The sequence below is a fragment of the Bartonella sp. PS7NMGDW genome (assembly GCF_042193585.1).
GTDB classification, from domain to species: Bacteria; Pseudomonadota; Alphaproteobacteria; order Rhizobiales; family Rhizobiaceae; genus Bartonella; species Bartonella grahamii.
On sequence record NZ_JBHILX010000012.1, the window covers coordinates 1 to 42,760 of the forward strand.

At 38.3% G+C, this 42,760-nt stretch carries 34 protein-coding genes and 2 pseudogenes; 8 read left to right on the plus strand and 28 right to left on the minus strand.

The window, feature by feature from the left end; all coding sequences use genetic code 11:
- A pseudogene (locus tag ACFIKJ_RS07185) lies at nt 1-582 on the minus strand (TIGR04086 family membrane protein); the annotation flags it as partial.
- A gap of 401 nt (nt 583-983) precedes the next feature.
- Between ACFIKJ_RS07185 and pyrF the strand changes: the two are divergent.
- The 3 genes from pyrF (at nt 984) to ACFIKJ_RS07200 (ending at nt 4,874) form a co-directional block, all read left to right on the plus strand.
- On the plus strand, nt 984-1,829 hold the full coding sequence (gene pyrF / locus ACFIKJ_RS07190; RefSeq protein WP_375626423.1) for an orotidine-5'-phosphate decarboxylase: 846 nt from the start codon (nt 984-986) through the stop codon (nt 1,827-1,829).
- 534 nt (nt 1,830-2,363) lie between these two features.
- Nucleotides 2,364-3,857 carry a histidine--tRNA ligase gene (gene hisS / locus ACFIKJ_RS07195; RefSeq protein WP_375670397.1) on the plus strand — a complete coding sequence of 498 codons (1,494 nt, stop codon included), beginning with the start codon at nt 2,364-2,366 and terminating at the stop codon, nt 3,855-3,857.
- A 471-nt stretch (nt 3,858-4,328) separates the two neighbouring features.
- On the plus strand, nt 4,329-4,874 hold the full coding sequence (locus ACFIKJ_RS07200; protein ID WP_375670398.1) for a replication protein: 546 nt from the start codon (nt 4,329-4,331) through the stop codon (nt 4,872-4,874).
- 619 nt (nt 4,875-5,493) lie between these two features.
- Here the strand turns inward: ACFIKJ_RS07200 and ACFIKJ_RS07205 are convergent.
- Nucleotides 5,494-6,015: a peroxiredoxin gene (locus ACFIKJ_RS07205; RefSeq protein WP_375626417.1), complete on the minus strand. Its 522-nt coding sequence runs from the start codon at nt 6,013-6,015 to the stop codon at nt 5,494-5,496.
- A 216-nt stretch (nt 6,016-6,231) separates the two neighbouring features.
- Here ACFIKJ_RS07205 and ACFIKJ_RS07210 point away from each other — a divergent pair, with 216 nt between their 5' ends.
- A complete protein-coding gene (locus tag ACFIKJ_RS07210; RefSeq protein ID WP_375653912.1) occupies nt 6,232-7,860 on the plus strand; it encodes an alpha-D-glucose phosphate-specific phosphoglucomutase in 1,629 nt (542 codons plus the stop codon).
- Nucleotides 7,861-8,916: 1,056 nt separating this feature from the next.
- On the plus strand, nt 8,917-9,252 hold the full coding sequence (locus tag ACFIKJ_RS07215; protein WP_375618296.1) for a zinc ribbon domain-containing protein YjdM: 336 nt from the start codon (nt 8,917-8,919) through the stop codon (nt 9,250-9,252).
- Nucleotides 9,253-10,391: 1,139 nt separating this feature from the next.
- On the opposite strand, the gene ACFIKJ_RS07220 is transcribed toward ACFIKJ_RS07215, so the two are convergent.
- The 4 genes from ACFIKJ_RS07220 to murJ all read right to left on the minus strand — a co-directional run bounded on the left by ACFIKJ_RS07220 (nt 10,392) and on the right by murJ (nt 14,286).
- Complete coding sequence (locus ACFIKJ_RS07220; protein WP_015856727.1) at nt 10,392-10,970, minus strand: NifU family protein; 579 nt, start codon at nt 10,968-10,970, stop codon at nt 10,392-10,394.
- 59 nt (nt 10,971-11,029) lie between these two features.
- A complete protein-coding gene (locus ACFIKJ_RS07225; RefSeq protein WP_375626412.1) occupies nt 11,030-11,521 on the minus strand; it encodes a universal stress protein in 492 nt (163 codons plus the stop codon).
- A gap of 62 nt (nt 11,522-11,583) precedes the next feature.
- Nucleotides 11,584-12,654 carry a tryptophan--tRNA ligase gene (trpS, locus tag ACFIKJ_RS07230; protein WP_375627368.1) on the minus strand — a complete coding sequence of 357 codons (1,071 nt, stop codon included), beginning with the start codon at nt 12,652-12,654 and terminating at the stop codon, nt 11,584-11,586.
- 60 nt (nt 12,655-12,714) lie between these two features.
- A complete protein-coding gene (gene murJ, locus ACFIKJ_RS07235; RefSeq protein ID WP_375652013.1) occupies nt 12,715-14,286 on the minus strand; it encodes a murein biosynthesis integral membrane protein MurJ in 1,572 nt (523 codons plus the stop codon).
- Nucleotides 14,287-14,620: 334 nt separating this feature from the next.
- Here murJ and ACFIKJ_RS07240 point away from each other — a divergent pair.
- Nucleotides 14,621-14,852, plus strand: a pseudogene (locus tag ACFIKJ_RS07240) (integrase); the annotation flags it as partial.
- Between the two features lie 306 nt (nt 14,853-15,158).
- On the opposite strand, the gene ACFIKJ_RS07245 reads toward ACFIKJ_RS07240, so the two are convergent.
- The 21 genes from ACFIKJ_RS07245 to ACFIKJ_RS07345 form a co-directional block, all read right to left on the minus strand.
- Nucleotides 15,159-15,524, minus strand: coding sequence for a hypothetical protein (locus ACFIKJ_RS07245; RefSeq protein WP_375670399.1), 366 nt, complete (start codon nt 15,522-15,524; stop codon nt 15,159-15,161).
- A 262-nt stretch (nt 15,525-15,786) separates the two neighbouring features.
- On the minus strand, nt 15,787-16,539 hold the full coding sequence (locus ACFIKJ_RS07250; RefSeq protein WP_375670404.1) for a Fic family protein: 753 nt from the start codon (nt 16,537-16,539) through the stop codon (nt 15,787-15,789).
- Nucleotides 16,540-16,775: 236 nt separating this feature from the next.
- On the minus strand, nt 16,776-17,111 hold the full coding sequence (locus tag ACFIKJ_RS07255; RefSeq protein WP_375626406.1) for a hypothetical protein: 336 nt from the start codon (nt 17,109-17,111) through the stop codon (nt 16,776-16,778).
- 97 nt (nt 17,112-17,208) lie between these two features.
- Nucleotides 17,209-18,249: a Fic family protein gene (locus tag ACFIKJ_RS07260; RefSeq protein WP_375626404.1), complete on the minus strand. Its 1,041-nt coding sequence runs from the start codon at nt 18,247-18,249 to the stop codon at nt 17,209-17,211.
- A 316-nt stretch (nt 18,250-18,565) separates the two neighbouring features.
- Nucleotides 18,566-20,359: a BID domain-containing T4SS effector gene (locus ACFIKJ_RS07265; RefSeq protein ID WP_375626402.1), complete on the minus strand. Its 1,794-nt coding sequence runs from the start codon at nt 20,357-20,359 to the stop codon at nt 18,566-18,568.
- A 210-nt stretch (nt 20,360-20,569) separates the two neighbouring features.
- On the minus strand, nt 20,570-21,853 hold the full coding sequence (locus tag ACFIKJ_RS07270; RefSeq protein ID WP_375670400.1) for a BID domain-containing T4SS effector: 1,284 nt from the start codon (nt 21,851-21,853) through the stop codon (nt 20,570-20,572).
- Between the two features lie 325 nt (nt 21,854-22,178).
- Nucleotides 22,179-23,492, minus strand: coding sequence for a BID domain-containing T4SS effector (locus tag ACFIKJ_RS07275; protein WP_375670401.1), 1,314 nt, complete (start codon nt 23,490-23,492; stop codon nt 22,179-22,181).
- A gap of 313 nt (nt 23,493-23,805) precedes the next feature.
- Nucleotides 23,806-25,404 (minus strand): BID domain-containing T4SS effector, encoded by a 1,599-nt coding sequence (locus ACFIKJ_RS07280; protein ID WP_375670402.1) that lies wholly within the window; start codon nt 25,402-25,404, stop codon nt 23,806-23,808.
- Between the two features lie 1,153 nt (nt 25,405-26,557).
- Entirely contained in the window at nt 26,558-28,474 is a 1,917-nt protein-coding gene (gene traG / locus ACFIKJ_RS07285; RefSeq protein WP_375653923.1) for a Ti-type conjugative transfer system protein TraG, read from the minus strand.
- A gap of 155 nt (nt 28,475-28,629) precedes the next feature.
- A complete protein-coding gene (locus ACFIKJ_RS07290; RefSeq protein WP_375626390.1) occupies nt 28,630-30,264 on the minus strand; it encodes a BID domain-containing T4SS effector in 1,635 nt (544 codons plus the stop codon).
- A 10-nt stretch (nt 30,265-30,274) separates the two neighbouring features.
- Nucleotides 30,275-30,490 carry an antitoxin VbhA family protein gene (locus ACFIKJ_RS07295; protein WP_015856714.1) on the minus strand — a complete coding sequence of 72 codons (216 nt, stop codon included), beginning with the start codon at nt 30,488-30,490 and terminating at the stop codon, nt 30,275-30,277.
- 65 nt (nt 30,491-30,555) lie between these two features.
- On the minus strand, nt 30,556-31,626 hold the full coding sequence (gene virB11 / locus ACFIKJ_RS07300; protein WP_015856713.1) for a P-type DNA transfer ATPase VirB11: 1,071 nt from the start codon (nt 31,624-31,626) through the stop codon (nt 30,556-30,558).
- Nucleotides 31,623-32,783: a type IV secretion system protein VirB10 gene (gene virB10 / locus ACFIKJ_RS07305; RefSeq protein ID WP_375626387.1), complete on the minus strand. Its 1,161-nt coding sequence runs from the start codon at nt 32,781-32,783 to the stop codon at nt 31,623-31,625. Before virB10 ends, virB11 begins: the two co-directional genes overlap by 4 nt.
- Complete coding sequence (gene virB9, locus ACFIKJ_RS07310) at nt 32,776-33,642, minus strand: P-type conjugative transfer protein VirB9 (protein ID WP_375626385.1); 867 nt, start codon at nt 33,640-33,642, stop codon at nt 32,776-32,778. Before virB9 ends, virB10 begins: the two co-directional genes overlap by 8 nt.
- Nucleotides 33,639-34,343: a virB8 family protein gene (locus ACFIKJ_RS07315; RefSeq protein ID WP_273788313.1), complete on the minus strand. Its 705-nt coding sequence runs from the start codon at nt 34,341-34,343 to the stop codon at nt 33,639-33,641. Before ACFIKJ_RS07315 ends, virB9 begins: the two co-directional genes overlap by 4 nt.
- Complete coding sequence (locus ACFIKJ_RS07320; RefSeq protein WP_375626383.1) at nt 34,297-34,599, minus strand: type IV secretion system protein VirB7; 303 nt, start codon at nt 34,597-34,599, stop codon at nt 34,297-34,299. Before ACFIKJ_RS07320 ends, ACFIKJ_RS07315 begins: the two co-directional genes overlap by 47 nt.
- A 210-nt stretch (nt 34,600-34,809) precedes the next feature.
- A complete protein-coding gene (locus ACFIKJ_RS07325; RefSeq protein ID WP_375626427.1) occupies nt 34,810-35,796 on the minus strand; it encodes a type IV secretion system protein in 987 nt (328 codons plus the stop codon).
- The gene (locus ACFIKJ_RS07330; protein ID WP_375626381.1) at nt 35,783-36,304 is read right to left on the minus strand and encodes a type IV secretion system protein VirB5; all 522 of its coding nucleotides are present in this window, start codon (nt 36,302-36,304) and stop codon (nt 35,783-35,785) included. The genes ACFIKJ_RS07325 and ACFIKJ_RS07330 overlap by 14 nt, the downstream gene beginning before the upstream one ends.
- Nucleotides 36,301-38,655 carry a VirB4 family type IV secretion/conjugal transfer ATPase gene (locus ACFIKJ_RS07335; protein WP_375653924.1) on the minus strand — a complete coding sequence of 785 codons (2,355 nt, stop codon included), beginning with the start codon at nt 38,653-38,655 and terminating at the stop codon, nt 36,301-36,303. Before ACFIKJ_RS07335 ends, ACFIKJ_RS07330 begins: the two co-directional genes overlap by 4 nt.
- Before the next feature lie 22 nt (nt 38,656-38,677).
- Complete coding sequence (locus ACFIKJ_RS07340; RefSeq protein WP_212112790.1) at nt 38,678-38,986, minus strand: type IV secretion system protein VirB3; 309 nt, start codon at nt 38,984-38,986, stop codon at nt 38,678-38,680.
- A complete protein-coding gene (locus ACFIKJ_RS07345) occupies nt 38,987-39,307 on the minus strand; it encodes a TrbC/VirB2 family protein (protein WP_375626379.1) in 321 nt (106 codons plus the stop codon).
- A 399-nt stretch (nt 39,308-39,706) separates the two neighbouring features.
- Between ACFIKJ_RS07345 and ACFIKJ_RS07350 the strand changes: the two genes are divergently transcribed.
- On the plus strand, nt 39,707-40,447 hold the full coding sequence (locus tag ACFIKJ_RS07350) for a hypothetical protein (protein WP_375626378.1): 741 nt from the start codon (nt 39,707-39,709) through the stop codon (nt 40,445-40,447).
- Nucleotides 40,448-41,493: 1,046 nt separating this feature from the next.
- On the plus strand, nt 41,494-41,730 hold the full coding sequence (locus ACFIKJ_RS07355; protein ID WP_375626376.1) for an EexN family lipoprotein: 237 nt from the start codon (nt 41,494-41,496) through the stop codon (nt 41,728-41,730).
- Nucleotides 41,731-42,085: 355 nt separating this feature from the next.
- Here ACFIKJ_RS07355 and ACFIKJ_RS07360 read toward each other — a convergent pair.
- Nucleotides 42,086-42,760 (minus strand): tyrosine-type recombinase/integrase (locus ACFIKJ_RS07360; protein WP_375670403.1); only part of this gene is annotated, 675 nt, incomplete at its 5' end.

A 42,760-nucleotide genomic window follows, 5' to 3' on the forward strand; every position in this document is an offset into this window, starting at 1 on the left:
AAGAAGGGTGCGCAATTCACTCGAAAGTTGATCGAAATTGATGCCATTGTCACTGTTTTTTGCAAAAAACTTTTCAACACTTTCGCTGTTTAATTTTGCAAGTATAGGGGAAATATTGGTTTTGAGGCTGTCTACGGTTTGTTGGACCATGGAGCTGTTTTCTAGAGCCGTTTTAGCTCCTATCTTTGCTGTACTAGAAACCACGTGGATGGCTTGGAGGGTCATTAGCAATGTTATGAGAGCCCAAGTGAGAAAGCCATGAATCGTTCCTGAGGTTTCAGCAAAACGGCCAGCTACAAAGCCTCCCAAGGCTAGGCTAATCAGTGTAACGATAACAGAACCCACGCCAAAGGAGAGGAAAGAGCCTTCAAATGGGGTTGAAGAGGTGAAATCCATTTGGCTTAAGCCTAAAGCGGCTACCAGAAAAGAGAGGCAGATTGAGGTGGCAAGGGCGCTCACCAGTCCAGCAAAGATTGCGGACCATGAAATGGGTGTGTGAAAGAATGAATACTTTTCGTCTAGAGATGTTTCTCCTAGAAAATTCGTATCGAATGGTGTGTCTTCAGGAATGCGAGTTTCCATGTTTTATCTCCTTGAATATGCTGGAGATACAATGTCTTTTTGCCAATTATGTTCCAAAAGTGGTAAATAGCCGATAAAAAGGACAGAAAACATCGAAAACAAGACGGTGATCATCATGGTAGGGCATTTTCTTTTAAAACTTTTGTTTAAAGCACGTTCATAGAGAGTTTTTGTTGATCATAAAAAAGGGGTGTAAAAACGACAAGGCACGCTATTGGGATTTATGAGTTCATTGAACAAAATAATATGGATGTTTTTTTTGTTTATATTCTTTCACAAATAAAAGCACACTTTGTATAGAGAGCTCTTTCTTTGTGTTTTCAGCATTGTATTCTTTTGACAAATGCTTTTCTTTTTGATTGTATCAAAAAGTTTAAAGACAGACCGTGTTAGGATATAAAATGTTTTGTTCAGCTTTTTTTAAAAATAGTGAGAAATATGGACCGCTTTGTGTTGGTTTTGATCCGAGTCATAAAGTTTTGCAATCATGGAATTTAAGCTGTGATTATAAAGGTCTAAAAGATTTTTGTGATATTCTCTTAGCAGCGGTTGTGGGTAAAGTGGGGATGATAAAACCTCAAGCCGCATTTTTTGAGTTATATGGGGTGGAAGGGCTTCAAATTCTCAAAGAGCTTATTGAAAATGCACAGGCACAAGGTTTGTTGGTTCTCGTTGATACGAAAAGAGGGGATATTGGCTCTACCGCTGAGGCTTACGGTAAAGCTTGGCTTGGTTCAAGCAGTGCGTTTAAAGCAGATGCTATAACAGTCAATCCTTTTTTAGGATTTGATGCTCTCATTCCTTTAATAAAGATTGCAGAAGAAACAAAAACGGCTGTTTTTATGGTTGTTCAATCTTCGAATCCAGAGGGAAGGCACATTCGAAATGCGCGCATTGGTGATCAAACAGTTTCTGTTCATTTGGCACAGCGTATTTTTGAATATAATAGCCAATCTTCAAGTCAATATCATCATGTTGGTCCTATTGGGGCAGTGATTGGAGCAACATTGGGCAATGAAGCAAAAGATACAATCGAACAGTTAGAAAATAACTTATTTCTCGTTCCTGGTATTGGGGCTCAAGGGGGAACAATAACACAATTAACTCAGCAGTTTCCTCAAAGGCTATGGCAGAATCTTATTCCTTCCATTTCAAGATCGATTACACAGGTTGGTCGAAATAGTGTTGATTTAAAAAATGTTATTCATGATTTTGCCGAGCAATCTAAAAATACGCTTCTATCTTAAAGTTTTTTGCTAAGTTATCAAAGAAAAAAAGCTCTTATAAAAGAAGGGGGCTTATCAAATTTTAAGTCAGATACTTCTTTCAAAAAGTGATTTTCTTTATCTAAAGTCAAGAGTTATTTTTGATCTTTTCAAAAAGTGTTCATATATTTCTTATTTTCTGTTGGGATTGGGAGGATCAAATACGGAAAGCAAATGTTTGAAAAAAAATGCAGAAATCTTGGAAATATATGAAAAATTGCTTCAAGGAAGACAAGATATAAGGAAGAAAATGCAAGGAATACCTGAACAGTGCTAAAAGATGAGGCATAAGAGGGCTTGGAGAGTGTATTCGTTTTGGGAACATTTTAGTTTAAGGGCTATGATTCATCTTACAGGATAAACTCTTTTAGAATATCGCTTTATAAGGATATTGTTTTTGTAAAATAAAAGACTCTAACATGTTATTAAAAGTTTTTAGATTGATAAAGTCATTGCAGCGTTGGTTTCTATGGGATAATGGTTATTCGTGAACACATATTGTTGCTAGAGAATAACATGTCATTGAAACAAGAAAAAACCAAAGCCCGTTTACCCCGTGGTTTTATGGATCGTACAAGTGCACAGTTGTATGCAACTGAAACAATGATTACAAAAATTCGTGAAGTTTATGAACTTTACGGCTTCGAGGCACTGGAAACACCAATTTTTGAATATACGGATGTCTTGGGTAAGTTTTTACCTGATGAAGATCGTCCAAATGCGGGCGTTTTTTCGCTACAAGATGATGATGAGCAATGGATGTCTTTGCGCTATGATCTAACTGCTCCTCTTGCTCGTTATTTTGCAGAGAATTTTGAAGTTTTGCCAAAGCCTTATCGCAGTTATCGTCTTGGTTTTGTGTTTCGCAATGAAAAACCTGGACCAGGGCGCTTTCGGCAATTTATGCAGTTTGATGCGGATATTGTTGGAACATCAACGGTAGCAGCGGATGCCGAAATTTGTATGATGGCAGCAGACAGTTTGGAAAAGTTAGGGTTTCACCAGCATGATTATGCCATTCGCTTGAATAACCGAAAAATTCTGGAAAGTGTTTTAGAATTGATTGGTTTAGGGGAAAGGGAGCAGATTGAAAGGCGCTTAATTGTTCTTCGAGCAATGGATAAACTGGATAAATTTGGTCCTGAAGGCGTGCGTTTGCTTCTAGGCAAGGGGCGTTTGGATGAAAGTGGTGATTTTACAAAAGGGGCCGAGCTTAAGGATAAAGAGATTGAGTGTATTCTTTCCTTACTGACTGTAAATGCAAAAACGGCAGAAGAAATCCTTGATGTTCTCAGACAAGTCGTTGGTCAGAGTGCTCAGGGGCTTGAAGGGGTTCGCGAGCTTGAGGAAATGCAAGCAATCTTTGTCGCTAATGGTTATCACAATCGCATTAAAATTGACCCTTCGGTGGTTCGTGGATTGGAATATTATACGGGACCTGTTTTTGAGGCGGCATTGCTTTTTGATGTTCTCAATGATGATGGGCAAAAAGTTGTTTTTGGTTCTGTTGGTGGCGGAGGGCGCTATGATGGATTGGTGGCACGCTTTCGTGGTGAAAATATTCCGGCAACAGGTTTTTCAATCGGGGTCTCACGCTTGATCGCAGCTTTGCAAAATCTTGGAAAGTTGCCTATGAAGGACACAACAGGGCCGGTTGTGGTACTGAGGATGGATAAAGAGCCAGAGGCAGTTGCTGGTTATCAAAAAATGGTGATGCAATTGCGTGATGCGGGAATTCGTGCTGAGCTCTATTTGGGGGAATCGGGGATAAAAGCACAGATGAAATATGCAGATCGGCGCAAAGCTCCTTGTGTGGTTATCCAAGGTTCACAAGAACGTGAGAGTGGAAAAATACAGATTAAAGATTTGATTGAAGGGGCGCGTTTATCTCATGAGATCAAAGATAATCAAACATGGCGTGAAAGTCGACCAGCACAAGTGACGGTTGATGAAGAGCAATTGGTTCAAACAGTACAAGATATTTTAGCAGCTCAAAGGCGGTTATGGTAAAAGTTTTATAGAAGCGATTGCCTGAAATATTCGGGAAATTTGAGATTCAATTTTTAAAATCTGTACTTTTCTCGTTTAGGCATACTTACGCATGCGTTAAAATGAGCAAAAAAATTTTAACGAAGAAAAAACTCTGAGAAAATTAAAGGGTTTCACGTAACGCTTCTGCAAAAGTTTATAAAAATATTGACAAGTTCATATTGGCTTCATCTTTGAATTCTCATCTATGAGCATCAAATTCTTTGATGTTCTCTTCTTAGACATTACAAAATCTAGCATTATTGCAAAAGGAGGGAGAACGAGAGCGTTTTATCCTAAAAGACTTTTTAAGCTTCAAAAAACAATGGAATGACTTAAATCGAACAATTTTTTACAGGAGCATGTTTGGATGAATTGTAAGCTGCCATAATGGTAACTGACTGATAGTATGCATTATTTCAATAAAATCAATTCTTTAATGGAGAAATAAAAATGGCCCAATATGATTTTACCGTGCTCTATGAACGAAATCCCTTTATTCTTGAAAGACCTGAGAATATTGGAAAATCATTTAAACTCCCTCCTTCAAACTTCAGATTTGAAAATCTTCCGCAAATTACTTTTTCAGGCGCCTCGTCGTGTCGGCGTATGATTTTGGGGCTATCATTTAGTGGTATGAAAGCTTTTTTGGTGATGTTGTGGCAGGTAGGGAAAATGTCAGATGAAGATGATGTGGATTTGTGGTTTGATCAGATAACATTGGATCATGATATTCTTGAGGAATTTTTGACTTGCGATCTTTCAATTCAAGAACCAGAATATCTTAATTTTGAAAGTTTTAAAGAAGGTATCAAAGAATTAGAAGAGAATAAAATTGTAGCGAAGGGGACAAAAAAAGATTGTTATTTCATTAATCCAGATATTTTTGGTCTTCCTGAATGTGATGAAGATTTTGAGCTCGATGAAGAGGAAGAGATAGAAGAGGAAGAAATGAAAAAACACTTTATGGTAGAATATCCAAATAGACGCCTTCTTTAACTGTTTTTCTCTTAGAGAAAAATAAAAGCTTAGAATAAATGACTATTAAAACAGCAATGAATCTGTTTATTGTATGTGAATTGGAATGTTTACGGGATCTGTTTTTATTTAATATTCTTCATGAACGGTTATTTATGCAGAGCCGTTTTTATACCATATTTTTTTCTTGATGCTTTTGTGAAGCTTGCAGTAATGATGTTCATAGCTTTTGTGTTTTAGAGCGTTTATGAGACGCATTTATACTCTTTTTAACCGTTTATTCATATGCCAATCTCACGTGCTAATGAGCAAGAAAATAGTTTTAAGAGATTCAATATAAGAAGGGATAAAATAAAACAATCTTATGATATTCAGTGCCTCTCATTCGACATGAAAAATTATAAATTATCTTTATAAATCAAATTATTGTTTGACACAAAGTTTTTTCAAAGCAGTTAAAACGTGAAATACCTATTAAAAATTTATTGCTGGGATATTTTCTTACCGAAAACGCTCAACCAAATTATAGTGTCTGCTTTGACAAATAGATGTTTCAAAAAATACAAACGACACAAATTTTCTTTACTAAGGAAATTTGTGTCGTTAAATTTTGTTTAAATGGACGACTTTGGGGGCGGAATTAGCTTTTCAAAGCTTTTAAAACATTTTGTGGTGAAGAGACTTCGTAAGGATCTGTCATGCAATTGTCTGAAAAACCCGCTTCTTCAAACCATTGCTCAACCACACCATCATTAATAACGGCAGCATAGCGCCATGATCGCATGCCGAAACCAACATTGTCTTTTGCAACCAGCATACCCATTTTGCGTGTGAATTCACCAGAGCCATCAGGAATTAATTTCACGTTTTTGATATTTTGTGTTTTTCCCCAAGCGTTCATGACAAAAGCATCATTGACGGAAAGGCAATAAATTTCATCAATACCCGCTTGTTTAAATTCATCATAGAGTTTTTCAAAGTCAGGCAGCTGAAAGGTTGAGCAAGTAGGGGTAAATGCTCCAGGAAGAGAAAAAAGAATAACACGCTTTCCTTTAAAGTAAGAATCGCTGTTAACTTCTTGCCACCGATAAGAATTATTTTCACCCACTTCATCTCGGACACGTGTATGGAATGTTACATTGGGAACAGTTTTTTTCATCATAAGGATGCTCCTATATTTTTTACAAAAATTTCGTTTTAAAACAGCTTTTGTCTTTAAAAGCATATCGGAAAGAACGGTTTAAATAAAAGGGATTCTTTAAGAATTCTTACTTCTAACGAGTGTGCAAATATTTCACACTTCCGTCAAGTAGAATTAATGGTCGACTTTGGATACTCTTCACCTTAAAATTAAAGGAAAGAATATGAAGGTATTTACATGACCATAAAGACAGTTTTGACCACGGCTTTTGAGGGGCAAAAACCGGGAACGTCTGGTTTGCGCAAAAAAGTGTCTGTTTTTCAACAACCTCATTATGTAGAAAACTTTATACAGTCTCTTTTTGATAACATTGGACCTCTTGAAGGAAAAATGTTGATTCTTGGGGGCGATGGGCGCACTTTTAATCGTACTCTCCTTCAGATTGTGTTGAAGATGGCAGCGGCGCATGGTGTTTCTTGTGTTAAAATGGGAAGGGGCGGTATTCTTTCTACACCTGCTGTTTCGCATCTTATTCGTAAAACCCATGCTCATGGTGGACTTATTCTTTCTGCAAGCCATAATCCTGGTGGTCCAGAGGGAGATTGTGGTATCAAATACAATGTTTCTAATGGTGGACCCGCTCCTAATTCTTTATGTGATGCTATTTTTGCAACATCGCAACGTCTTTCCTTTTATAAAATTCTTGAAGCACCAGATATTGATTTAGATAGGCAAGGTACGATCTTTATGGGAGCCATGCGGATTGATATTATTGATTCTGTTGCTGATTATGTTGCTTTGATGCAGGAGCTTTTTGATTTTGACTGTATTGCCAAGGCCGTCGCTCGAGGTCTTACTTTACGGTTTGATGCTATGCATGCGGTAACAGGGCCTTATGCTCATGAAATTTTTGAAAAATGCTTAGGATTTTCTGAAGGAACGGTGGTTAATGGTATTCCTTTGCCAGATTTTGGAGGCGGTCATCCGGATCCCAATTTGGTTTATGCCAAGGCTCTTTATGATTTATTGATGTCAGAGAAAGGACCAGATCTTGGCGCAGCCTCTGATGGTGATGGAGATCGTAACCTCATTATTGGTCGTGGGCAATTTGTCTCGCCTTCAGATTCTTTGGCTATTATGGCTGAGCATGCACACCTCATTAAAGGATATCGAAAAGGTGTTGTGGGGATAGCGCGTTCTATGCCGACGGGACGTGCTGCTGATCTGGTTGCGGAAAAACACGGATTAAACTTTTTTGAAACGCCAACGGGATGGAAGTTTTTTGGAAACCTTTTGGATGCGGGGAAAGTAACCTTTTGTGGTGAAGAAAGCTTTGGAACTGGCTCTCATCACATCCGCGAAAAAGATGGTTTATGGGCTGTCTTATTTTGGTTAAATCTTTTAGCGATAACAGAAAAAACTGTCGCACAAATAGTTCAGCAGCATTGGTACACCTATGGGCGTTTTTACACGTTACGGCATGATTATGAAGAAGTCGAAGCAGATAAAGCTTTGGAACTTATAGAACATTTGCGTACGCACTTACCACATGCAGGAACTGAAATTGCTGGATTTTTCGTCAAAAAAGCAGATGATTTTACATATCATGATCCTGTTGATCAGAGCGTTAGCACGCGGCAAGGTATACGTATTTTTTTCGAGAACGGAGCACGGTTGGTGATCCGTTTGTCGGGAACAGGGACGCTAGGTGCTACTTTACGACTTTATTTTGAACAGTATGAAAGTGATCCGCGCAAACACAATTTTAATCCGCAAGAAGTTCTCCAACCTTTGCAACAGGTGGCACTAAAACTGTTAAATATACAACAAGCATTGGGGCGAGATCGCCCTGATATTATCACCTAAGATCAGTGGAATGTTTTTTGTAAAGGTATGATGATTGATCACATGAGGTATGTTTTTAGGGACGTGATTTTATTGGCCATAAGGCAGAGCTTCCATTTTCAAGCTCGCTTTGTTTTTCCTCTTTTACATATCAATCGGATTCTTAAAACTGCGGGCTTCTTAAAACCGAATACTGTAGGTAATTATAATTAGGCAGAATCGGGGAATTTATGTCCAATGGTTTCTAATGGTTTGATAGAAATGTTTGTTTAATAGGGGGGGCTCATACACAACAAAATACGATCATTGTTACACATTTCATATGTTTGTCTTAAAGAAGCATCTCTCTCAAAACGCTAAAAACGTATCTTATGCGTGTTACTTTTGAAAGGGATAACCGGCCATCCATTGAGCAGCACCATTTTTATGCTTATGAGAGAGTAAGACCAGCACCATCATTCACTTTGCCCGCTTTCAATGTTGGCTCTTATATTTGAGAGTATTTAGTATTTTGAATAATTGTTTTACACGGCTCTTCCTACTTGTAACATGCAAGGAAAAGGCTTTGGTTTATTCAATGTAAAAGAGGTTGAGAGAATCTCAGCTTATTTATTGGCTCTCATTCAATATACAAAACCATTAACTATGATCATAAATCAGTTTGTTCTCTAACATTATGAATGCTTTACTTAAATAAAAGGTCAAGTTGAGTCTATCATTTTCTTGTTTCTCAGTTTTTAGCTTTTTGGAAGCGTTTTTATTCAGAGATGTTCCTTTTCTAATTGTTTTTTATTCATTCGTTAATTGTATTGGTGATGTATAAGAAAATGATTTTGATTCATTTATGAGAGAGAATGAAGTGAGTAAATTTTATGATATGCGGGGGCTTATTTAAGTTATATAATGATCAATCATTTTTATAAACCCATGTATGGTATGTGATGATAGTATTCATGAACACAGTTGGCAGATGAAGGTTGAAACAAAGGGAAATGTTTTTCTAAAATAATGGACAATAAGTACTTCTTGCTTTATGACCAGTCATAACAAATGATTTTTCTTTTAAAAGGGGAATTTATGACCCAATATCCCAAATGTCCTCGTTGTGATTGTCTTTATACTTATGAAGATGGTGAAAATTTTGTGTGTCCTGAATGCGCACATGAATGGCCACAAAAAAACGATGATACTGTTCTTGTCAATACTGTTTATGATGCCAATGGTCAGATTTTAACAAACGGAGATACCGTTATGGTGATAAAAGATCTGAAAGTAAAAGGCGCTTCATCTGTTTTAAAAGGTGGTACTAAGGTAAAGAATATTCGCTTGGTGGATGGGGATCATAACATTGATTGCAAAATTCCAGGGATTGGTCAGATGAGTTTAAAGTCGGAGTTTGTGAAAAAAGTTTAGGCATTTATCCCCTTGCAATTGTTTTTGCATTTCGCTGGTTTTTTATTTTTACATTCTTCTCGAATGGGCTTTTTTTGTTGTTTCACAGATTACACCAATCAGATAGAGGCAATATATTTTCCTTTATTGCAAAGCCATGTATCGCAGAGGAATAGTGGCTCTGTCTTTTCTTTTAATACGCAGTTATGGGTGAAGTTGGATGTTGACGTACATGCGACAGTAAAAGTATGTGCTTTATGAGAAGAACAATGCGGTAAAGCAGACAAACTTATTCCTACTGGATTGAAGAAATATTCTCATTTTTTATTAGATAATTTCTCAAACAATCATAATAGATCTAGCTTAAATGTATTTATTTTTTACAGGTAATTCCACCGTTTGCGTCATATTTATGGAAATGAGATTGAAAATGATAGAGGGGAAATTCTTGATTTTAAGAATAGAAAAAGGACGGTATGATCTTGATAAGGTCGTACGGTTATGCATTTTCCAGTTTTTAGTGCTGCAACAGTCTCTTATAAAAAGTGTGTATAAGAGCTATTAAAAATAGTTTTTGTTATTATCCAGTTTGTGCTGTGTAAGCGGACGATTTTGATTGATACAATAAAAACAGAATTGAAATAAGAAGAATGCCAGAATTCTCATTCAAGTTGCAAAATGTGATCTTTGTTGATTGGCTGCTACAAGAAGTATTTTGCGTGATTTTATCGTTGGGAGAAGTGAGAAAGATGGAGCAAATGGGCACTCTATCTTACAATGTTTTCTTTTTTGGGTTTTCTTTTTTTGTAACGGGTCGTGTTTTCCTAGTTAAAATTGCATGACAAGATTATGAAACAAAATAAATTTAAAGTGCATGCCCATGTTTTGTACTTCTGTGGATATCATTATTGGGTTTGTTGTGAAACAACCGATGCTTCTTAAAAGGGGCTTTGAAATCTTTTTAAGGCATATATGGAGGTGAAAGGTGAGTGAAGGTATTATTATTGGACAGACTTTTTTAACAGTACTGTATTTTTATGGCTACATAGCTTACTTTTAAAATTTCAGGAATAAAATGACGTAAGATTTTTGCACTCCATGTTTGAGCGCTGTTGAAGAGGGGCAATCGGTGTGGTTATTTTACCTATTGAGGTCAATATTTATTGTGGCATGGCTTCAACGCCTAAAACTTCAGGGATAAAATGGCGTAAAAGATTTTCAATACCATGTTTGAGGGTTGCCGTTGAAGAGGGACATCCAGCGCAGGCACCCCGCATATTGAGATAAACAATACCATTCTCAAATCCGCGAAAAGTAATGTCTCCACCATCATTGGCAACTGCTGGGCGGATACGCGTTTCAAGCAGCTCTTTAATGGTTAAGACAATATCAGCATCTTTTTCGTCATAAAATTCTTCGTTAAGGGCATGGGTTTGTGCTTGTATTGTAGCGTTGGTGGTGATTACTGGCTCATTGGATAGAAAATGTTCCATGATTGTGCCTAAAATGACGGGCTTGAGATGTTGCCATTCTCCTTCTTTTTTGCTTACGGTGATAAAATCATAGCCTAAAAAAACACCATTGATATTGGGAATATTAAACAGCTTAGCCGCCAAAGGTGAGTTTTTAGCTGCTTCTTCAGGGTCACGAAATTCTAATACGCCCTCAGAAAGAACCACGCGTCCTGGCAGAAATTTAAGTGTTGCAGGGTTTGGTGTGGTTTCAGTTTGAATAAACATAGACTCTCCTTTTATAATGAAGGATTAGGAAGATCTTACATTGTAGAATATTATATTTTTTAGGCAATAGATCTAATATCGTCATCGGCAAGATTGCTAGGAATAACAATGACAGGAATTGAAAAAGCTGTCCCTTTATTCCCGATTAATTGAACAAGGGGTCCTGGTCCTTCTGTATGTCCACTGGCTGCTAAAACAATTAGTGCAATCCTTTTATCTTCGTCGATCAGTTTGGAAATCTCATCAATTTTTTTTCCTTCACGCACCACTATTTCTGTTTCAAGCGCATGGGTGGTGCGGACTTCACTGGCAATGCCTCCTAATATTTTATGAGCACTTTGCGTTGATTCTGTGCGCATAACGTTGTTTACACCCAGAAAGTGTTGAAATTCCACACTATCAACGACACAAAGTAATACCAATGTTCTATTGGTATTTTGGGCATGCTGTGCGGCAAACGCAACGGCACGCCGACACTCTGGTGTTTCATCAATAATGACTAAGTTCTTTTTCTTGGGTTCTTTTTTCGGATTTTTTGGTTTGGAAATCATGCACTTTCTCTATTTTGTACAAACGATTTTTTTGCTCTCTACAGTTTTTAGTTTTATTATCTTTATGTATCGTGCAAAAATCCAATAATTTCACGAATTTTTTTCATATTTTCTTCTGCGAGCATACTAGCACGTTTAGCGCCATCACGCAAAACAGAGTCGATATAATCACTTTCTTGATGCAGTCGACGTAATTCTTCTGTTATAGGGGCAAGCTTATGGACAGCAAGGTCGGCTAGGGCTGTTTTAAAATGCGAAAATTGTTGACCAGAAAATTCTAAAAGAATCTTTTCTTTGCTGACGTTAGCAAAGGCGGCATAAATACCAAGCAGGTTATCCACTTCTGGTCGTTCTTTTAAAGCGGTCAGGGTATCGGGAAGAGGAGCCGAATCCGTTTTGGCTTTGCGTATTTTTTTTGCGATAAGATCAGCATCATCGGTCAAATTAATGCGTGAAAAATCTGAAGGATCTGATTTTGACATTTTTTTCGTCCCATCGCGCAAAGACATAACGCGTGTGGCTGTTGTTCCAATAAGCGCCTCTGGGAGGGGAAAGAAGCATTGCCTTTTTTCTTCATCCGTTTGCATAGAGATACCAAAATTTAATTCGGCAATACGTTGTGCATAGTCGTTGTTAAATTTTTGTGCAATATCGCGTGTGAGTTCAACATGCTGTTTTTGATCTTCGCCTACTGGAACATGCGTTGCACGATAGACTAAAATATCAGCAGCCATCAAAGTGGGATAGGCAAAAAGCCCGAGGGATGCTTTTTCGCGATCTTTTCCTGCTTTATCTTTAAATTGTGTCATGCGTTGAAGCCAGCCGATACGGGCAACACAATTAAAAATCCAGGCGAGTTCAGCATGTTGAAAAACACGTGATTGGTTAAAAATAATGTGTTTTTGAGGGTCAATACCGCAGGCTAAAAAGGCGGCTGTCACTGTTCTGGTGGATTCCCGTAAAGTAAGGGGATCTGGGTTGACTGTGAGCGCATGCATATCCACAACACAATAGAGGCAGTGATGAGAGTTTTGCAGTTCAACCCAACGCTGAATGGCTCCAAGATAATTGCCAAGATGTAAATGACCACTCGGTTGTACGCCGGAAAAGACAAGTGGTGTGAAGGTATCCATAGGAGTGCTCTTTCTTCAATTAAGGTTATTTGTTTTATTGTTTTTGACAAAGTATAGATATTATGGGCGTTTTTTCAAATTTTTAAGCATGTGAAAAAAGGAATGGGTGTTGAATAAAAAATAGGCACTAAAATAGATCAAGAATATGCCAAGCATGATCCCAACTAAGGTGCTGGCGCGCAATAAAAAGGATGCTTGTGAGGATAAAGGAAAAGACAAAAAACTAAACACATTCAATCCGTAATAGAGGGCTAGTGCACTCAAAAGGGTTGCCATCATGAGACATAATATTCGCTTTATCAGTTGGAAGTCGTATTTCCAATAACCGCGTTTGAGAAGGACACCCCAAAGCAACAGGGCGTTGACCCATCCAGAAGTAATTTCAGCAATAACAATGCCTCGTGCAGAAAAAGAAGGAAATAATGTTAAGGCGAGACTGATATTGATGAAAACGCAAATACCTGTAAAAATCATCGGTGTTTTGGTATCTTCATGGGCAAAAAAATTAGGAATAAAGACCTTAATGAGAACAAAAGCTGGAAGTCCTAGTCCATAAAGTTCCAGTAATTGTGCCACATGATGTGTTGATTGACTGGTAAATTGTCCTCGCTCAAAGAGCAAACTGACAATGGGAGTGGAGAGCAACAAAAAAGCGATGGATGCTGGAAGTGTTAACAATAGCGTTAATTCAATAGAGCGGTTTTGTAAATGGTGGGTTTCTTCATGCTTTTTGCTTCGCAAAGCGCGTGTTAATTCTGGTAAAAGAACGGTTGCAACGGCAATGGCGATTACGCCTAGAGGCAATTGATAAAGACGATCAGCATACATCAAAGAAGAGACAGCACCCGATTGACTAGAAGCAATGTTGGTATTAATGAGCAAATTGATTTGTGTGATGCCACCTGTGATAGCCGCTGGGAATGCTAAAGTTAATAGCTTGCGAACATTAGAACTTAAATGGGGCCAGCGGAAGGATATTTTCATGCCACTTTGACGCAAAGCAAGGGCAATTAAGGTGAGTTGAAGAAGCCCTGCTGCCAATACACCCCAAGAGAGATTTAAGCCAATATGCCAAGCGTCAAGTTTATAAATCCAAGCATAGGCAAGCACACCAATCAGAATAATGTTTAAAAAGAGTGGGGCAATGGCGGCAATAAAATAGCGTCGCAGAGCATTAAGCATGCCTCCCATCATGGCAGCAAGCGACATGCAGGTTAAATAGGGAAACATGATCGCAGTAAAGTGAATTGTAGCGTTAAATTTTGTCGCATCTTCGGTAAAACCTGGGGCAATAATGGTTCGTACCAGAAAAGGCATACTCAGTTCCATCGCAATCGTTAACAGTAAGAGCAGCGAAAAGAGAACGCCAAAGACTTCTTCTGCAAATTTGCATGCCGTTTCTTGACCATCTTCAGTGATTTTTTTTGCAAAAAGAGGAATGAAAGCAGCGTTAAAGGCACCTTCAGCAAAAAAACGACGAAATGTGTTGGGAAAACGAAAAGCAGCGTTAAAGGCATCAGAAACAGGACCGGTCCCTAGCGCTGCTGCCATAAGCATTTCGCGTACGAAGCCAAAAATACGGCTCATAAGGGTTCCGGAAGCAACTGTTGCAATTTTTTTTATCAATGTCATAAAGATATATCGGTTTTGTTGTAAAAGAGAAGCGATGACAGGAGAAATAAACCGTTTTAAATCGTAAAAATCTGATCTGTATCCCAATCAAGGATACTTTTTGTAAGCGTTGTACGACGGTGTTTATCTTTCTGTCAACAATGGTGCTTGAAGACTTTTTTATGCTCCTTGTTTACTGTTGCATTACAATTTTTATTTTGCCATAAAATAATTAAAATTTCTTTTCAAACTGAAATATGGGGGCGATATCATAACAGTTTGAAGGGACATATGGGGATCTATAATGATAATTCCTCTTTATGGTGTGATGTCGTGAATAGTACAACCCAATACCCGTTCTGTTTTACGTGAGGGGCGTGACCCTATTAAAGAACGCAAATAAAATAAAAGCGTGAAGCAATGCGCAATCTTCATTATTTATCCATTATTTAAAAGACAGTACTTTAGATGTTTTTAAAAGTCGTAAGGCTGAGCTAAAAGGTGATGGCAAAGCTCGTGATTGGTTTTTACTTTTACAGCTTTATATTCTCCCCAAATTAGGCTGCCTTCCCGTTCTAGAGATTACATAAACAAAAGGATAGGAAGACGTGATCTTTCAACAGCATTTTGCCTGTTCAGGTTTCTTTTCACAGTTAATGAGGATAAAATCTGAGGAAATAAGATAAATTTGTTCTCTCATGGTTTCCATTCCTGTTGAGGTGCGATTGATTTGCCAATGAAAGCAGGCGGGTAAAGGCTATCATTTTTATCAGAGAGGGCAAAAAGTTAAAGTTTATGAATCCTTTAGATATTCATTGCCATTGCTTTTGCGTGCTCTGTTTTGTGAGGTTGAATATTTTCTTGTCTTTTAGGACTCTGATTGACGGTTTCTGTCATTTTTTGCACTTTAATTGTTTCGTTACTAAGAGTATTGGAACATTATTTTTCTTTATAGATTGATGCTGGTTTGGTGCTAGGCGCTCATCGAATTTATGGTTATAAAAATACATGGGTTGTATATGCTGTTCTATCTCTTTTATTTGCTTGACTATTTCCATAATCTCTTTTGCTTTAACGGTTGATGTGCCAAGACTCTTCGCAAGTTTTTCAGGATTATTTTCCTTTATAGCTTCATGCTCGCTTGAGGATAAGCGCTCATTGATTTTTTTGAGATAAGTCCTTATCTCCCCTCTTAATTCAGGAGAGTTTGATAAGGTTTCTTGCTGTTGTGCTTTTGACAAGGAAAAGAGATTTTTCATCCAAGCCTTAGGCATTTCTACCGATTGTTCACACCGCCTTTGTTTTACATGATGGGTATGGAGAATGTCTCTTTCTGTTTGTTTAAAAATATTGATATAACAATCAATGGCTCTACAGAGGGGCAAAATATTTGCTTCAGCATGCGCGCGCGTTGTTTTTTATGCCAAATACATTGCTACCAGAAAGTTTAGAAATAGATTGGGGGAGGTGGCAATTTGATAGGTGAGCTGTTCTCCTTCAGTATGATTTTCATGGATCATCTCAATTTTTTCCCAAAATATGACGATTGCCATAAATGATTTGGCACAAAGTTTCGATTTCTTTTCTTCTTGCTTGAATGGATGCGTTGTTTTTTATCCTTGTGGTAATTTCATTGTTGGTAAGGGGGGCTATTGTTTCTGCGGGGATAAGCACTTCTTGCTGGTTTTGAACTTTTGGTGCTGTAAAGGAGAGGGCGTCACCGATTTTTAATGTCTGTATTTGCTCTGGGGTGAGATCTTTTTTATTTCCCAAGATGAAAATCCCGTTGGCATCAAGCATGAAGCTATTGGGTCCACTGCCTCTGTAGAAGCCTTTATAGGTATGACCTTCTTTCGCTGTTGTAATAAGATGATGATGAATATTTTCAAACCCAAGATGTTTCATATTGTACATAAATTCTTTTAAAATAAGTATTTTTTTTGGATTTGAGATATCCTCAAGCAGATGTTTTATCTCTTCCTTATCATTATGTTTTAGCGATGCAATGCTGGCAAGATTCATGCGTTTTTCTGTTACAAGAGAAAAGTCGAGTGTGTGACCAGCAACTTGCCCAAGTTTTTCAAAAAACATTCGTTGTGTGCGTCCATTACCTTCTCTGAAGGGATGCGTATAGTTGAGCTGTATCAACATTTCAGTGACATATTCAACAAATGTTTCGCGGGTTAAGCCTTTTAAACTATTCGTTTCAGCAAGTGTTTTATCTAAATTTTCTAGTCCCTCTTGTATCTGTTTTGCTGGGGCAAAAAATACCAGCTTTTTTCATCATTGGCATATAAGCAACGGTAACATCTTCAAATGTAAATGGTTTTTCCCGTGTTTGTCCGGCCCATTCAAAAGTATTTTTAAATAGGGTGTGATGAATAATTGGAGATATGTGGAAGTTAGTTTTTGCGGTGGCGCTTCTTGGCGTAGATGAATGATTGCTTTTGTTGTATCATGGGCACATTGCACTTTTAATTTTTTATAGTCTTTTATTCCATATTTATTTTTTAAAGTGATACTATTAGGGCAAAAGAAATTACGGTACATTGTCTTATTTTCTTCGGTTTCAGGCGATGAGGATAATTTTTCTTGTAAGGTGAGAGGGACGGTGTTCGTTTTTTTGTACCAGTGTCCCAGTATGCCGTTGCTTTTTTGGGGGGCTGTTTTGTTCTTTCTTGATGATCAGAGCATTTTTCCTTTGTCATTTGGGCAGATATTGGATTATTTGTCGCTGTATTGCTGGTCTGTAAAATGTTTTTTTGGAAATCTTTTTGCATTTGCCTCATGGAGGAAGCAGATTGAGCAATTGGTTTGGTCATTTGTTCTTGCAAACTTTGGGACATAACTTCAATGCTGTCATGTAAAGCATGAGGGGCAATCCATGGTGAAAAATGAGCTTTTTCTTTGTTTGAATGGATGCGTTGTCTTTGCTCTTTTTAGTTATTTCATCGTTTGTAAGAACGGCTCTTTTTTTCTGGAAGCAATGTTTTTTGCTGGGTTTTGAGTTTTGGGCGCTGTAAAGGAGAGGGCGTCACCGATTTTTAATGTCTGTATTTGCTCTGGGGTGAGACCTTTTTTATTTCCCAAGATGAAAATCCCATTGGCATCAAGCATGAAGCCATTGGGTCCACTGGGTCCACTGCCTCTGTAGGTACCATGATAGGTTTCTCCTTCTTTTGCGACGACAGTGAGATAATAATTTTTTTCATCCAATCCAAGCGTTCTCATAGAGTTGGTAAATTCTTGTAAAATGAGCAATTTTTCTGGATTTGAGATATCCTCAAGCAGATGCTTCATAGGCTCTGGATCGCTATGTTCCATGGCAGCAGCGCGGACAAAGTCTTTACGTTTTTTGCTCACAAGAGAAAAGTCTAGCTCATGTCCTGCTGCTTGAGCGAGTTTTTCAACAAACAGTCTCTTTGTGCGCCTATTGCCCTCTCTGAAAGGGTGCAAGTGGTGCAAATCTATCATTATTCCAGCTGCTTGTTCAACGAATTCTTCGCGAGTTAAGCCTTGTAAATTATTCTTTTCAGCAAGCGTTTTATCTAACTTTTCTAGTCCCTCCTGTATTTTTCTGCCAATCGCAAAAGGTTTTGTAAATTCTTTTCTTTTCAAAATGGGCATAGAAGCAACAGTACCATCTTCAAATGTAAATGGTTTTTCGCGTATTTGTCCGGCCCATTCAAATGCACGGGAAAAGAGGCGTTGATGAAGATATTTTAGATAGGAGGAATTAAACTGCTCAGGTAGAGGTTCTTGGCGCAGTTTTATCATTTCTTTTTTTACATCATCACAACATTGTTCCTTTAATATTTCTTGCTCTTTGATGCGGTATTTATTTTTAAGCACTTTGCTATTGGGATAAAAGAAATTCTGCGATGCTTCATTGATTTTCTTTGAAATGGCTGCACTGATTGCAGGGTGTTGTTCTTGCAATTCTTCCTGTATGGAAGAGGCACAATGTTCTGTATTTTCTTTCATGTATATTTCCTTTCAAAGGATAACATTATTTTTTGAAAGCTTTTTTACATTTTTTGCCTTTTATTATTTCATGGTGTTTTCTTCAAAGAAGAATGCCCATTTTAATGATTGAAAAAAATTGACCTTATTCGCATGAAACAAAGTTAAAGTGTGTAATTTTTATGAAGTATTATCGTGAAATTTTATCAATGAATTCTGTAAAATAATGGGGTGTCTTATTCAAAGTCTGCTGTATTTCATACACCGTCTTTGATGCAATCTTGGCAAGATAATTGCATCAAAGTTTTGTATGAAAAGCCAACAATTAGGAGATTTATCACGACAAAGCTATAGCTTTTGATGTTTCGGCTCTGCGCGGTCGAATATGTGGCTGGTCTTCCTCTTGATGCCGCTTTGCTGTTGAGCGTTCAGGTAACTTCGGGGGCTGCGATAAGCTTTGCTGCTTTTGTAATTTTTTATCGAGATCGGTAAGTGGTTGATGACGTTTTTGTTTCTCTTCCTGATGGTTTTGCACTATAGTTTCTCTTAACTGTTTTATTGTATCAGCATAATCTTTAATGGCGGTACAAAGGGTAGGGATATTTTCTTCAGCGGCTTTGCGTGCTCCGTTTTTTATGCCAAGGGTTTTTCTACCAGCAAGTGGAGCAAAAGATGTAGAATCCTTTTCAATTTGAAATACAAGCTCTTCTCCCACCTCTGGAATTTTGTGCATATCTTCTAGTCTATATTGCAAAACAAATGGATCATCATAAACAATTTGGCACCAATATTGGACCTCTCTTTGACCATATTGAATCGATGGATCTTGTTGAACTCTGCGGGCAATTTCCTGATTTGAGAGAGGCTTTATTTTCTTTTCTGAGTTGAGCGGATTTTGTAAATGTTGATTTATTGGCTCTTCCTCTTGTGCTTGTCGCTGATGTTGTTGTTCCGTGTGAGAAGCTTGTGAAATCTTTTCACTTTTTGTATATTTTGAAGTATACACATAATCGTTAATTGCAGTACGTAGGGTAGGAAGATTTTCTTCAGCTTTTCTGCGCGCATGATTTTTTATGCCAAGAACTTTTCTACCAGCAAGCTTAGAAATAGACTTAGGCCGTTCTGTAATATCCCATAAGAGCTGTTCTCCCATATCGGGGTTTTCTTTGATTGCTTCTATTCTTTCATTTAAAATAAGCCGGTCGCCATAAACCTTTTCGCACAAAAATCGTATTTCTTCTTGATATGCTACGAGCAATAGCTCTCTTTCCATTGTATTAATGGATGTTTTTTGTCCGTGAGACGGTTTTGGCTGTTCAATTGCTGTGTGTGGAGAGGCAGGTTTTGGGATGACAGCATCGCTTTGTTTTCTGTTTTCCATACGGTGTGGTTTTCGTGAAGGAGGTACTGCATATGTTCCACTATCTTGTGATGATGAACTACTTTGTTGCCTGACTTTCATATGTGTTGGTGTTTTGGGGCTAACACTTGGGTAGAGTGTTTCAGAATTCTGGATTTTTGCATCGTTCTGTACTCTGTCTCTCATGCGTGGGGGAAGGGGTGGAGCCACTTTTGTCTGTAGGGAGGGGAGCTCTTGAACTGTTGGTTTGTTTTGTTGCCTATCTTTTGCACGCGGAGGTCTTTGTGGTGCTGCTTTTGTGTGCGGAGAGGAGTTTTCTTGGATTTTTGAACTGGGGATTTTTGAGCTGGGGATTGTTGTGCCAGTTTGTGTTTTTTCTCTCATGCGTGGAGGAGGGGGCGGAGCCACTTTTGTCTGTAGGGAGGGGGGCTCTTGAACTGTTGGTTTGTTTTGTTGCCTCTCTTTTGCACGTGGAGGTCTTTGTGGCGCTGCTTGTGTATGCGGAGAGGAGTTTTTTTGTGGGGGAGGCGTCTCTTGTTTTTTGGTGCTAGGAGGTATTGTGCTGGTTTGCACTGGGGTTTTCATGCGTGGGGGGGGCGGTGGAGCAACCTTTGGGTGGTGTGATAAATTTTCTGGGCGTTTTTGTACAGTTGGTTTTGGCAAACTTTGAGAAATTTGGGGAGGGGGGGTTCTGGTGGGGGATTGTTCAGTCTGTTGTTGAAATTTTTCCATCATTTCGGTGATAAAAGGGGAAGGATTTCTTTTTTTCATACATGTTCCTTTCAAACTCTTCCAATATTGTTTTTAAATACTATTTAAAAATATGCGTTGGTTTTTATTCTGTTTTATGCTTTTTCACTTGCTTTTATGAGAGAGGATATGAAACTGAATGGTTCCACAATAATCGGTTCTCTTGGCGCAAATGATCTTTGCTATGTGTTGCGCCAAGATGTTGAATTCAATGTGAAAACTTATGTCTGTTTAGGTGGCAAAAGCCATCGCTTTTGGTATCGCAGTTTTGCGAGGACGAATATCTGTTTCTCTTTGTTGAGTAGAGGTTGTTGCTTTTTCACGAGTTACTGTTGAATGCTCAGTGCGTTCAACAGATTGTGATAAGCGTTGTTGTTGATGCAAATCTTGCGCCTGTTCAGAAGATGGTTCATGGCGCTTTTGTTTTGCCTGTTCGGTTTGCAAAATGCTCTCTCTTACTTGTGTTACAGCCGTTGCATAATTGTCAGCGGCGTCAATTAAGTGAGAAAGACCAGCTTCAGCATGTCTGCGTGCTTGATTTTTAAAGCCAAAAAGACTGACACCAGCGTACTTGTGAAAAGATTGAGGATTTCCGACAAGTTGCTGTGCAAGTGGTTCTATTGTTTCAGGGCTTTGAAAAAGTGTTTCCACTTGTGATTGCAAAATGTTTGCGTTACCAAAAACAACTTCGCACCAATATTTGATCTGGGCATAGTGCCTTTTGACTTTTGAATGTTGTTGAATTTTGGTAGAAATTTCTGCCTCTGAAAGAGTTTCTTTTTCACGTTGATCTGGTTTTTGCAGAAGTTCAGTGACTGCTGCCTTTCCCATTAAACGTTCATAGTTTTTGAGTTCTTGCTCTGGAGATTGCAATAGGCTCTCTCTTGCCTGTTTTACAGCTTTTGTATAACAATCAACGGTGACGCAAAGGGCGGAAAAATCTTCTTCCGCTTGTTTGCGCGTTCGATTTTTGAAGCCAAACGTGCTGGTGCCTGAAAGTTTAGCAATACTTTCAGGATGGGCTGCCATGCGCCATGAGAGCTCCTTTCCTGCAGCAGGATTTTTTTGAATTTCCTGCATTTTTTCTTGCAAAATATTTGAATCGCCATATGCACTTGCGGATAAACGTTGGATTTCCTCTCGATATGTTTGAACCAATGAATGGTGTGGAAGCAATTGAATGATTTCTTCCTCTGAGAGAATTCTTGTTGCCCTTTTTTGAGAAACTTGTGAAGTAACTGTTGAGTGTGTCGTTTCAAGTTGTTTCTGCCTTTTGGTAGAGTTGCCTCTTGTTAGAAGCGTTGTTGGATTTGTTGATGCATGTACAGTTTCTTCTTCTAAAAGAGATTGTCTTTCCTCATCTTTTTCCAGTATGGATGACAGTCTTTTGCTTTGTGAAAGCGTTTCTTTAGGGAGGGAGTCACCGCCTGATACTTCTGCTGCTGCTTTTTCATAGAGCTCTATAAGTTCTTGTATTGAAGGAGATGGAAAAGGGTGAGGGTGATCTTTTTTCATGTATGTTTCCTTTCAAGAATTGTTTTAGAAAACCTCTTTGGTGCACACTCTCGCCCTTTATACTTTTATGGTTTTTATAAGAAGATATCAAAATTGAGTGGTCTCCAAAGAACGACGCTATTTACCATCATCGTAGTGGGACTTTGTGTCTTTTATACAGTTTTTTTATGAAATTTTATCAATAAGTTATGATAAATTACAGGATCCACTTTTAGAACTATTTTTTGTAATATTTTAAAACAACTCTTGGCGCAATCGTAATGAAACGATTTGCGCCAAGAAATTCAATGAAAAATAAAAATTTATGTACTTTACGGGGACTCACTTACATGGCAAAAGCCATTCCTTTTTCGCCATGTCTTTGCCGTTGTGGGCTGTGCTCTGGACTATTTTGTTCTTGTCCTCTTGTGTGATGACGACGATGATGGTGGTGATGTCTGTGCTCTGAGTCTCTTTCTGGACTTTCGTGTCTTTGACCTCTTTCTCTTTCCTGCTCCCGTGTAAACTGTTTATGGAGCTTTTGTGTAGTATGGATATGTCTCTCAAGAGCTGAGCAAAGGGGAGAAAAACCCTCTTCAGCTTCTTTGCGTGCGTGACTTTTTATGCCAAGTGCTTTCCTACCTGCAAGCTTACCCGCGCTTTCGGGATTTTCTGCAAGGTCCTGTAAGACTTTTTCTGCATTTTTGGGATCGTCAAGAATCTTAGCCAAGTGTCCATTCAAAGCATGTTCGTTACCGTAAACAACTTTGCACCACTCTTGGGTTTCTCTTACACCATATTGAAAGTTTGTGTTTTGTAAAAGCTTTGTTGTAATCTCATCTTTCGGGGTTCTGGGAGGTGTTGTCGTTCCTCTGCCAACGCCTTGGTAGATGGGATTTTCTCGTTGTTGGGACTCTTGTCCACCTTCAGCTCCCACGCCAACCGTTGCATAGACAGATTCTAGCGGTCTTTGGGGGGAGCGCCCACCACTTTCACCAAATTCAAGCTCTGCATAGAGATGTTCTGGTTCATGGGGATATCGTCCACCTTGTGCACCTTCACCAATTGTCTCGTAAGGGGACGTTTGCCAACCTTTCGCCTCCAGATCCGTTACTGCATAGGGATCTACGAGTTTGTCGGCGCGTCGCCCATCACTTGGTTCTCCACCAAGTCTGTCATAGGGATTTTCTAGTGGCTTTTGGGGAGCATAGATCGTTGTTGGTGGTTGTTGAAGTGTATATTGTTGTGGGTTGCGCTGTTCTTTGGGTGGTTTGTTAACCTTTGCGTAGAGGTCTTCTACATTAGAAGCTCCTAGGTTTTGTTGTTCTAGTGGCTTTTTGGGAGCATAGATCGTTGTTGGTGGTTGTTGAAGTGTATATTGTTGTGGGTTGCGCTGTTCTTTGGGTGGTTTGTTAACCTTTGCGTAGAGGTCTTCTACATTAGAAGCTCCTAGGTTTTGTTGTTCTAGTGGCTTTTTGGGAGCATAGACCGTTGTTGGTGGTTGTTGAAGTGTATATTGTTGTGGGTTGCGCTGTTCTTTGGGTGGTTTATTAACCTTTGCGTAGAGGTCTTCTACATTAGAAGCTCCTAGATTTTGTTGTTCAAATTGTCGTCTTAGTTCATCTACATTGGTAGAAGCGGTTGGGTGACTTTTTTTCATGGCTGTTTCCTTTCAATATTTTTAGAAAACCTCTTTGGCGTTGGCGCATTCCCTACTTTTTGATAACTGTAAGACACAAGGCAGATATCGAATTGAATGACCTCCAAAGATTTCGCGCTATTCATATTTATATATAGTGGACATTTATGTCTTTTATACAGTTTTTTTATGAAATTTTATCAATAAGTTATAGTAAATTACAGGATTCATTTTTAGGACTATTTTTTGTAACATTTTAAAACAATTGGTGAGCGCAATGGAGATAAAATGATTTGCGCCAAGAGTTAGTTGGAAGAAAAAAGTTCACTCGTTTTTAGCCGGTAAGAGCAAGTGATGAAGAGCGATTAACTTTTAAGGTGGGAGCTTGACATTGTGCTTCTTTGGTGTTCCTTACAGTATTCGCAATTTCTTTTGCTCTGCTTTCTGATGTTCCAAGTAGGCAAGCTAGTCTGGTATAATCTTTTTCTTGTATGGCTTTACGATCTTCTGAGGATAGACGATTATGTAGTTGGCGCGAAAAGTGATGGAGTTCTTGTCGCAGTGAACGAGAATGCAATAAATCTTCTCTTTGTTGTTCTCCTGGTAAGGCAAAAAGGTTTTGTAAATTTTTTCCAGGTGTTTCGACGGTGTGGCTCAGGCGTTTTTGTTCTCTTTGATGTTGTTCTAAAGTTTCTTCTTTTGTTTGTTCTGTTATTGTGGCATAATTTTTAAGGGCTTGGCTGAGTTGTGGAACAGTTTGTTCCGCCTGTCTGCGATTTGGACTTTTCATGTCAAGTATTTTTCTTCCTGCAAGTTTAGAAATTGATTGAGGGTTTTGTAAAATTTCATTGGCAAACTGATTTCCTAAGCTTGGATCTGCCGTTAAGATATCCGTTTTTGTCTTTAATGCGTGGGCTTTACCATAAACAATCTTTGATAATTTTTCGATTTCTTTTCGGCATGCTTCAACATAAGGGTCATTTGAAATCCTTGTGAATAACTCTTCATGTGTGAGAGGTGCTAATGTCTCTTTTGGGATCAGTGTTTCTTGTAAGCTTTGAACGTTGTTTTTTTGAAAGCAGAGGCGGGCACCGTTTTGTAATGTTTTGACGAGTTCTGGGGGGAGATCATCTTTGTGGCCGACGACGAAAGCACCGTCTACTTCCATGACAAAACCTTCTGCTGAAAAACCTCTAAAGATGCCTTCATAGGGGATCCCTTCTTTTGCGGCAACAACAATACGATTGTTAATTTCATCTAGTCCAGCATTTCTCATTTGGGAGATGAATTCTTTTAAAACAAGGGATTTTTGCGGATGCGTGATATCTTCAAAAAGATCCTTCATCGGTTGGGGATTGCCGTATTGCATGGCTTCAATACAAGCTGCTGTCATGCGTCTTTTTGTGATGAAAGAAAAGTCAATGGTATGTCCTGCTGCTTGTCCAAGTTTTTCCATAAACATTCGATTTACGCGCCCATTCCCTTTTCGGAAAGGATGTGCGTGCTCGAGCACCATAAAAACTTCAGCGGCATTTTCAGCAAATTCTTGGCGCGATAAACCTTTTAAATTGTTCTTCTCATTAAGTGTTTTTTCGAGTTGTTTTAGTTTTTTTTGAATCTGCGGTCCGACAGCAAAAGGAACTTCATAACCTTTGGGACGCATCGCCGGCATATGGGCAGAGGTTCCGTCTTCAAATGTAAAGGATACATCACGGGTTTTTCCAGCCCATTCAAAAGTTTTGTGGAAGAGGCTCCAGTGAATTAATTTTAAATAAGTGGAATCAAATTTTTGTGGAAGTGGTTCATGGCGAAAATTGACAGCTTCTCTGGCGGTATCATGGGCACAGCGTTCATACAGTTTTTTGGGATTTTTTATGCCGTATTTATTTTTGAGTGTTAAGGTACCTTTATATAAATAATTTTGCTCTAACATATAATCTCTCCTAAGTAGGGTGGTGGTTGATAAGCGTCTTAAACGCTGCATATGAAAAATTCCCCTTCGCGTATTCTTTTGAGATTTTTGGTGTTATGAGAGGGAGTGCTTTTCCCTCAAGTGTATGGATGGTTGTATCGATCGTTTTGTGATACTTTTGAAAGGTTTTCTGATGTTTCTTTTTGTTTATTATCCTGTTGTGCTGTAAAATACTGGTATTGAAGGTGCTGGTATGAATCCCATGAGTGGTCAGAAAATGGATTATCTACAAGTTGACTCTGGAAAAAACTCCATTCTTTGAGGTGTAAGGAAGAGGTCAAAAAGAAAAACGTTGCTTAAAATTGTTGGTTTTTTTCTTTTAATAAAGTTATTTGTAAGAGCGCTTTGATGAAGATCGTGGATATGGCGGGTGCAATCGCTCTTGGTTTGCGGATGGAGTTGGTACTTTTCATACACAGTACTTAGATTAGTGAATCTATGGGCAAAAGCAGTCATCAAGAATCTTTCTCCATTATGTTTTTCTTATTGCTCCATACGAACATCTTGCCATATGAACATCTCGTTTGTGTATGTTTGAAACAAATTGTTTTTTATTTTGATTGTTGCTCTTATCGTATTGCGCTTCTTTAAGATCCATAAGAGAGGAATCCCTTTCTTTGGTTGGGGAGAAAGGCTTTTTTTCAGCGCTTTATCATTAAAGTAGAACACTTTATGATATCGTAAAGGGGAAAAGCTTGTATAAGGATGATTTATTCATTTTGATGTATATCTAAAATGTTTTTTTTGGAAAAGTCGATGTTCTTGAATGTAGGTGTCTTGAGAGTTCTTATCTCAAAGATTAAATTTTGGGTTGTTTGTAGGGGACAAATTATACACAAAAAGCTTTGGAGGAATGTATTTGCAGACTTTCCTCAGTGGAGATGTTGGTTTAGTTATAGGTGATTTGATGAGGGGATTGGTGTTTTTTATAAAGACGATGGGCGCTGGTAAAATGATACACAAAATACAAAAAGGAAAAAACACGGATTTTTTTTATCATGTTTTCCCTATGTGTGTGAGGAAGCGGGTAAAAACTTTTTGTTAACGGGCTTTTAAAAAACAGAAATGTATATTGTTTTTGTTCTTTTCATAGTCAAGATCTCATAAGAGGAGGTTAGTTTTTCTTTTGTGGGGCAAAGCGGTTTTTTGCAGCTGCGGCTAACATTTCTTTTCTTCTGAAATAGATAGCGCGTCCACATCGCAAAGGAGGTTGTCCTTGCATAAGGATAATTTGTTCGTCTTGACGCATTTCTTGAATAACTTCATGGGGTAAAATCAGAGCTCTTTGTTGGTAATTGACGTTGTATGAACCCTTTCCTAAAGATAAGCCTCTTGATTTGCTTGTTCCGGTTACTTCAACGGTCATTTGTCCACAGCGTTCTGAAATGTCTTTGGCAGTTTGGAAGTCTTTAATGGCAGCATAGCTGACAAAGGAGCAGCTTTCAAACCATGAACGTGCTCCAGCTTCTCCAAAGTGATTGACCAACTGACCAGAAGATTGATAAAAAAGCATTAAGGATGTACCGTATTTACGTCCACGATCGCGCGCTTCTTCTAAAATATTCATATAGCCTAGAAGATCAACTTCATCTAAGACAAATAAAACACGCTTTTTATAGTTACCGTCTGCTGTAACCATGGCATTGAGAAAGGCGCCAATAATCACGCGTCCAATAGCTGGATAACTGTTTAAAATGCTTGCGGGGAGATTGAGAAAAACATCTGTATTGCCATTTGTAATATCTGAGGAAAAAAAATCATCTCCGCAGACAAGATCTGCGTAATTGGACAAAGAAAGCCATTGAGTGTCTTTTGATGCGGTTGTATAGACTCCTGAAAAGGTTTGCTCTGCCATTTCTGTAAAAATGCCAACCATTTCGCGAATAAAAGGAGAAGGTGTTGTTTCTTGAATCATACGTAGTTGATTGACAACAGCTGTTTCTGATTGAGAGAGAATTCCACGCAATGTTTTTAAATTGCGCTCGTTGTCTTTATATTCATCAGAAAATATAACATGAGCAAGAAGAGCTGTTAAAAGGTTATGAGCTTGTGTCGAGAAATATTCCGCTGAAGAATTGTCTGATTTTTTATCTGTAAGAAGCAACTTAGAAAAGCTTACAATATTTGCTTCGCGTTGTGTGCGTGGTACGCTGTCGTCTAAAAGCCAATCGATGACATTAAAATTTTTTGTTAAAAATGAATTGGGATCGAGAACAATGACATTTCTATTCCCCATCTTTTGACGCGCAAATTTGACCATTGGGGCAACTTCTGTTGAAGGATCAAGACAAATAATAGACCCTGGATAGGTTAAGCACGTAGGAACTACTGTACTTGTGGTTTTATAGCCACCAGAACCAGCAAAAAAGATCATATGAGTTGAGCCAAAATCAAGATTAAAGGTTAGCAAAGGGGCTGTCCCACCCTTTCCCCATGTTGTTTTATTGCCAGGTGCAAAGGGAATTTTGCACACATTATCTTGATCAACACGGTATCTTTCACCCACAACAATTTGCCCATTGGCAGGAAAAATTTTCGCTGCCTCTCTTAAATTCATCCACGCGGATTCACCAAACACACCTTTTTTTGCTCGCCTGACCTTATTTTTAGGTGGAGAGGTTGTTATCAATTGAATAACGGAAAAAAAAACACCAATGATGATGCCAAAGACAATCATGGGGTCCATGAATTGAAGCGCATAATTCCACGTTATTCCTTGTTGTCCAACATAGGGACTTAAACGTTTTATTTCTCCACCAATATAATAAAGAGCTGCGGTTCCAAAAAAGATAAGGGAAACGAAAGTAATTCCTTTACGTAAGTGCAGCTTTTGCGAGAGACTATAAAACAATGACACAGCAGCTGTTAGTGCTAAGACTAGTAAAGGTTCTGAACGAAGTGTCCAATAAATTTGATTGCTCTTTAGTCCATTTGTTATAAACAACAAAAAATGAGGAACAAAGAATATCGTTAAAGCACCTAAAGCGATTGGTGTTAAAATGAGTACCATTTGTGTCTTGGTATATTTCATTGTATTTACTTTCAATTCTATCAGAACATGCTGCGAAAAGCTCTCTTTTCAGGTGTGTGATATTAACTCTCATCTCTTTTTGCAAAGGTGCAGATGACGCCAAACAGTTCTCGTTTATGAGCCCTTCTTATAAAGGAGGAAGCTTTTATCCATTCTTAGCAAGCCATAGCAAATGCTTTGGAACGATGCATTGTGCATACTTGTGTTTGCTGATGTAGCTCTTTGGCTTGCTTAACGGTTTGTGTAATTTGTTTGGCTTTATTTTCTGATACACCAATGCTTTGAGCCAGTGTTTCATACTCATTATTTTTGACAGCTTTATGTTCAGTTAGTGAGAGACGGCTATTGATGTTTTTTACAAAGTCGGTAAGCTCTTTTTGAAGTAAAGGATTTTTTGCTAAAGCTTCTTGCTGTAATTCTTTTGGCAAGGTGAAGAGCTCTTGTAAGCTTTTGCTTGGCATTTTTACTATTTTTGCACGACGACTTTGTTCTGTTGCATGTTCTTGAGTAATTTCCTTCTCCGCATGTTTTACAGCATGGGCGAAATTTGCAACGGTAGTACAGAGCATCTCAAGATGATTTTTAGCGTTTGCACGTGCTTGATTTTGTAGTCCACATAAACTGAAACCTGCAAGATGAGAAACAGAGTGCGGTGCTCTTTCAATCTGGTTGGCGAGCTGTTGGCCTAAGCTTGGATTTTTGATGATCTCTAGCATCTGTTTATCTAATGTTTTTTCTTTACCATAAACAATTTTTGCCAATTTCTGGACCTGTTTTAAGCTTGCGTGGACGCAAGAATCTTCTGCAACCATTTCGGCTTTTTTATTTTCTGTCAAAGGAGCTAATCTTTCTTCTGGAATGAGAATGCTTTCAAGCTCTTTTGTTTTTGGAACTGTAAAGGTAAATTTGTCACCGGGTTTTAATGTTTTGAGTTGTTCTGGTGTGAGATGCTCTTTATTGCCGATGATATAAGCCCCTTTCACATTGAATGCAAAGCTATCATAACCAGCACCTCTATACATTCCTGTGTAGGTTTCACCTTCTTTTGCAACCATAACGGGACGATCATTAACATTGCGCCCAAGTTCTTTCATGTTGTTCATGAATTCCTTTAAAAGAAGTATTTTATTGGGATTAGAGATATCCTCAAATAGATGTTGCATTGGTTCTAGATCACCATTTTCTGCTACAGCAACACTGGCGAGCATCATGCGTTCTTTTGTAACAAGTGAAAAATCAAGCTGATGGCCTGCTGCTTGAGCGAGCTTTTCAAAAAAGACCCGTTGTGTACGTCCGTTGCCTTCTCTAAAAGGATGGAGCTGGTTAAGGAAGTTAAATAAACTTATTGCTTCAGAGTTAAATTTCTCACGCGTTAAGCCTTGCAAATTATCTTTTTCGGCAAGTGTTTGATCTAATTTTTGTAAACCTTCAGGGATTTCATCACCGAGTGCAAAAGGATTTTCCCATCCTGTTCTTTTCATTTCGGGCATAGCGGCTGTGGTACCATCTTCAAATGTAAAGGGAAGATGGCGAAGATGACCAGCCCATTCAAAGGTATTTTTAAATAACTGATAATGAATAGAGCATAGATAGGAGGTATCAAATTTTTCTGGTAGGGGGGCTGCACGCAGATTAACCATCGCTTTTGCTGTATCATGCGAGCATTTCTCCAGAAAGGATTTAAAGTTTTTTATTCCATATTTATTTTTGAGTGTTGTGGTGTTCGGGTAGACATAATGATGAGGAGAAACTGTCTGTATATTTTTTGTTTTTTCTTTTGCTTTCGGCATCGTAGCTTCCTTATAATGTTACGTTGTCCATGAGAGTATTAAATTCCTCGAGTGAAATATTCCCCCTTGCATATTCTTCTAAAATTTTTAGCGTTTTGGAATGTAGCGCTATTCCCTCTATTGCATGGGTGCTGATGGCTGCTTCAACCGCTTCACGGCGTTGTTTTAATTCTTCTACTGTCATAGGTAAAAGGTTTTCGCTGTTTTCTGTTGCTTTGGTTTTCATGCATTTTTCCTTTTATGTGCAATCGTTGCTTTAAAAGAGCCTTTAGCAACCGATGTGATCTTCTTTTAGTCTCCTCCAAAGATGTTTCGTTGTTTGAAGGGATCATAATAAATTTCTGTGACCTTAAACTTTCCTTCAACCCGTTTGCATTGGATGATGATATCAATCATTGAAATCAACAGTCCTCGAATATCATCACGCTCTAAATCACCTCCTCCGTCACTTTCTTTGACCAAAAGGGTCATTTGCTCAAAGGCAGCAAGGGCTGTTGAGGCATGAACCGTTGTAATGGAACCTGGATGACCTGAATTGACATTGCGGATATAATAAAAGGCTGTACCATCTCGAAGTTCTTGCAAAAGAATACGATCAGGACGCATCCGTAAAGATGATTCAAGCAACTCTTTGGGTCCAACAGAGGCTAAGCCTTGTCCATCTTTTGAATAGAACATCGAGACATGATTAGGGTGCGGTATCACCAATTCTTGTGTATCTTCAATGGTAATAATACGCTCTTCTTGAGGAATTTTGGCGATTAATGCTTTTGATAATGTTGTTTTACCCGAACCAGTTTTTCCTGCAATTAAAATATTTTTCTGGCATTTTACAGCTTGATTTAAAAAGGAGACAAAGTCTTTATTGCAGTAGGCATGAGCTAAGTTATGCTCGATGATTTTGAGTTCGTTAAAACGAGAAAGATAATCATTCAATGGCGTGAAAGATATCTGTTCACACAGTGAAAACAGACCTTTATTCGCGAGCTCTTCGAGAGAAAAACTCTGCGATGATGGTTTGCGAATTGTCATACTAATCGTGTTTTTTTCGACAGCCGGCGGAATAACAACTTGAATGCGCTCATTACCTGGCAGAGTAGCCGATAATATTGGATTCTTGTCTGATATGTTTTGCTTGGAATAGGATGCGACAACTTTCGCAATCCCCATAAGCTCATTAAAAGAGAGAGCCGGTGCTTCTATTGTTTTCCATCCATCAATACCTTCCGTCATTACTTGATAGGGACGATTGATAACAATTTCAAAAAGACTTTCATCTTTCAAAAAAGCACGGATGGGTTCAAGTTTTGTGAGAACAATCGCGATGGTTTCATCGCTCATGGTATGTAAGTTTGAGTTCATTTTAAAGGTATCACAGAATTTTTGTAAAAGTTTCTTGAAACAGCTCGATTGGTAATCTGTTTTTTATTTTCGATGACTTTCAATTTATAGACGCTGGAAAAATCCAAATCGCGGGCAACAAAGATATTCACCATTTCCCCTTGGTTTTTGGATAATGTTGGAGGAATATTGGCGTAATTTTCTACGAGAATGTTTGCGATGTTTTGTCCTGAAGAGATTGTTTCAGTTTCTTCTTTTTCCTGTTTTTTTGATAAACGTTTATTGGCATAGTTTGTCGCATCTTTTATCAGGGAGACAAGAAGCGCAGATCCAATCCTCTCGAGCCAATGGTTATCAATATCTCCATCTATACCAGAACGCCCTAAACTGTCTGTTGCAGGTGAAGCTAAGGATATAATGATACCATTAGGGGTTTTTGCTCTATTCCATAGCACAAAGAGACGTGTTTGGCCTTTTTTCAAGCCGGCGCGATATTCACCAACAATTTGGGTACCTTTATCAAGAAGGACAACACGACCATTGTCTGATAAGATATCTCTGGAGACGATACAACTGGCAAAACCTTGTTGATCACTGTTGATGGCTGTTTCTAAAATACAAGGGATAGAAGTTCCCATCGCGATGATGTAGTTTCGATTGCCAAGGGTTGAAGCACGAATACCTTCAAGCACTGTGGGTTTGAGAAGATGATTAAAACGTTGTGTCGTTTCATCAGGTTTACTTTCAAGTTGGTGAGGCAATACACCATTATTTGTTTGTGAATCTATTTTGCCTTGTTGTGTATTTGCATAAGCTAATACAGGAGCACGTTGTGCTGCTTCCAGAAGTGAGTCATCAGAATTTAATTGATTGATGTTTGGTGTTGGTAGCTCGACTTTTGGCAATAGAGCGTTATTTCGTTGAGGCTGTTCAAGGGGGGAGGGGGTAGGCTTTGCAGGGCGAAAAAGCTCTGTTTGTTTTATAACTTTTCCTTCTTTTGAAGATTCAATTGGTTGTTTTTTTTCTGTAACAAGTGTTGAATAGGCTAAATAAAGACAGACACTGAAAAGAATAATAAGAGCAATAGCTTTCCCTACATTGTTCTGTTGACTTTTTCCTTGAGCATTTTTTATTGTATCGCGATCATTGATGCTTTTTTCATCCACGGCGTTATTCATGGCTGCTTCCTAGGTTCACTTTACGTTGTACAGATGGTGATGTCGTACCTGTTTCAGGGTTAATTCCTTCTGGTACGAACCTTTTATTAAAGATGCACAATACTTCATTCCCACGCCGTAGCGTGAATTGTGCAGCTGTTGCATGAACAATAACTTTGTTGCCTTTAATCGATTTGGGAATAAGCGCTTCTTGCCCATCAGGCGATACAATGTAAATGGCAGGGATTTCAATGTTGCCTAAAAAGGTAAAGGTTGTTGTTTTTCCATTGTCATAGACAGACGCAGGTTCAATGAGGGATGAGCCTTGGGCTTCATAAGCCCAATTGCGTGGTCCAAAATCTTCATGGATATTTAAAACATCATTGACAAAGTTTTCTTCACGTTGTTTTGCTTTTTCTGCTTCGGCTAATTTCTTACGTAAGGCTTCATCTTCTGGATAACGAAACTTTACCAAGAAATACGTCTCATTGCCGGCTGAAACATCGCCTTCACGGACTTGCAGCTCGAATTGATAAGAGCGTTGTGTACCATCTTGGCGGCTTGTGACAATTTGTAAATTGGTCACAGGTTGGACTTCACGCGGCTTGAGAAAAACAAAGTGACCAGCCGGCGCAACTTGCCAAGCAACGGAATTTCCAATTCCTACATAGGTTACTTCTTCATCGTCGGCAAATTCTAGCTGAACTGAAGAGCGAATGGAGCCAATGATTTGCACAACATTGTAAGGGTCATAATTGACAAATCTGATGCGGTTATCTTTACGTGCACTGACAGGCGCTGTTTCCGCAAATGAGAGGACTGTGTGAAAGCTGAGAGTAATCGTAAAAATTAAAAAGATTGTTTGTAAAAGTCTGATCATTTTATCACCTCTGGATCAGATCTATATTCCGATACTTGAAAACCAAGTGGGTTGATGAGACGGTCAGATGTTGAAATGTGTGCGTTCACGTAGGAAAAATTTAAGATTGAAATCCAATGGGAAATATTTTCTTTTTCATTAAAGTCTCTGACCGTTTTATAGTAACGAACTTGGATAAGATCTTTGCTTATAAAAGAGATTGATTTGATTGTGACGGTAGCAATCATGTTATGATAAATATTTTGCGGACTTTCTGGATTATTGCCCGCGTACCATTTTGCAAAACGGTTTTGTTCTTTTGGAGAAGATAAAAGAGAAACTAAGCGAAAATTGTTTTCTGCTTCGGATGCTTGAAAACCTTCACGGGCACGAACATATTGGCTGGCAAAATAACGCGTTATCGCTTCATCATAGTCGTTAGGGGATTCTTTGAGGGCGCTTACAGTATCAATAATGCCTGTTGAGTTATCAACGCGGATAACAAAAGGCTCTACCGTTTTCAAAGGCGTCAAAGCTGCGACAGCTAAAGCCAGCGCAATCGTCATCAATCCAAAAAGCACTGTTAAAGCCATGGAAATTTTCATTCGCACGCGCATGCTATGCATGCGATCAATGTCAAATGAGCGGGCTTCTTTTATATATTCTTCAAGGGCATCACTTTTCACGCGTAACCTCCACAGTTTTATCAGATCGTGCTTCATGAATAACCGGCTTTAATAAAGCTGAATTTGCTGTTGCTTTTTCACTTTCCAAAGTATTGAGAATGATAGGAGTTGTAACAGTCTTTACGCTCTTTTCTGGGTGGACAACGTTTTGATTGTCCCAATTCCACTTATCTTTATTTAAAGCACGTGTATGTTTGCCATTACAGCGTGGTGGTTTTTTGGGGCCACTCAAAGAGGCGCAACCAGTAAGAGCGATTGTTAGGACCATAACAAAAGTTATTTTTCGTTTCATTTTTTGAACTCACAAATATCTTGGAATACAATGCATGAGAGCCTTTATTTTGGACACTTTTACAAGTCTATGTGATGCAAGACTTTGATTGGTTTTGTTGTAAGACCCGAGATGTTAGGTCTTATCTGGAACAGGACCATGGCGCGTGCGCCAAAGGGCGCACGCAAGGCTAAAACAAAAGTGCTTATTCTTTTAAAGAGGTGCTTTATCTTAAAACCGACCACGACCACCTCCAGATCTTCCTGCTTTTGCTGCCGCGCCTGCCGCACCTTTAGAAGCGTTACCGGCAGCACCTGAGATTTGTAAAGCGGCATTTTTTACTGTATTCGCACTCGTTCTTGCACCATTGGCAAGCATTGTGAAAACCTGTCCTCCTGAAGAGACACCAGTGTTAAAGTATGGTCCGCCAGAGGCCAGCGCTGTTGCAATACCGGGAAGCGCACGGAAGATAATAACCCCTATGATCGAAATGACGAGGACAGGGGGGAAAAGAACATAGATTGATTCATATGAAACTTTGAGAACCTGTAGAATAACTTGACATATAATTGTTCCAAGCATGATCACGAGAACCTGTAAAATGGTAAAATTGATCAAAGTTGTAATCCATGCATCGGTGTATTTTCGCGTTGCATTAAACAAATATAAACTAATGAATAGAGGACCAAGACCTATAATCATTACGAGTGCAACTTGTGCAAACATTTGCACAATAAAACCACCTATACAAAAAAGAATAACGGCTAAAAGCATGATAGAACCAAGAAGCCCCACAACGATCTTTTCAAAAAACCAAGCGTTGTATAAAACTTCTTGATAGCGAGTATTTGCCTTTAACAAAATATAATCAAAAACATTGGAGCTTGCAGGATTGCTGTTAAGCGCATTTCCAATAGCATTGGATAAATCTTTGAAGAAAATATCCTTGACATAAGTATTAAATGTATCCGCATTCGTTGCCATTGTTGTCACAACAACGATTTTAACAACATTATTGAGAAGACTATGCATGGAAAGCGCAACGCGACCTGTCATAACATTATAGCCATAAAGAAAGATAAAAATGATTGCGGCGAGATTTAAGGGCGCTGAAATAGCAGAAGATAACCCTCTCACCGTTGTGTCCATCACATTATCGAGAGGGGTTAAAATATACCCAGAAATGCTTTCAAATGGAGAAAAACTAAAGTCTGACATTTGTACTCGTACTTTCAAGTTTTTCTTTTAATTGTTTTTCTTTTTCTTTTAATTGTGCCTCAAGGTATTTATGTTTTTGTTGTTCCTTTTCTTCACGCATTTCGTCTTTTGTTTTCGTATCTCTTGCTTGAATCATATCAAGAGACTGAAGTTTTAGAGAAGCCACTTGAAGATCGGCTTGAAGAAGAGAAAGTTTTACTTGAAGCTCTTGTTGAAGAGCTTGAAGCTTCTGCAATTCTTCAAGGCTAGGTTTTTTTACAGCTTCTGTTGTTGTTATATCTGTTTGTGACTTAAGTTGTTCAAGTTGATGACTTATTGCTTTAATTTTTTTTGCAGTTTCAGTTGCAGTTTTATATACGCTTTCAGCTGTTTCTGATTTTGCAGCATCTAATTTTTGTGTATTCTCGAGTGCTTGTTTATAATATTCATCCGCATCGGGTGTCGTTTGTGATATTGCATGTGAAATAAAAGAAAAAGATAACAGTGTAACTAAGCCATATTTTTTCATTGATTTTTTCTCCTTTGATAAAATATGGGCAGCCATTTGTCAGGGTCTGCTCCATATTCGTTGATAATTTCATTCATGAGTTCAATGTTTTTTGTTGTGCCGCTTAAAACGGCGATCTCATCATTCATTCCACGTAAGTTAAGTTCTGCAACGACGGAACTTTGTCCTTGTTTGACGAGAAAACGGCGAGATTCTCTGCTTAATTCTGACTGTATCAGTTCAAATTCACGCTCAGTAAGTTTGAAAGCTTCGACATAATCATTGTAATTTGCTTTTTGATTTGGAAAAAATATTTGGGTGGGGCATTGCTCAATAATTGTGTGCGCGATTGTTGAGTTCAAAGCATCTTTAGGGCTTTGTGTTGCAAAGAGCATCATGCCATTTTGTTTACGAATTGTTTTTAACCGATCTTGCGCAAAAGCTTTGAACGAATCATCTTCCAAAGCTTTCCAGAATTCATCAACGACAATAATGATGCGCCGCCCATCAATCAAATCAAGAATGCGGTGAAAGAGATACATCATTAAGGGGCGCCGAATTTCTTCATTGTCTAAGAAATCGGTCATGTCATATCCAATGAACTGTGCGTTTAAATTGAGATCATCTTGATCATTATCAAAAACCCACCCTAAATCATTGCCCCTAATCCAGCGTTGTAGTCGTATGGCGATACCTTCTTTTGATGTGTTGTCAAAAAACAGTTGAAGTGCACCAAGAGAACGTTGTGTTGGGGGTAAGTTTTCTAAAGAATCGATGGCTTTGGCGATATCTTGTCGCTCTTCTTCTGTTACGATTTTCCCTTCAGCGCTTACCAGCTTTAAGATCCAATTACGAAGAAAGATTTTATTTTTTTCAGTGTATTCCATGCCCTTTAAGGGAGAAATCCCTGTGGGCTGCCCATTTTTTAGAGGTTTATATTTCCCTCCTCCAGCTCGTACAAAAATCTCTGCTCCTTGATCTTTATCAAAAAAAACCATAGTTGGATTGTGTTTTTGTAATTGTGCAAGAAGAAAATTAACAATCACTGTTTTACCAGATCCCGATGGGCCACAAACAAACGTATTTCCAAGATCGCCATAATGAAAATTAAAATAGTAAGGTGAACCAGCCTGTGTTTTTAGCAATGCGACAGCAGCCCCCCAAACATTATCGTTCAGTTTGCCAACGGGGAAAGAATGGAAGGGCGATAAAGCGGCAAAGTTTCTGCTGGTAATGGCGCCTGAACGCGCACGATAGCTAAAGTTTCCAGGAAGCTGTGCCCACCATGCTGCTTCCAATCCTAAATCTTCTCTGGCAATTACGGCTCCCCCATTGGTTAAATGGGAACGTGCTTTTGATAAGTTTTCAGACAATATTTTGGGATGATCAGCAAAAACAGCTAAAGAAATGTGATGCTCGCCCAAAACAAAACGGTTTGATTCTAAATCATCTAGCGCTTCATCGAGTGCATCAATTTGTGAACTAGCACGGTCAGCTGCATTGATCATTTGATTTTGCTTGCGGCTCATAATCGCACCGGCGGCCGCCTTACTTTTAAAGACAAAGGATTGTGTTAAAATGAATTCAAATGGTACCGTAAGCAAACCATCAGTCATACCAGGGCGTGTTTTAGAAGGGTATTCTTTCCATCCAAACATGCCAGCAAAGCGTTCATTACTTTCATGGCGAATTTCGATAATTTCTTTCCCAAAAATAACACGATCCGAGTAAATCGTTGAAGCAATAGTTCCAAATGTGAGAGGAATACGCTCACGTCTTCCCCCCACCAGCTGGTGGAGAAATTCACTTTGTTCAGAAAATAAAATACCTTCATGTTCATAGATTGATAGCAGACGGACTTCATACTCTTCTAAACCTTGCATAAGGTCTTGACTTAACTCTTCGAGTTTACGAATAGCTTCCTCATCGGGTTCAGATTGTGTTTTCTTCGCTTTGCTCAAGCGCTGAAAAAATGAAACCAGCTTTTCTGTTTTATCCGCTGCCGGATTCCAAAGCAGTGAAATAAATAGATCATTTCTATACAGTTCTTGCGAAACCATTTTCTTTTTATATTTTTCATCTAATGTTGTTGCAAAAGATGAAAGAAAGTGACCTTCTGGGTATATCGTTTCACGGCGGCGGATGATGTGAGAATATAAAGCAAGCCGTTCGTCTGCGATATTTTTTAAAAGGGTGTTTAATTGGTTGTGTAAAGAATTTAATTGATCAATATCCGCAGTGTCAAAATTTATACCCTCAACAGCCATCACAACCATTAAACAGCGTGAATTTAAAGCAACGACATGTTGGTTGATGTAGCGTATATAGGGAATATATTCTTCAGGCAAAGTTTCCCGTTTCATTATTGACATCTGTTTCACCGGCTTGGCTCCTTCAGCTTAGTTCCTTATAAGTTCGGATAAGGCGCAAGGGGGAGGTCGAACCTCCTCCCCATCGGTTGAGGTTTTTTTGTTTTCCTCGAGTATTGAGCCATGCAAATAATACGCGAAATTGGTTGTGATCATACTTTGTCACTTCTCGCAAAATAAAGTGCATCCCAATCCCAAGACCAAACATGGTAAAATCACTCGTCAAAATAAAAAGAATGGATGTCGCCATGACATTAAGCGCCATCGCTTCCATTGTAACACCAGCAAACATGGCTGGGCGCGTACAGGCAAGGAAAAGAGTATCTTCGTTCATTTATGTTGTGCCCGCTAATTTACCAACGAGAGCAGGGGCACCAAAAACAATAGCAATCCCGAGAACACAGTAAGCTGCTTTGCGTAAGTCAATAAAGCCGTACATCCAACCAATCCCCACAGCAGCAACACATATAATTGCAATAAGCTTTGCCGTTGCACCCGTCATCATTGTGACAATGTTGCCTAAAACACCATCAAGATTTCCCAGACCACCTCCACTAGCAGCAGGAGCAGCATAAGAAAGATCAGATACAAAAACTGCCGTAAAAAGCAGCATGGTCACGATAAAAATGATGTTTTGGAATCTATTATCTGTCATTTTACCTCTCTTTAACAAATAATATTTGTTCATATGTCGACATTCCATTTCCTCTAACAAACTGGAGAATGCTGTCATTTGATAACAGTTTAATCTTCTCGTTTGTTTGTTTTAAAAGCCTTGATAGTGGATCTGTTCACTCTCAAACTCTTTTTCTTAAAGAGACAGAAGTCTTTTCAAACTTGGATTGTGTTACATGAAAATGGCAATTTTAAGTTGTATGTATTGGTAAAGACAATAATATTAAAACAATGCAAGTAAGGAATATTATTCTTTACAAAATGTAGTTAATATGCAACACAGATATTTGGATTTTTTTCTTTAAAAACAATGGGATTAGTGATAAATAATGTGAAAGGATAGAAAAACAATGAATTTTTTGAGCGAGCGTGTTAAGAAATGCTATTTAAATTGATTGTTATTATTTACATTATGGGTTCCATAGTGTGGGGATTAAGCCAGTATAAAGATAAAATAGATTTCAGTATTCTTAAAACATTTGAGATGCAAGATATACAAGATATTCTCAATTTTTATCGAAAAGAAAAAAATCGAGAAGAAGAAAAGTTGGTTAAATCTATCACCAAACAGCAATTAGAAAAAAATGAACCAGTTCTCGATTTGCAGAAGAGTGTTTCATCAAACGATGTTGCAAATAATGCTGTTGTTTTTCATGGTAAGGCCTCTGTTACAAGTGGGGTTACATTTAAATTACTGACGCCTGCTGCACAATCTTGGCGCTCATATATCACCCGTGATATTCATCTTTATGGTGTAGACACGTGCGCACCACGCCAAAAAGCACGATTAAATGATCAAGAATGGCCCTGTGGTGCGGTTACAACGGCTTGGCTTGTCACCAAAACACTTGGGCAGGATTTATCCTGTAAACAGGCTGTGATGCACAATGGTGTTTATTATGCGCAATGTTTTGTTCAAGGGGTTGATTTAGCTGAGGCAGGTCTTACAGAAGGTATGTTGGTCCTCTCAAAAGAGGGAAAAGATCCTATTCCAACTCAGTACTATCATGCGGAAGAAAAAGCACGCAACAACAAGATCGGTCTTTGGTCAAGTGATTTCACTGAACCTTTAAAATGGCGGCGAGATAATGGATCTTACAACCCCTTTGAAAATCCGTGATTGGCTTTAACGAACATATTTACTTAAATTTTTATAGAGAAAACTTTATCAATAAAATTGCACCAGAGCATAGGGCAAAAGACCATAGGGAAAGTTTGAATAAACCGTGAGATTATTTCCGCTTGTGAAGTAAATGGATAATATTTCCATTTTCAAGGGGGGGCTCTCAAAATCGCTCTTCTATTTTTACTTATGTGTTTTATAAAAGCAGGAAAATTTCATTGTTGGTGGCAAAACGTTTTTGAGTATTTGTGTTTGAAGGAGAAAATGAGACGATAAAAAACGCTCAAGAAATGGATTTCTAGAGCAGAGTTGATAAAAGTGAAAAATGAATAGATCCCAAAATGGCGTAACGTTTGATATAACGGATAGAATATTTTACAGTGCCTTAAAAGAATTCCTAGCAAAAGTTTTTTCATCAGAATTTTGTCTTCAGGATTGGATCACGTTTTTTTACTTCTTTAAGAGTGATCAAACTGTTTCATTCCTTGAAAAGCTTTCATAATTATCTGCTTCTAAATTCAGACTTCTAAAAGATGGATTTCAAACAGACTCCACACGAAGAAATCTTCGTAAAAATGATTTGCATTGTTGATTGTTTTCTATATATTACAAGATGTTTTTATTTAAGCATTCGATGGGGGAAACAATAATCAACATACGAATAGGTAAAAAGAGCTCATACTTTTTTGTAATGGCTTTGTAGTCTATTGATCGTGATACTAAGCGTTATAATGCTCATAGGCTTTTTATAGGGTGAGGGGCGCGGTTCCTATCGCAATGTGACTATTTGAAATCAGTTGGAAAAAAACATTAGTGCGTCTTCTGATTTTGTCATTTTTACTCAGTTTGGGCTTTTTTCTTCTCATTATATTTTATGACAAACTCATACGATGGCTGTCGTGAGTTCTTCTTACGTTATTTTACTCAGAGTGCTCACTTTGAAAGCAAGTAAGTGATAGTAAGGCTGTCTTCTCATACAGTATGAAAACTTAACACCCATTTGGGGGATGATGTTAACAGATAAGGTATTTAAAGAGGGTAAAATGAAAAAAATTATTTTATTATGCATGGCTCTATTATTCGCTGTGGGGTGTGAAAAAACTTATAGCGTAGAGGATTTTAAGAAAGATGCAAAATTAAGGGAAGAATGGGGAAAGAAGTGTTTTCTTTCAGGACAAGCTGTTAAGGAATCTAAAAATTGTAAAAATGTTTTACAAGCAGATACTGAAATGTTTTTCTCGCCAAAGCTTAATTCTACAGATCGTGGTCATGCGTTTTAACGGTTATGCATCTCAACAGTAAAGTGTTATATAAAAATTCTAAAATAAAGAAGTTACGTTTCAACGAATAGTTTCTTCTTTAATTTTTATAGCGGAGATTTTTATCATTTTTCATCTTTCAGATGAGCTCCCCAAATCATATTTGCAATCCTATTGTTTGTTTCATCTTTGTTAGATTGAGGATTATGATCATGAGAAAACAGGATAGCATTGTCTTATAGAAACATCTCTTAAGGCAACCAATCCCATTTCACGGTGGTGTCCGTGAATGGTATATAAAAAGCAAGTAAAATAAAATAGTTATGTCTAATATGGGGGAATAGGTGAATCTTGATTCTATTGAGTTTTTTTGCCTCTATCCCTCATCTTTTTGAAGCTTTTTTATCGCCTCTATAGCTAACCTTTTACGGTCTGCGCTCTTTGTGTAAAGAGATGCCATAGCATCATTTGTCCAGCCAAAAATTGCTTTGAGTTGTGATACTGTTGCACCAGAGTTAGCTGCGCGTGTTGCTGCTAATTTTCTTAATCCATGCGCCGATTTTTTAATTCCAGCCGCATTACAAGCGTCTCTAAATGTATCGCCAAAGCTTTCTTTGGAGAGTTTTTGATTAGTTTTACTACAGATGAAAGTTTCTGTTCCAATAGGACCAGCTTCAAGCGTTTTGGCTAATTCCGGTAAAATAGGTAGAAAGACATCTGTTTGGAATTTACTTTTCTCTGTTTTGAGATGAATAATATTGTCTTTGACATCTTTCCAGCCAATGCGAACCGCATCACCACGACGTAAGCCCGTATACAGAAGAATATCAATCCAAACGCGTTCATGGGTACCATGGGACCATCTTTGATAATATTTCTCAACATCTTCTTCTGTCCAAACAGGAAAGCCGCTTTTATTTTTAAGAGGAGGTTTTTTGACGCCTAAAGTTGGATTATTTTCCAAAAGACCTTGATCAATTGCCCAATTAAAAAGTCCATTAAGGGCTTTCAGAAAGTTTCTAGCCATTGCTGGTGTTTCTTTACGCCGTTC

Bases quoted from the DNA above. Each gene is read 5' to 3' on its own strand.
- pyrF (WP_375626423.1), top strand. From the start codon at position 984: ATGTTTTGTTCAGCTTTTTTTAAAAATAGTGAGAAATATGGACCGCTT.
- hisS (WP_375670397.1), top strand. From the start codon at position 2,364: ATGTCATTGAAACAAGAAAAAACCAAAGCCCGTTTACCCCGTGGTTTT.
- ACFIKJ_RS07200 (WP_375670398.1), top strand. From the start codon at position 4,329: ATGGCCCAATATGATTTTACCGTGCTCTATGAACGAAATCCCTTTATT.
- ACFIKJ_RS07205 (WP_375626417.1), bottom strand. From the start codon at position 6,015: ATGATGAAAAAAACTGTTCCCAATGTAACATTCCATACACGTGTCCGA.
- ACFIKJ_RS07210 (WP_375653912.1), top strand. From the start codon at position 6,232: ATGACCATAAAGACAGTTTTGACCACGGCTTTTGAGGGGCAAAAACCG.
- ACFIKJ_RS07215 (WP_375618296.1), top strand. From the start codon at position 8,917: ATGACCCAATATCCCAAATGTCCTCGTTGTGATTGTCTTTATACTTAT.
- ACFIKJ_RS07220 (WP_015856727.1), bottom strand. From the start codon at position 10,970: ATGTTTATTCAAACTGAAACCACACCAAACCCTGCAACACTTAAATTT.
- ACFIKJ_RS07225 (WP_375626412.1), bottom strand. From the start codon at position 11,521: ATGATTTCCAAACCAAAAAATCCGAAAAAAGAACCCAAGAAAAAGAAC.
- trpS (WP_375627368.1), bottom strand. From the start codon at position 12,654: ATGGATACCTTCACACCACTTGTCTTTTCCGGCGTACAACCGAGTGGT.
- murJ (WP_375652013.1), bottom strand. From the start codon at position 14,286: ATGACATTGATAAAAAAAATTGCAACAGTTGCTTCCGGAACCCTTATG.
- ACFIKJ_RS07245 (WP_375670399.1), bottom strand. From the start codon at position 15,524: ATGAAAAATCTCTTTTCCTTGTCAAAAGCACAACAGCAAGAAACCTTA.
- ACFIKJ_RS07255 (WP_375626406.1), bottom strand. From the start codon at position 17,111: ATGTCCCAAAGTTTGCAAGAACAAATGACCAAACCAATTGCTCAATCT.
- ACFIKJ_RS07260 (WP_375626404.1), bottom strand. From the start codon at position 18,249: ATGAAAGAAAATACAGAACATTGTGCCTCTTCCATACAGGAAGAATTG.
- ACFIKJ_RS07265 (WP_375626402.1), bottom strand. From the start codon at position 20,359: ATGAAAAAAAGAAATCCTTCCCCTTTTATCACCGAAATGATGGAAAAA.
- ACFIKJ_RS07270 (WP_375670400.1), bottom strand. From the start codon at position 21,853: ATGAAAAAAGATCACCCTCACCCTTTTCCATCTCCTTCAATACAAGAA.
- ACFIKJ_RS07275 (WP_375670401.1), bottom strand. From the start codon at position 23,492: ATGAAAAAAAGTCACCCAACCGCTTCTACCAATGTAGATGAACTAAGA.
- ACFIKJ_RS07280 (WP_375670402.1), bottom strand. From the start codon at position 25,404: ATGTTAGAGCAAAATTATTTATATAAAGGTACCTTAACACTCAAAAAT.
- traG (WP_375653923.1), bottom strand. From the start codon at position 28,474: ATGAAATATACCAAGACACAAATGGTACTCATTTTAACACCAATCGCT.
- ACFIKJ_RS07290 (WP_375626390.1), bottom strand. From the start codon at position 30,264: ATGCCGAAAGCAAAAGAAAAAACAAAAAATATACAGACAGTTTCTCCT.
- ACFIKJ_RS07295 (WP_015856714.1), bottom strand. From the start codon at position 30,490: ATGAAAACCAAAGCAACAGAAAACAGCGAAAACCTTTTACCTATGACA.
- virB11 (WP_015856713.1), bottom strand. From the start codon at position 31,626: ATGAACTCAAACTTACATACCATGAGCGATGAAACCATCGCGATTGTT.
- virB10 (WP_375626387.1), bottom strand. From the start codon at position 32,783: ATGAATAACGCCGTGGATGAAAAAAGCATCAATGATCGCGATACAATA.
- virB9 (WP_375626385.1), bottom strand. From the start codon at position 33,642: ATGATCAGACTTTTACAAACAATCTTTTTAATTTTTACGATTACTCTC.
- ACFIKJ_RS07315 (WP_273788313.1), bottom strand. From the start codon at position 34,343: ATGAAGCACGATCTGATAAAACTGTGGAGGTTACGCGTGAAAAGTGAT.
- ACFIKJ_RS07320 (WP_375626383.1), bottom strand. From the start codon at position 34,599: ATGAAACGAAAAATAACTTTTGTTATGGTCCTAACAATCGCTCTTACT.
- ACFIKJ_RS07325 (WP_375626427.1), bottom strand. From the start codon at position 35,796: ATGTCAGACTTTAGTTTTTCTCCATTTGAAAGCATTTCTGGGTATATT.
- ACFIKJ_RS07330 (WP_375626381.1), bottom strand. From the start codon at position 36,304: ATGAAAAAATATGGCTTAGTTACACTGTTATCTTTTTCTTTTATTTCA.
- ACFIKJ_RS07335 (WP_375653924.1), bottom strand. From the start codon at position 38,655: ATGTCAATAATGAAACGGGAAACTTTGCCTGAAGAATATATTCCCTAT.
- ACFIKJ_RS07340 (WP_212112790.1), bottom strand. From the start codon at position 38,986: ATGAACGAAGATACTCTTTTCCTTGCCTGTACGCGCCCAGCCATGTTT.
- ACFIKJ_RS07345 (WP_375626379.1), bottom strand. From the start codon at position 39,307: ATGACAGATAATAGATTCCAAAACATCATTTTTATCGTGACCATGCTG.
- ACFIKJ_RS07350 (WP_375626378.1), top strand. From the start codon at position 39,707: ATGCTATTTAAATTGATTGTTATTATTTACATTATGGGTTCCATAGTG.
- ACFIKJ_RS07355 (WP_375626376.1), top strand. From the start codon at position 41,494: ATGAAAAAAATTATTTTATTATGCATGGCTCTATTATTCGCTGTGGGG.